A 53,470-nucleotide genomic window follows, 5' to 3' on the forward strand; every position below is an offset into this window, starting at 1 on the left:
TGCGCAATGCCGGCGATGCCGAAGGCGCGCGCCAGTTGGTGCTGACCCAGGTGAAACCGGCCTTCGTCGAGTGGCTGGCGGCCATCAACCACTTCATCGACCTGGAAGAAAGCATGAGCCAGGCCGAATCCGCCAAGGCCCGCAGCACGGCCCACGGCTTCCAGGCCTTCATGCTGGTGCTGCTGGGTGCGGCGCTGGTGGCCGGCGCGGTACTGGCCACCCTGATCACGCGCAGCATCCGCGGCGCACTCGGGGCCGAGCCCGATGAAGTCAAGCAGCTGGCGCTGGCGGTGGATCGCGGCGAGCTCTATCACATCCATGCTGCGGCCAATCCGGCTGGCCTTGGCGGCAAGCGCCAGAGCATCATGGCCGCACTCTCGGAAATGAGCGGCAACCTGCGCAATACCGTCACCGATGTACGCGATGCCGCCACGGGCGTGGCCACCATCAGCGCCCAGATCGCCGCCGGCAACAGCGACCTCTCGGCGCGCACCGAAGACCAGGCCGCCTCGCTGGAAGAAACCGCCTCGGCCATGGAGCAGCTCACCGCCACCGTCAAGCAGAACGACGGCCATGCCCGTGAAGCCAACCAGCTGGCGCGCAATGCTTCCGACATCGCCAAGCAGGGCGGCGCCATCGTGGACGAAGTGGTCGATACCATGGCGGCCATCAACACCTCCTCGCGCAAGATCGTGGACATCATCGGCGTGATCGACGGCATCGCCTTCCAGACCAACATCCTGGCCCTGAACGCGGCGGTGGAAGCGGCCCGTGCCGGCGAACAGGGACGCGGCTTTGCGGTGGTGGCCACCGAAGTGCGCAACCTGGCCCAGCGCAGTGCCGCCGCCGCCAAGGAGGTCAAGCAGTTGATCGATGCCTCGGTCAGCAATGTGGAAACCGGTACCCGCCTGGTGGAGCGCGCCGGCGAGACCATGGAGCAGATCGTGGCCAGCGTGCAGCAGGTCACCGACGTGATGGGCGAAATCTCCGCGGCCAGCCACGAACAGAGCCTGGGCATTGAGGAAGTCAACAAGGCCATCGCGCTGATGGATCAGGTGACCCAGCACAATGCGGCGCTGGTGGAAGAAGCCACCGCCGCCGTGGCCACGCTGCAGGAGCAGGCCGTGAGCCTGACGCGGGCAGTCGGTGTGTTCCAGCTGGAAGCGCCCGATGCCGCAGGCCTGGCAGTGGCCGCTGAACCCGCGCCTGCGCTCAACACCGTGCAGCTCCCGCTGCGCGTGGTGCCCAAGCTGGAAGTGGTGCGCAAGGCGGCGTGATCCAACGCTGCAGCCGGCCTGTTTCGCCTCACGGCGCAAGCAGGCCGGCCGCACCGGGACGAGAGATCAGAGCTCGTCCAGGAACTGCTCCACAAACCCCCGCATCCTCTCCTGGCGCGCCTGCGCCATGGCTGCACCGGCCGCCGTCTGGAACCCGTCCTGCAGGCGGAACAGCTTGGCCGGGAAATGATCCAGCGCATAGCGCGTATCCTGCAGCGGCCGTTGCTGCGCCTGCGGATCGAGTGCTTCGTAGAGGCTCGAGCCCATTCTCCCCGCCACATAGAAACAGCGCGCCACGCCGATGGCGCCGATGGCGTCCAGCCGGTCGGCATCCTGCACGATCTTCGCCTCCAGCGTCAGCGGCGTGACCTGCGCCGAATAGCTGTGGGCCTGCACGGCATGGGCCACGCGCTGCGCGTCCTCCTGCGTCCATCCCCGTGACAGCAGGATCTCCTGTGCGCGTTGGGCAGACAGCGTGGAAGCCTGGCTGCGCAGCGGCGAATTCTTTTCCACCCGGACGCAGTCATGCAGGATGACGGCCGCCAGCAGAATGCGCAGGTCGCCGCCCTCCTCGGCCTGGAGGCGGCGGGCATTGTTCCATACGCGCAAGAGATGCGAGAGGTCATGCGAGCCATCGCCAGCGTCATCCTCGACCTGCGGCAACAATTGCGCAGCCAGCGTGTCGAAGGGGCGGAAGGCGGCGGCAACCTGGGAAAGATTCATGATTCAAACAGATACAAGGGTGACAATTCATCAGTATCGCAGATCAATCGCAGGGGCCGGAAAACGCGGCGTGGTTCACCATTCCGATTTTCCGACAAGTGTTTTCCCAAGGCTCTGCTACACGCAAGCCGTTCGCATGTGAGATGATGCGGCTTCCATCAATTTCGCGGCCTGCCCCGGGATCACGATAGCGGCCCTGCTGCCGCAGCGATCTGCCCGCCGCGCATGAACGGCATACCGCACGCGCAACATTCCCTTCCGGTACGCCACAGTAACAACGCCCGACCGCGCCGCTACGCTGGTGGCTGCCTCGCTGGCAGCCTGCCTGGCGCACCGCCGTCGGCCCTGATCCGATTTTTGGAGTTCCCTGATGTTCAGCTGGTTTGAAAAACTGGTCCACCCCTATCCCGAGTCGCAGCCGCTGCCGCCGCCGCGCGGCTTCATGCGCTTCATCTGGTTCTGTACCAAGGGCGTGCGTCCCTATATCGCCGCCATGACCCTGATGACGGCCATCATCGGTGTCTTCGAGGCGCTGCTCTTTGCTGCGCTCGGTCGCATCGTCGACTGGCTGGCCAAGATCGAGCCGGCGCAGCTATGGACACAGGAAGGCCATACCCTGGTGTGGCTGGTGGTGATCCTGGCGGCCAGTCCGCTACTGATCGCGCTGCAGACCATGTACAAGCACCAGACCCTGGCGGGCAATTTCCCCATGCTGCTGCGCTGGAATTTCCATCGCCTCATGTTGAGCCAGAGCATGAGCTTCTACCAGAACGAGTTCGCCGGACGGGTGGCCACCAAGGTCATGCAAAGTGCGCTGGCGGTACGCGACTTCTGCATGATCGTGGGCGACATCCTGGTCTTCATCGCCATCTACTTCGCCACCTTGATCGGTGTGGTCGGCAGCTTCGACATGTGGATGCTGGCTCCCTTCTTCGTCTGGCTGGCCGCCTTCGCGGTGGCGCTGCGCTACTTCGTGCCGCGCCTGTCGGCCGTGGCGCGCAACCAGGCCGATGCGCGCTCGCTGATGACCGGGCGCATCACCGATGCCTATACCAACATCGCCACCGTGAAGCTGTTCTCGCATGCCGGGCGCGAAGCCGATTACGCCCGCAGCGCCATGCGCGAATTCCTCACCACGGTCAATCGCCAGATGCGCCTGGTGTCGGGCTTCGAGGTGGTCAATCACATCCTGAACATGGTGCTCATCATCGGCGCCACCGGGGTCTCGCTGTATCTGTGGACCCAGGGCAAGGTCGGTGTCGGTGCGGTGGCAGCCAGTACCGCCATGGCATTGCGCCTGAACGGCATCGCGCATTGGGTGATGTGGGAAATGTCATCGCTGTTCGAACACGTGGGCACGGTGCAGGATGGCATCAATACGCTCGCGCGTGCGCACGAGGTCAAGGATGCGCCGGACGCCAAACCGATCAAGGTCAGCCAGGGCGAACTGCGCTTTGAAGGGGTCAGCTTCAGCTATGGCGGCTCGGCCCCGCGCCCGGTGGTGGACAAGCTGGACCTGGTGATCCGCCCCGGTGAGAAGATCGGCCTGGTAGGCCGCTCCGGCGCGGGCAAGTCGACCATCGTCAACCTGCTGCTGCGCTTCTACGATATCGAGGGCGGCCGCATCACCATCGATGGCCAGGACATCGCCCACGTTACCCAGGACAGCCTGCGCGCGCAGATCGGCATGGTCACGCAGGACACCTCGCTGCTGCATCGTTCGGTGCGGGAGAACATCACCTATGGCCGTCCCGATGCCAGCGATGCCGAGATGATCCACGCCGCTGAGCGGGCCGAGGCGCATGACTTCATCGGCACCCTGGCCGATGCCAAGGGCCGTACCGGTTACGATGCGCACGTGGGCGAACGCGGCGTGAAACTTTCCGGTGGCCAGCGCCAGCGCATCGCGATTGCCCGCGTGATGTTGAAGGATGCCCCCATCCTGCTGCTGGACGAAGCCACCAGTGCACTCGATTCGGAAGTGGAAGCGGCCATCCAGACCTCGCTCTACAAGCTCATGGAAGGCAAGACCGTGGTGGCCATTGCGCACCGCCTCTCCACCATTGCGGCGATGGACAGGCTCATCGTGCTGGACCAGGGCCGTATCGTCGAGCAAGGGTCGCACGCTGAACTGCTGGCGGCGGGTGGCTTGTATGCGCGCTTGTGGTCGCATCAGAGTGGCGGCTTCCTCGGTGAAGAGGAAGAGGATGCCGCCGAGATGGCATGACCCCGGATCGTCAAACATCCAATCGTTATAAATGATTTAAATCATTGATGGCCGTTGCAAAAAAAATGGGCGCACTGTCGAGTGCGCCCATTTTTCATTCCTGCCCGGCTTTATTGCAGATTGAACGAAGCCGTCTTCACATCCTTGGAATCCAGTCCGATCTGCACCTGGAATTCACCCGGCTCGGCCACGTAGTCCAGCTTGGCGTTGTAGAAGGACAGCGCCTTGCGGTCAATGCTGAACTGCACCTCTTTTTCTTCACCCGGCTGCAGCATCACCTTGCGGAAATCCTTCAACTCCTTGACCGGGCGCACCACGGATGCGGCCACATCACGGATGTACAACTGCACCACCGTAGCACCTGCGCGGCGGCCCGTGTTCTTCACCGTCACGCTGGCCTGTACCTTGCCATCGGCCGTCATGCTCGGCTGCGACAGACGTACTTCCGAGAGCTTGAATTCGGTGTAGCTCAGACCGTATCCGAACGGATACAGCGGGCCATTGGGCTCATCGAAGTACTGCGAGGTATAGTTGCCCGGCTTGCCCTCGGTAAAGGGACGGCCCACGCGCGGATGGTTGTAGTAGCTCGGGATCTGCCCGACCGAACGCGGGAAGGTGATGGGCAGCTTGCCGGACGGATTGACGTCGCCGAAAAGAAGATCGGCAATCGCATTGCCGCCCTCGGTACCGGTGTACCAGGTTTCCAGGATGGCCGAGGCATTCTCGCGCGCCCAGTTCAGGTCCAGCGGACGGCCATTCATCAGCACCAGCACCAGCGGCTTGCCGGTGGCCTTGAGCGCCTTGAGCAGATCAAGCTGGCTCTGCGGCAGCGACAGCGAGGTGCGGCTGGAGGATTCGTGCGACATGCCGCGCGATTCGCCTACGGCGGCCACGATCACCTCCGCATTGCGCGCCGCCTTCACGGCTTCATCGATCATGGCCTTGGGGCTGCGCTTGTCCTGCACCACTTCCGGATCATCCCAGTTCAGGAAGTTGAGGTAGTCGACGATGTGCTTGTCTTCGGTGATGTTGGCACCGCGTGCGTAGACCAGCTTGCCCTGCCCGCCCATGGCCGCCTGCAAACCCTGGCGCAAGGTGATGGTCTGCTTGTCCTTGCCCGCAGCGGACCAGCTGCCCAGCATGTCGATGTGCGAATCGGCCAGCGGGCCGACCAGTGCAATGCGCGCATTCTTCTTCAGCGGCAGCGCGGCATTGCGGTTCTCCAGCAGCACCATGGACTGCTGCGCCACTTCGCGCGCATCGCGGCGATGCAGGCGGCTGTCGGCATAGACGTCGGCCGGATCATCGGCCGCACGGCCAATGCGCACATACGGATCCTTGAACAGGCCCAGGTCGTACTTGGCCCCGAGGATGTCGCGCACGGCGTTGTCGAGTTCCTGCTGAGAGACCTTGCCCGAGCGCACCAGCTCCGGCAATTGCTTGATGTAGACCTGGTCGGCCATGCTCATGTCGGTACCGGCTTTCATGGACAGGCGCGCGGCTTCGGCATCGTTCTGCGCCACGCCATGATTGACCAGTTCGGTGATGGCACCGTGGTCAGACACGGTCAGGCCCTTGAAGCCCCAATCGCGGCGCAACAGGTCCTGCAGCAGCCAGGTGTTGGAGGTGGCCGGTGCACCGTTGATGGAATTGAGCGCCACCATGACCGCCCCTGCGCCTGCATCGATAGCGGCACGATACGGCGGCAGGTAATCGTTGTACATGCGCTGCGGATCCATGTTGACGACGTTGTAGTCGCGCCCGCCTTCGACCGCACCGTACAGCGCAAAATGCTTCACGCTGGCCATCACGCGGTTGGCGGCAATGGGCTTGGTGTCGCCCTGCAGGGCGCGTACCGAGACCTCGGCAATGCGCGAGACCAGGTAAGGATCTTCACCAAAGCCTTCAGACGTGCGCCCCCAGCGCGGATCGCGGCTGATGTCGACCATCGGCGCGAAGGTCATGTCGATGCTGTCGGCCGCAGCTTCCTCGGCGGAGATGCGCATGGCGCGCGCAACGGTCTCCATGTCCCAGCTGGAGGCCAGCCCCAGGCCGATGGGGAAGGTGGTGCGGTGGCCGTGGATGACGTCATAGGCGAAGAACATCGGGATCTTCAGCCGCGAGCGCATGGCGCCCTCCTGCAGCGGCCGGTTCTCGGGACGGGTGATGGAATTGAAGGTGCCACCGACACGGCCGGCGGCCAGTTCCTCGGCCAGCTTCTTGGCCGGCATCTCGGGACCGATACTGATGAGCCGCAACTGCCCGATCTTTTCTTCCAGCGTCATCTGGCGCAGCAGGTCATCGATGAAGGCAGTCTTGTCGCCGAGCAAGGCGGGATTGGCTTGCGCATGGGCAGCCGGGCCGGTGAGCACGGCGCTGCAGGCCAGCGCGCACAGCGTCATGGCAAGAGCCAGGCGCGGACGGCGCGCGGGCGCGGCTTGCCGCTTGGTAAGCTGGTGGGGCACGGGTTTCCTCTCTCTTTTTTAAACTTTGGCGGCGGTCTGCCCTCTACTCTGTGACCTGCACAAGCGGGACAGCAGCCGGGGCGGCGGGAGCAATTATTGCTTGCATTGTTTGATGCTTAGCCAGCCGGACGGTTCGCTATATTATTCTGTTTTGATGCCTGCGGGACACGCAGGCGCATGGCGGCGTCGAAGGTTCTCCTGCCTGCGCGCCGTTTCTTCGTGGAGAAATGCATTGATCAGACATGGATTGAAATGGCCCCTGCTGCAGGGACTGGTGCTCTCGGCGACCCTGCTGGCGGCTTCCGCACAGGCACAAAGCGCGCAGGGCTTCGACCTCAACCAGGCCGTGGCGCGCGCCAGGGAAATGGCCGCCAAACCCTACCAGAAACCGGTGAGCAATCTCTCGCCGACCTTCGCGGCGATGCAGTTCGCCGATTACATGAAGATCCAGCCCAAGAGCGAGAAGTTCGAATGGCGCGACCAGAAGACGCCCTTCAAGCTGGCCTTCTATCACCAGGGCATGCAATTCAATGCCCCCGTGGCGATCCACGAGATCATCGATGGCCGCGTGCAGGATGTGGGCTACAGCACCGACCGCTTCAACTTCGGTGACCTGGCGCTGGCCAAGGACAGCACGGCGCACCTGGGCTATGCGGGCTTCCGCGTGGTCTATCCGCTCAACCGCGATGACAAGGAAGATGAAGTCATGAGCGTGCTGGGCGCGAGCTACTTCCGCGTGATCGGCAAGGGACAGGTGTACGGACTCTCGGCGCGCGGGCTGGCCATCGATACGGCCATGATGAGCGGCGAGGAATTCCCGAACTTCACCGAGTTCTGGATCCAGCGTCCGGCCCCGGGCGAAAAGCAGCTGACCTTCTACGCGCTGCTGGATTCGCCGCGCGCAACAGGCGCCTACAAGTTCACGCTCACGCCCGGCAAGGATGCCCTGCTCGATGTGCAGGCCCGCGTGTTCCTCCGCGCTGATGTCGGCCGCCTGGGCATTGCGCCGCTGACCAGCATGTTCCTGTTCGGACCGAACCAGCAATCCTCGCGCCGCAACTTCCGTCCGGCCATTCATGATTCCAACGGGCTGGCGATCCATACGGGCAATGGCGAGTGGCTGTGGCGTCCGCTGAACGATCCGCAGAACGTGGAGGTGAGTTCCTTCGAGGTCACCAATCCGCGCGGCTTTGGCCTGTTGCAGCGCGGCCGTGAATTCTCTTCCTATGAAGACCTCAAGGACCGCTACGACCTGCGTCCCTCGGCCTGGATCGAGCCCAAGGGCGACTGGGGCAAGGGAGCCGTGCAGCTGGTCGAAATCCCCACGGCCGATGAGACCAACGACAACATCGTGGCCTACTGGGTGCCTGCGCAACAGCCGGCACGCGGCACGCCGCTGGCCTATGACTACCGCATCCATTGGACCATGGATGAGCCCGCCATCCTCAACAATGAAGTCGGCTGGGTCAAGCAGACCTTCCATACCGATGGTGAGCTCACGCAAGCCAACCTGATCCGCGCCTTCGACGGTACCACCGCCCTGCTGGTGGACTTCACCGGTGGCCCGCTGGGCTCGCTGCCCGCCGGAACGGCGGTACAGCCGCAGGTGAGCGTTTCCAACAATGGCGAACTGATCGATGCCCAGCTGCAGCCCAATCCGGCCATCAACGGTTGGCGCCTGACGCTGCGGGTGAAGATTCGCAACGTGGCCCAGGCGGTGGAATTGCGCGCAGCGCTGACCGCCAATGGCAAGCCGCTGACCGAGACCTGGAGCTATCAGCTGCCGCCGCGTTCGGATGTGCAGCGGACTTTCTGATGTCGCCGTAAATTATTTATATCAATAAAAAGGGGCTGTTCCGAATGGAGCAGCCCCTTTTTCTTTGATGCGTAAAGATGACGCGATCAGCTCTCCACCGACTCCCCGCGCAGGCGCGCGATGACGCCATCGAGCGCATCGAGGTCATTGAAGTTGATGATGAGCTGGCCCTTGTTGCGGGCACCGGTCTTGATGCTGACCTGGGTAGCCAGCAGGTCCGAGAGCTCTTCTTCCAGGCGCGCGATATCGCGCGACTTGTCCTTGGCTTCGCGCGGCTTGGCAGCCTGCTCGGCGCTGGCGCGGGTGACCAGTTTCTCGGCATCGCGCACCGACATGCGCTTGGCCACGATCTGGTTGGCCAGCTGGATCTGGGTCGCCGAATCGACGGCCAGCAGCGCACGGGCATGGCCCATGTCGATGTCGCCAGCCATGAGCATGGTCTGCACCGGCTTGGCCAGGTTCAACAGGCGCAGCAGGTTGGAGACGGCGCTACGCGAACGTCCCACGGCCAGGGCCGCCTGCTCGTGGGTGAAGGCGAAATCGGTGATGAGGCGATGGATGCCCTGGGCTTCTTCCAGGGGATTCAAGTCCTCGCGCTGCATGTTTTCGATCAGGGCCATGGCGGCCGTGGTCTGGTCGTCCACGTTCTTGACCAGCACCGGCACCTCGGTCAGGCCGGCGATCTTGGCGGCGCGGAAGCGGCGTTCGCCGGCGATGATCTCGTAGGTATCTTTCCCGTTCTTCTGGCCGATGGCGCGGATCAGGATGGGCTGCAGCAAACCCTGTTCCTTGATCGAGGCCGCCAGTTCATTGAGCGCCCCTTCATCCATGCGGGTACGCGGCTGGTACTTGCCGGCCTGCAGTTCGGTCACGGCCATTACCGTGGGCAAGCCCTGCGCGGCTTGCGTCTGGGCTTCTTCGGTGATGTCGGAGGAGCCGCCGAGAAGCGCGTCCAGTCCGCGTCCCAGACCCTTGGATTTTTTCGGTAGAGTTGCCATGCGATTGCCTGATGAAAACGATGCGTGATGACGATGCGGGTTACAGCGCGAATGACTGCGCGAATTACAGCGTCTTGATGCGCTCGACCATTTCTGCGCCGAATGCGATGTAAGCCTGTGCGCCCTTGGACGAAGGATCGAAGGTCACACCAGGCAGACCATACGACGGCGCTTCGGCCAGTCGCACATTGCGCGGGATGACGGTCTTGAAGACCTTGTCGCCGAAGTGCTGTTCCAGCTGGTCCGAGACCTGCTGCGAGAGCGTCATGCGCGGATCGAACATCACGCGCAAGAGGCCAATGACCTTCAGCTCCGGGTTCAGCTTGGCATGCACCTTCTTGATGGTGTTGACCAGGTCCGACAGGCCTTCCAATGCGTAGTACTCGCACTGCATCGGGATGATGACGCCATGCGCCGAGCACAGGCCGTTCAAGGTCAGCATGGACAGCGCGGGCGGGCAGTCGATGAGGATGAAGTCATAGTCCTCGGCGACGGCGGCGAAGGCGATTTTGAGGCGCGCTTCACGCTGTTCCAGTTCCACCATTTCCACTTCGGCACCCGCCAGCTCGCGGTTGGCGGGCAGCACGTCGAAGCCGCCGGCCTCCGAACGCTTGCGCACGGCGCGGATGTCGGACATGCCCAGCAGCACTTCATAGATCGAGGCTTCCAGCGTCGCCTTGTTGATCCCGGCCCCCATGGTGGCATTACCCTGCGGGTCGAGGTCGGCCAGCAGCACGCGCTGGTTCAGTTGTGCCAGTCCAGCCGCGAGATTGACTGCGGTAGTGGTCTTGCCTACGCCACCTTTCTGGTTGGCGACACAAAATATTTTTGCCATAGTTCGTTCTTATAAGTGCGTTATTGCGTGGTCAACTTGATGCCGAAACCGATCAGGAATACGCCGGCTGCCCGTGACGCCAGCTTGGCGATGGTGCGATTGCGGGCCATGCGGCGCGCGGCGGCATTGCCGACGATGACCAGGATGCTGCCATACAGGAGGGTGCAGCTGCTGATGACTGCGCCCATCGTGAAGAAGGTCAGCGCGCCTTGCTGCGTGGCCGGATCCAGGAACAGCGGGAAGAAGGCCATGTAGAACACGATGGCTTTCGGGTTGAACAAGGTGACCAAAAAGCCGCGCCGGAAGTCAGCGGCATTGGAAAAGGGTACGACTGTACCACCGCCCTCGCCTCTTGCAAACAGGAGACGTCCGCCCAGGTAGGCCAGATAGGCCGCGCCCAGGTATTGCAGGCCGTGGAACAGCAAGGGATTGGCATGCAGCAAGGCAGCCACGCCGGCCGCGGCCATGAACATCAGTACGATGTCGCCCAGCATGAGACCCGCCTGCGCCATGAAGCCGCCGCGCAAGCCGCCCTTGGCCGCGCAGGTGAGCACACAGAAGGTACCGGGACCAGGCAGGAGCAGGAACACCATGGTGGCCGCAATCAGTTGCCAGATGTCGGTGATGCCGAGGGTGTGAAAGATCGCCTGCATGGTGGGTCTCCTTGAATGTGAGCGGCCCGGGTTGCTGCCCGGGCCGCTGGCCTGATGTGAGCTACCGGCTTACGGCTTGCTCTTGACCACCCGCGCGGTATCGAAACCTTGCTTGGTGGCGTTGTTGAGTGCGTTCTCGTATTGCTCGTCACTGATGGTAGGCGTGCGCGAGAGGATCCACAGGTATTCGCGCGAGGGGCTGCCCACGGTGGCCAGGGTGTATTGATCGTCCAGGTCCATGATCCAGTAGTCGCCCCACACCATCGGTACCCACGACAGCCAGGCCGGCGCAAAGCGCACTTCCAGCTTGCTGTTGTTGCTGCCCGGGACCACCCGCGCCACGCCCTTGGCTTCATCCATGCCGTCGGCCGTCTTGCAGCGGTTGACGACATCGATCATGCCATCATCGCGCGCGGAATATTCAGCGCTGGTGCTGGAAATGCATTTTTTCTGGAAGCTGTTGGGAATCTTGGCGATTTCGTACCACTTGCCGGCGTAACGCTTCAGGTCCACCGAGGGCACCGTCTTGACCTCCTGGGCGCTGGCCGAAGCCATGCCCAGGCCGCCATAGGCTGCCATCGAGACCATGGTGGCCACCAGGGCCAGTTTCAGTTTATTCATCAGGTCGTTCTTTCCATGAAGATGAGATGCCGTTCGGCATCCAGGCCCGGTACCTGCAGGGGCTGCACTTGCTGCACCTTCCACCCCGCCGGCAACCGGTCGATTTCCTCCTGCGGCAGCACGCCCTTGAGGGCGATGTACTTGCCACCTTGTTGCAGGAGGTGGTTCGACCATGTGACGAAGTCCTTCAGTTCCGCAAAAGCACGCGAGGTGATGACATCGTATTGTTGCTCGACAGGCAACTGCTCGACCCGCGCATGCAGCACCGAGACATTGCCCAGGTGCAATTGGGCCTTCACCTGATTGAGGAAGGCGGTTTTCTTGGAGACCGTATCGACCAGGGTAATCTGCATCTGCGGCTGCGCCTCGGCGGCCCAGATGGCCAGCACGATGCCCGGCAGGCCGCCACCGGCACCCACATCCAGCACACGCTGGGCACCCGCGAAGGCCGACACCGCCGAGAGCGAATCGAGCAGGTGGTGCGTCACCATCTGCGCCGGATCGCGCAAGGCCGTCAGGTTGTAGACCTTGTTCCACTTGGCCAGCAGGGCCTGGTAGGCCATCAGCTTGTCGATCTGGGCAGCGGACAGCGCCAGGCCCATGGACTTGGCGCCTTCCTCCAGGGTGCGGGTCAGATTGTTCAGGTCTGCAGTGTTGCTCATCCGTGATGCCTTGGTATTGATCTGGTTCGGGACTGGGGTCCGGTATTTTTCTTCACGCAGCCTGGTTGTCGGTGCCAGCCGCCTGTTTCAGGCCGCCCTTCTTCAGGTGCACCAGCAGCAGCGACAGTGCCGCCGGGGTCACGCCGGAGATGCGGGAAGCCTGGCCCAGGGTTTCCGGGCGATGCTTGTTGAGCTTCTGGCGCACTTCGATGGAGAGGGCCTTGACGTCCATGTAATCGAGGTCGGCCGGCAGCTTCAGGTTTTCATTGTGATCCTGGCGGCTGATCTCATTGGCCTGGCGCGCGATGTAGCCGGCGTACTTGACCTGGATCTCTACCTGTTCACGCACCGGGCCATCTTCGATACCGGGGCCGGCCAGCGCCTGGCCTTCTGTGCCGGTCAGGCCCATGAGGCTGTCATAAGTCACGTTGGGACGACGCAGCAGGTCCAGCAGGTTGTATTCGCGCTCGATGGCCTTGCCCAGCACGCGCTCGGCTTCAGCGGCGGCCAGGATGCGCGGGTTCACCCAGGTCGACTTCAGGCGTTCCATTTCACGTGAAACGGCTTCGCGCTTGCGCTCGAAGGCTTCCCACTGCGCATCGCCGACGCAGCCGAGTTCGCGGCCGATTTCGGTCAGGCGCAGGTCGGCATTGTCTTCGCGCAGCGAAAGGCGGTATTCGGCGCGGCTGGTGAACATGCGGTACGGCTCCTGCACGCCCTGGGTGACCAGGTCGTCGACCAGCACGCCGAGGTAGGCTTCATCGCGGCGCGGGGTCCAGGCTTCACGTCCCTGCGTCTGCAGGGCGGCGTTGATGCCGGCCAGCATGCCCTGGGCGGCCGCTTCTTCATATCCGGTGGTGCCGTTGATCTGGCCGGCGAAGAACAGGCCTTGGACCTGGCGGGTTTCCAGCGAGGACTTCAGGCCGCGCGGATCGTAGTAGTCATATTCGATGGCGTAGCCGGGGCGCAGGATGTGGGCGTTTTCCATGCCCTTCATCGAGCGCACCAGTTCCAGCTGCACGTCGAACGGCAGGCTGGTGGAGATGCCATTGGGATAGAACTCGTGGGTGGTCAGGCCCTCGGGTTCCAGGTAGATCTGGTGCGAATCCTTGCTGGCGAAGCGGTGGATCTTGTCTTCAATGGAGGGGCAGTAACGCGGGCCCACGCCTTCGATGACGCCCGTGTACATGGGGCTGCGATCCAGGCCGCCACGGATGATGTCGTGGGTACGGCTGTTGGTATGGGTGATCCAGCACGGCATCTGGCGCGGGTGCATGGCGGCGTTGCCCATGACGGAGAACACCGGTACCGAGTCCAGGTCGCCGGGCTGCTCTTCCAGGATCGCCAGGTTGATGGTGCGGCCATCGATGCGCGGCGGGGTGCCGGTCTTCAGGCGGCCCTGCGGCAGCTTCAATTCCTTGAGGCGTGCCGACAGCGAGACCGCAGGTGGATCACCGGCACGGCCACCGGAATAATTGTTCAGGCCCACGTGGATCTTCCCGTCCAGGAAGGTCCCGGCAGTCAGCACCACGGCACGGCCGGCAAAGCGGATACCGGCCTGGGTGATGGCGCCCACGACGCGGTCGCCTTCCAGCATCAGGTCGTCCACGGCCTGCTGGAACAGCCACAGGTTCGGCTGGTTCTCCAGGCGCGAGCGGATCGCCGCCTTGTACAGGATGCGGTCAGCCTGGGCGCGGGTGGCGCGCACGGCCGGCCCCTTGGAGGAGTTCAGGATGCGGAACTGGATGCCCGCCTCATCGGTGGCGATCGCCATCGCCCCACCCATGGCATCGACTTCCTTGACCAAGTGGCCCTTGCCGATCCCGCCGATGGAGGGATTGCAGGACATCTGGCCCAGGGTTTCGATGTTGTGCGTCAGGAGCAGGGTTTTCTGGCCCATGCGTGCTGCGGCCAGTGCAGCTTCGGTGCCGGCGTGACCGCCGCCAACGACAATGACGTCAAATTGTGTGGGGAATAGCATGATGCGGGCCTCGCGTAGAGGTGAGAACAGAGGCGAGATTATAAGACCTTTTATCTGGCGGGGTCGGAGGCGGGGTCGGTAGCTGTTGGTTTACCGCACTTACCTGCCCTGCTGGACACTATCGGCGGGCGAATTCGATAGCGTTAGCTGATCAATGAAACATCGGTCGGGATTGTTTCACGTGAAACAGCGGGCTGGCTTTGGAGGTTGAAGTCGGAATATGAATAAAAAAACGGAGCATCGCGCTCCGTCTTTTGTGTCGGGGGCCGGATGTTTCACGTGAAACACCCGGTGAAGTTTTCCGCTATTTGAGGAAGGCGTCGTAACCCGACTTCAAGATCAATGCGCCCACCACGACCAGGAACAACTTGCGCACAAAGACGCTGCCATGTTTCATAGCCAGTCGTGTACCCACCAGGGAGCCCCCGATGTTGAACACCGCCATCAGCAAGCCCAATTGCCAGATGACGTGGCCGCTATACCCGAACCAGCACAAGGCTGCCAGGTTGGTCGCAATGTTGACGAACTTGGAGACCGCCGATGCCGAGAGGAAGTCATAGCTGAATACCCGCACGAACAGGAACACCAGGAAGCTGCCCGTACCCGGACCAAATACACCATCGTAGAAACCCACTGCCCCACCGATCAGCGCGGCGTACACGATTTCCCGGGTGCCGGTCAGCGTGGGCGCATGGGTGGTACCGAAGTCCTTCTTCTTCAAGGTGTAGAGGGCAACTGCGATCAGGACGAAGGGCAACGCCTTGCGAATCAGCTCGGTCGGGATATGGGTGACGACATAGGCCCCGAAGAAGGAAAACGCGAAAGCCGCCATCGCAGCCGGGGTCACGGTACTCCACCTCACGGCAACCTTGCGCGCGAAGTTGATGGCCGCCGCACTCGTCCCCATCACTCCCGCGACCTTGTTCGTCCCCAGCAAGGTCGCCGGGGCAGTATTGGGAAATACTGAGAACAAGGTCGGCACCAGCACCAGTCCACCTCCTCCCACCACCGCATCGATCAAGCCGGCCACGAAGGCGGCGCTGCACAACACCACATAGTCCAGCATCACTTGCCCTCCGCTGACGAAGTGAAGAAACGAGCGGAAGAATCGGCAAGGGATGAAACAGGGATGAACATGGGACGAGGGGAAATGAATGGACGGTGAAATAAACAAGGGAGCAGCCGGGCCACATTCTACCGCCCTGCCCCGCCCGGCATCAGCCACAGAGATGAAGCTTTGGGGACTGTTGCGGAACACATCCCTGCTGTTCTGGCTGGCCCGTCATGAAGACAAAAAATTACCGCCGGGAAATCACCCTGGGGTGACTTGCCGGCGGCAGATGAAGTTTTAAAACTTCAGCGAAACACTAGTGCGATCCCTTGGCCTGCCCCTTCCCGGCCAAGGCCAGGATCTCGCCCACGATGCCTTTCCGGAAAGCCAGCACGCAGACGATGAAGATGAAGCCGGTCACAATCGTCACCGAATCTCCCAAGGTATTGAACCAGTCGATGCTGGTGACGTTGGCCAGCCAGGCACCGATATCACCCAGCTTGTTCTCCAGCATGATGATGATGATGGCGCCGACGATGGGACCAACGATGGTACCCAGGCCACCCACCAGGGTCATCAGGACCACCAGGCCGGACATGCTCCAGTGCACGTCGGTCAGGGTCTCGAAGCCCAGCACCAGGGTCTTGGTGGCACCCGCCAGACCCGACAAGCCCGCCGACAGCACGAAGGCCAGCAGCTTGTAGCGCGCCACGTCATAGCCCAGCGAGATGGCGCGCGGCTCGTTCTCCTTGATGGCCTTGAGCACCTGGCCAAACGGGGAATGGATGGTCCGCACGATCAGCGCAAAGCCCGCTACGGCAATGGCCAGCACGACGTAGTAGAGGGTCATGTCGCTGCTCAGGTCGATCATGCCCAGCAGCTTGCCGCGCGGGACACCTTGCAGGCCGTCCTCGCCACCGGTGAACGGTGCCTGCAAGGCGACGAAGAACAGCATCTGCGCCAGCGCCAGGGTGATCATGGTGAAGTAGATACCCTGGCGACGGATCGCCAGCAGCCCCATCACCAGGCCGATCAAGGCACCCGTCAGGGTACCGATGACCAGGCCCAGCTCGGTCGGCAAACCCCACACCTTCAGCGACTGGCCGCACATATAGCCCGCCCAGCCGAGGAAGGCCGCATGGCCGAAGGACAACAAGCCGGTGTAGCCGATCAGCAGGTTGAAGGCGCAGGCGAACAACGCGAAGCACAGCATCTTCATCAGGAACACCGGGTAGATGCCGAACGGTGCCGCCAACAACAATATTAGTAAAACAGCAATTCCGATTTTCTTGTTCATGCCGGTCTCCGATTATTTCTCTTTGCCGAACAGGCCGGCCGGACGGACCATCAGGACGATGGCCATGATGATGAAGACCACGGTGGCCGACAGTTCCGGGTAGAACACGCGGGTCAGGCCTTCGATCAGGCCCAGCACCAGGCCGGTGATGATCGAACCGAGGATGGAGCCCATGCCGCCGATGACCACCACCGCGAAGACGGTAATGATCAGGTTGGAACCCATCAGCGGCGAGACCTGGATCACCGGGGCGGCCAGCACGCCGGCGAAGGCCGCCAGGGCCACGCCGAAACCGTAGGTCAGGGTCACCATCAGGGGGACGTTGATGCCAAAGGCTTCCACCAGCTTGGGGTTCTCGGTGCCGGCGCGCAGGTAGGCACCCAGGCGCGTCTTCTCGATCACGAACCAGGTGGCGAAGCAGATCACCAGCGAAGCCACCACGACCCAGGCGCGATAGTTGGGCAGCACCATGAAGCCGAGGTTGGTCGCGCCCTGCAGCAGGTCAGGCACCGAATACGGCTGGCCCGAGACGCCATAGATGGAGCGGAAGATGCCCTCGATCATGAGCGTGATGCCGAAGGTCAGCAGCAGCCCGTAGAGGTGGTCCAGCTTGTAGAGCCAGCGCAGCATGGTCTTTTCGATCACGATGCCGAACAGGCCCACCAGGATCGGTGCCACGATGAGCATGACCCAGTAATTGAGTCCCAGATAGGTCAGGCCCATCCAGGCCAGGAAAGCGCCCAGCATGTAGAGCGTGCCGTGCGCGAAGTTGATCACGTTGAGCAAGCCGAAGATCACCGCCAGGCCCAGCGAGAGCATGGCGTAGAAGGAGCCGTTGACCAGGCCCAGCAGCAGCTGGCTCAACAAGGCTTGCAGGGGTATGCCGAATAGTTCCATAAAAACCCGTTCATCCAGATGGGTGAAGAACGCCACCGCTTACAGCAAAAATCTGCCATCCCCGCGTGAACAGAAATGACAGATTTTGCTGGCTGTGCGATGGCCTTACTGCTTGATGCGTGCAGCTCGATGCGAAAGGATTACTTCCAGGCCGCGCACTTGGATTCGGCCTTGGTGGTCCACGCCTGCTCTGCCGGAATGGTCTGCACCAGCTTGTAGTAGTCCCACGGATACTTCGAATCGGCCTGGGCCTTCACCTGGTACAGGTACATGTCGTGCACCACGCGGCCGTCGGCGCGCAGGTAGCCGTTCTTCTGGTACAGGTCGTTGAACTTGGCCTTGCGCAGTGCCGCCATGACCTTGTCGGAATCATCGGTACCGATTTCCTTGACGACCTTCAGGTACTGCAGCGCGGCCGAGTAATCGCCAGCCTGCAGGGAAGACGGCATTTTCTTGCGCACGGCGAAGTAGCGCTTGGCGAAGGCACGGGTTTCCTCGTTGGAGTCCCAGTACCAGCTGTCGGTCAGGTACAGGCCTTCAGTGTTCTTCAGGGTCAGCGAATGCACGTCGTTGATGAACACCAGCAGGCCCGCCAGCTTGGCCGTCTTGGTGATGCCGAACTCGTTGGCCGCCTTCACCGAGTTGATGAAGTCGCCACCGGCGTTGGCCAGGCCGATGATCTGGGCCTTGGAGCTCTGTGCCTGCAGCAGGAAGGAGGAGAAGTCGGAGGCGCCCAGCGGGTGCTTGACCGAGCCCACCACGGTGCCGCCGGAGGCCTTCACGACGTTGGCGGTATCGGATTCCAGCGAGTGGCCGAAGGCGTAGTCAGCGGTCAGGAAGAACCAGCTCTTGCCGCCCTGCTTCACCACCGCCGAACCGGTGCCCTTGGCCAGGGCCACGGTGTCGTAGGCGTAGTGCACGGTATAGGGCGAGCACTCTTCATTGGTCAGGCGGGCGGTGCCAGCACCGACCGAGAAATAGACTTTCTTCTTTTCGGCTGCGACCTTGGCGCTGGCCAGGGCGGTGCCGGAGTTGGTGCCACCGATCAACACATCCACGCCCTGCTGGTCGAACCATTCACGGGCCTTGCTGGCGGCCACGTCGGCCTTGTTCTGGTGGTCGGCCACGACCAGTTCGATCTTCTTGCCGTTGATGGAACCGCCCATGTCGGCGATGGCCATCTTGATGGCTTCGGCGCCACCCTGGCCGTCGATGTCCGAATACACGCCCGAGATATCGGTAATGAAACCGATCTTGATCACATCACCCGAGATCTGTGCCGAAGCCGGCGCGGTCGCGAATGCCGCAGCAGCTGCGGTAACGGCCAGTGCCATTGCCTTGAGTTTCATTTTCATCTCCTCTGTTATGAAGCCCGCTTGATGATTTCGATGCGAGACAACTTGGTGGAACGGGGAGAGGATCGCTCACCCCCGCGGACGTACTTGTTGGCAGTACTTCTTCTAGTCGTGAAGCTGGTGATACCGGAAAAATCTGGAGGCCGGACCCGGCAATGCAGTGCATTGCCGGGGAGCGGTGCTTAAACGCCGAGCAGTTCGTTCAAGGTCTGCATCTTCGCTTCCAGCTGGGAGGAAGCGAAGGATTCGACGATCTGGCCGTGTTCCATCACATAGAAGCGATCAGCCAGCGGCGCGGCGAAGCGGAAGTTCTGCTCGACCATGACGATGGTGTAGCCCTTGGCCTTGAGCGTAGTGATCATGCGGGCCAAGGCCTGCACGATGACCGGGGCCAGGCCTTCGGAGATCTCGTCGAGCAGCAGCAGGCGGGCACCGGTGCGCAGGATGCGGGCCACCGCCAGCATCTGCTGTTCACCACCGGACAGGCGCGTGCCCTGGCTGTTGCGACGTTCCTTCAGGTTGGGGAACATCTCGTAGATCTCGTCGATGGACATGCCCTTGTCAGTCTTGGAGACGAAGGGCGGCAGCATCAGGTTTTCTTCGGCCGAGAGCGAGGAGAAGATGCCCCGCTCTTCCGGGCAGTAACCCACGCCGTAGTGGGCGATCTTGTGGGTGGCCAGGTTGATGGTTTCCTGGCCGTTGATCTTGATGCTGCCCTTGCGGGTACCGACCAGGCCCATGATGGAACGCAGCGTGGTGGTGCGGCCGGCGCCATTGCGGCCCAGCAGCGTGACCACCTCGCCCTGGTGGACGTTGAGGTTGACGTTGTGCAGGATGTGCGATTCGCCGTACCAGGATTGCAGATCGCTGATCTGCAGCACCAGCGGCGCGGAAGAAGAAGACGTCGTCATGGCATCAGCATTCATGGTGGCGGTACTCATCAGTGAGCCCCTTGCAGTTCGGCCGATGTGCTGCCCATGTAGGCTTCCATCACCTGCGGATTGCGCGAGACTTCTTCATAGCTGCCTTCAGCCAGCAGCGCACCACGTTGCAGCACGCTGATGCGGTCGCAGATACCGGAGATCACGCTCATGTTGTGCTCCACCATGAGGATGGTACGGCCGGCCGAGACCTTCTTGATCAGTGCGGTGACGCGGTCCACGTCTTCGTGGCCCATGCCCTGGGTCGGTTCGTCCAGCAGCATCAGTTCCGGCTCCATGGCCAGGGTGGTGGCGATCTCCAGGGCGCGCTTGCGGCCGTAGGGAAGGTCCACCGTGGTGGTGCGGGCAAAACTGGTCAGGTCCACCTCTTCCAGCAGCTGCATGGCGCGCTCGTCGAGCTGCTTCAGGCTCTCGCCGTTCTTCCAGAAATGGAAGGAGGTACCGAGCTTGCGCTGCAGGCCGATGCGCACGTTTTCCAGCACGCTCATGTGCGGGAAGACGGCGGAAATCTGGAAGGAGCGAATGATGCCCTGGCGCGCGATCTGCGCCGGCGCATCCATGGTGATGTCTCTGCCGTTGAACAGGATCTGGCCCGAGGTCGGTACCAGGAACTTGGTCAGGAGGTTGAAGCAAGTGGTCTTGCCGGCGCCATTGGGGCCGATCAAGGCATGAATGTGACCGCGCTCAATTTGCAGGTTGACCGCGCTTACTGCCGTGAAACCCTTGAATTCCTTCGTCAGGTTTCGTGTCTCCAGAATGACGTCTGTCATGGTCTCTTCTTTCCCTTTGATGCCCGCGCCGGTGGATCCGGTCGTCAAGGCCTGCCTGCTGCGGACAAACTGAATCTTTTGGATTCAGGAACCGCGTTGTTTACCTGGCGAATCGAGAAGCTAGTTTTAATATTTGGCGCATAGTAGCCGGTTCGTACCATTCATACAATACGTATAAGTACCGTATGGTCCAGCGGCTGGGAATTGCCGTCTCAAGCCCGGGAAAGCAGGCTGGACGCGACTTTCTCGGCGATCATGACAGTCGGGGAATTGGTGTTGCCGGAGGTGATGGAGGGCATCACGGAGGCATCGGCCACGCTCAATCCTGACACGCCGCGCACCCGGCATTGGGCGTCGACCACGGCCATCGCATCATCGCTGCGGCCCATGCGGCAGGTACCGACCGGATGGAAGATGGTGGTGCCCACATCACCGGCAGCGCGATACAAATCGGCTTCACTTTCATACTGCGTGCCGGGCTTGTATTCCTCGGGGCGATAACGCGACAGCGCCGGCGAGGCCGCGATGCGGCGGGTCAGGCGCAGCGCGTTGGCGGCAACCTTGAGGTCTTCTTCGGTGGAGAGATAGTTGGTGGTGATCCTGGGTGCCAGGGCGTGATCGGTCGAGCCCAGGCGCACGTGGCCGCGCGAGGTCGGACGCAGGTTGCACACGCTGGCCGTGAAGGCCGGGAAGGCATGCAGCGGGTCGCCGAATTTTTCCAGCGACAGCGGCTGAACGTGATACTGCAGGTTGGCGCTGGCCTGCTGCGCATCGGATTTGGCGAAGGCGCCCAGCTGCGAGGGCGCCATCGACATCGGCCCGCTTTGCATGAGCAGGTATTCCAGCCCGATCTTCATCTTGCCGACCAGGGTCGAGGCCATGGCGTTGAGAGTCCTGGCACCATCGACCTTGAAGACCATGCGCATCTGCAGGTGATCCTGCAGGTTCTCGCCCACGCCCGGCAGCGCCTGCACCACCGGGATCTGGTGCTGTTGCAGCAGCGCAGGATCGGCGATGCCCGACATCTGCAGGATATGCGGCGAACCGATGGCCCCCGCGCACAGGATGGTTTCCCGGGCTTCGGCAAACCAGGCGCTGCCACCGCCGGTGAATTCGACGCCGGTGCAGACCGGCCCCTGTTCGCCCTGCTCCATGCGCAGGCGGCTCACGTGCGAGCCGGTCATGATGGTGAGGTTGCCATCCTTCATGGCAGGCCGCAGGAAGGCCTTGGAAGCGTTCCAGCGCACGCCGCGCTTCTGGTTGACGTCGAAGTAGCCACAACCCTCGTTGTCGCCACAGTTGAAGTCCTCGACCTTGGGGATGCCATTCTCGGCGGCCGCATCACGGAAGGCATCGAGGATGTCCCAGCGCAGGCGCTGCTTCTCCACGCGCCATTCACCGCCGGCACCGTGGAACTGGCTGGCGCCGAGGTGGTAATCCTCGCTCTTCTTGAACAAGGGAAGCACGTTCTGCCAGCGCCAGCTGTCGTCGCCCGTGACCTCGGCCCAGTGATCGTAATCACGTGCCTGGCCACGCATGTAGATCATGCCGTTGATGGAAGAGCAGCCGCCCAGCACCTTGCCGCGCGGGTAGATCAGGCTGCGGCCGTTGAGGCCCGGATCGGCCTCGGTGCGGAACATCCAGTCGGTACGCGGATTGTTGATGCAGTAGAGATAGCCGACCGGAATATGGATCCAGATGTAGTCGTCCTTGGCACCCGCTTCCAGCAGCAGGACCTTCTTGCCGGTCTGGCGCGAGAGCCGGTTGGCCATGACGCAGCCGGCAGTGCCGGCGCCAATGATGATGTAGTCGTATTGCCCTGCCGATTGCATGGTGTCTCCGCTGGCTTGTTCTTGTGATCTTGTGATCTTGTGATCTTGTCGTCTGCCGCCGCCCCCTGCCCTGGCAAGAGGCGGCCGCCACCCTGCTTACTTCGCCACCGGCATGGTGAACTCGGCCCCCTTGCCGATGGTGGCCGACCAGCGCTGCATGATGGACTTGTAGCGCGTGTAGAAGCGGATGCCCTCTTCGCCATAGGCATGGGTATCGCCAAAGAGCGAACGCTTCCAGCCGCCGAAGGAATGCCAGGCCATCGGTACCGGGATGGGCACGTTGATGCCGACCATGCCGACCTGGATGCGGCGCGAGAATTCATGCGCCGTATTGCCGTCGGCCGTAAAGAGCGAGACGCCATTGCCGTACTCGTGCGCATTGATCAGCTGCACGGCCGACGCGAAGTCCGGCACGCGCACCACGCACAGCACCGGGCCGAAGATTTCTTCCTGGTAGATCTTCATCTCGGTGGTGACATGGTCGAAGAGCGTGCCGCCGATGAAGAATCCTTCCTCATGGCCCGGCACCTTCAGGCCGCGGCCATCGACCAGCAGCTTGGCACCGGCATCCACGCCGCTCTGGATATAACCCTCCACCTTGGCCTTGTGGGCGGCGGTGACCAGCGGGCCCATCTCGGCATCGTCTTCCATGCCGTTCTTGACCTTGAGCGCCTTCACGCGCGGGATCAAGGCTTCCACCAGCTTGTCGGCCACGCTGCCCACGGCCACCGCCACCGAGATCGCCATGCAGCGTTCGCCGGCCGAACCATAGGCCGCACCGATCAGGGCATCCACGGCTTGTTCCAGGTTGGCATCGGGCATGACCACCAGGTGGTTCTTGGCGCCGCCCAATGCCTGGGCGCGCAGCGGGAAGGTGCCGGCGCGCTCGGTGGCCTTGCGGTAGATGTATTCGGCAATCGGGGTGGAACCGACGAAGGACACCGCCTGTACCTCCGGATGCTCCAGCAGCGCATCCACGGCCACCTTGTCGCCCTGCACCACGTTGAAGACGCCATCGGGCAGGCCGGCGCGCTTGAACAGTTCAGCCAGCATCAGCGAAGGTGAAGGATCGCGCTCGGAGGGCTTGAGCACGAAGCTGTTGCCGGTGGCAATGGCAATCGGCGCCATCCACAGCGGCACCATCACCGGGAAGTTGAACGGCGTGATGCCGGCCGTCACGCCCAGCGGCTGGCGCAGGTTCCAGTTGTCGATGCCGCCGCCGATGTTGTCGGTGAACTGGGTCTTGAGCAGTTGCGGGATGCCGGTGGCGAATTCGACGATCTCCAGGCCGCGCGTGACCTCCCCTTTCGCATCCGAGAACACCTTGCCATGTTCCAGCGTGATCGCCTTGGCCAGGGCATCGTGGTTCTGCTCGATCAGCTCCTTGAACTTGAACAGCACCCGCGCCCGCTTCAACGGTGCCGTCTCGGCCCAGGCCGGTGCCGCAGCACTGGCAGCGGCCACGGCCGCATTGACCTCCTGCACCGAGGCCAGGGACACCTTGGCCGTGGCCCCACCGGTGGCCGGGTTGAAGACATCCTGGCTGCGGCCGCTCTCGGAGCGGGAAATCTGGCCATTGATGAAGTGATCGATCTGCGGGAGGCTCATAAGGTTTCCTTTGGTGTTTTCAATGAAGGTGGAAGGTGCTGTCTCCTGCTCCCTCCTGCAAGCGGGCCAGTCCGTCACCCCGACGGACGATTGGCATGGAAGAGCAAGAATAGTCGCCTGCCGGCTTCGCATCCAATGAGGAATTATCAAGAGCAATATAAAGAATGCTTATAATCATCTCCTGATTGTTCACACGCTACCCACAAGATCCTCACAAGCTATACACCGGGATATCCACGGGCTTATCCACATCCCGGCCTGCTTGAAATGCTGAGCGATCACGGAAGAAGACCATCGATCTGACGCAATTACGTGCTTTTATCGCAGTGGCCCACGAAGGCAACCTGACCCGGGCCGCGGAAAAGCTGCATCTGACCCAGCCCGCGGTGAGTCTGCAGATCAAGGCGCTGCAGGAAAGCCTGGGCCTGGCCTTGTTCAATCGGAGTGCATCCGGCATGGTCCTCACCGCCGAGGGCAATACCTTGCTCCCTTTCGCCGAACGGGTGCTGGGCGATGTCCAGGAATTGCGGCGTCATGCGACCGGATTGCGTTCCAGCGACAACCTTCTTTCCGGCAGCCTGGCCATCGGCACCATCCTCGATCCGGAATTCATCCGGCTCGGTGCTTTCCTGAAGTTGCTGGTCGAGCGGCATCCGCAGTTGTCGACCCAGTTGTCGCATCACATGTCGGGTTCGGTTCTCAACGAAGTGCGCGCGGGCAAGCTGGACGTCGGATTTTTCCTGGGCGACCCCGGCAAGGGCTTTCATGCCATGACGCTGACTTCATTCAGCTACAACGTCATCGCCCCGGCTGGCTGGAAAAATCGCGTGTCGGGGAAAGGCTGGAAAGAACTGGCGCGCTTGCCGTGGATCTGGACCCCGCCAGAATCCGCACATCATCGCCTATTAAGCAAGATCTTCGCTCAAAATCAGACAAAACCTCAGACCGTTGCCCTGGTGGACCAGGAATCCTCCATGCTCGACCTGGTGAAATCCGGGGTCGGGCTTTCGCTGGCGCGGGAGTCCATCGCCTTGAGCCAAGCGCACGCCCATGGCTTGGTGATTGCGGATGCGGTCGAACTGTCGACCGAACTGAGCTTCATTACATTAGAAAAAAGACAACATGAAGCGGCTATCAAGGCTGTTTTCCAATTGCTGCAACAAGTCTGGCAGAGCTGAAACTGTAAAGAAACTTGCTTTGAAGACATCTCCGGTGGTTGCTCCATGGAAATCATGCTCTGAAATCACCGTCTTCCTGCCGAACCTGAAGGACTTTTCTAGCTGATCAGCGGCTTGCCAAGGGCTTTTCAGCGGGTTTTGGTGTTTGAAAGCCAATTTTTTGGAAAGATGTCCACTGCGCACGCGCTTTCGGTTCTTTAATTTAGATGTGGATATATATAAGTAGTAGTAGTTGTTAACGTCGCCGAAAACTGTGGATAACTCAGTTTACACGAAAAAAATCAAGACTTTAGCTTTCTGATAAACGCTTGGTAAGCTTCTGCATTGCCGAGGCACAGATTCTGGACAATTTTTCGGCCGTGGATAAATCAGCGAGATATACCCAAAACGCCCAGCGGATATGCAGAGACTTATCCACAGGCGGCCTTCAAACCCCGGAAAATCACGGCATGGACCCCAAAAAAGCATTCTTGATAGAAATCCAGCCCGTGGGTTTGCAATTTGAACAAGTTGCTGGAATGTCCTTGTTGCAATCTGGCTTGCGAGCCGGCGTCCGGCTTCCCAACTCTTGCCGCAATGGCACTTGCCGGACCTGCATGTGCAAATTGTCCACAGGCGAGATTGAATACCAGATCGAATGGCCCGGTCTTGCACGCGAAGAAAAGGCCGAAGGCTGGATCCTGCCGTGCGTGGCCGAGGCCCGCAGCGACCTGGTGCTCGATGTCCGGGGCGCGGTCGACCTGAAGGCCGGCTGATTTATCCACTGCGGTCATCAGCACCGGCCGTTATTGAGCTCACACCCCCATCCCGCCCTCTCCTGTGGATAAAAAAAGCTGGCGAAGCCACCGTACAGGGCCTTGGCTGGCTTTCTTTTCCACAGCGCTCTGCACCCTGCGTTCTTTTTGCTGGCGTTGCGCACGGCCTCATCCAGGGCAGCTGCGGGCAATCCCCCCTGAAAACCTGTGTGCAGCCGCTTTTTTCTTCCGGTTCCAGCGCCTGGATCCCCGAATGACGGCGTTTTGGCCAAGTCAGTCGTGCCTCCGATGTCCTGGTGACCAAGCCGCGTCGCGTGCGAAAGCGCGCGCGCTTAGGCTTTAAATCTAAGCTGTTTATAAAATTAGTAGTGATGGTTAACGTCCCCGGGGTACTGTGGATAACTTGGTTTACACAAGAAAAATCAGCCGTTTACGCAAAGGACAAAGCCTTGGGCAAGCTCTGTATGAGCCCATAACCGATCTTGGATAAAAATCCGCCTTTGGATAACTTTTTGACTTTTCCCCAAACGATGAAAAAGTTATTCAGAACTTTATCCACAGGCAGTTCCGAATTTGATGGATTCGATGCTGGCGGATAAAGATTTTCGAGAAGTCACCGATTTCGGACATTTGGTCACCGATTTACCCCCGTCGGACCGCCCAAAAGGGTAGCTAGGCCCGGGTTTGAGGGGATTTTCTCCACAGGCATCAAAAGCGTACGTACTGCAAGCGACAAGATGCAGCCCTGAAATGACACCGGGCCAGGAAAGTTATCCCCTGGCCCGGCGGCAAGAATCTTCACGTTTTGCAGCTGCCTAATTTTTAGGCGCGCGCTTTTGCACAGTGCTTTTGCCCGGTGGAGGCGCCTGCGGTGCTTTCTTCACTTCTTCCAGTAATTGGCCACACTCGGCCTTCTGGTCACCGTCGATATTGATGAGGGGCAGGATGGCCGTCACCGGTGCCAGCAGGCCCAGTGCCACGGCACCACCGGCACGCAGGGCCAGTACCCCCTTGTCCACGCCCACATCCGGATTCTTGAAGCTGCCCTTCACGTACAGCGGGGAGCGCAGCGAGATGATGCGCAAGCCCTTGCTGCGCGGATGAACGTTCAGGTCCAGCAGTTCGCGCTTCATGTCGATGCTGCCATCGACCACGATCAGGGCATCTTCGGTGTCCAGCAGCAGGGTCTTCACGGTCATAACGCCGTCATGCACTGGCAGGTCGCCGGCCAGGCAATTGAGCTTGACCTCCTTGTCGCCGAACAGCTTGCTGATGACCACGTTGCCCACATTGAGCCCGGCCGCCTCCAGCAGGAATTTGCTGATGGCGCCCTGGTTGACCAGGGTCTTCACTTCGCCATTGGCCGAACCCAGCATGGCGGCCACCGAGTTGCCGGTGGCGCTCAGCTTCGCATCGCCGTTGATCTCGCCGAAGCTGGTGCGCGAGGCATCGAGCTGGGGATAGAGTTTCTGGATCTTCAGCTTGCGTGCAGAGAGCTTCATCTCGGACTTCATCCGCGCCCCCTGGCCGTCCAGCCGGATGGTGGAGGTGAGATGGCCGCCGGCCACGCCGAAGTTCAGGGGATCAAGCGTGAGCACCTTGTCCTTTAGGATCAGGTGCGCCTGCAGGTCGCTGATGGGCAGTCCTTTCTGGCGCGTGATGCTTTTTCCCGTGAAGCGCACATCGGCATCCAGCGCGCCCCAGGCATCGGTACTGAAGGTCTTGACGGGCAGTACCTTGTCACCGGGCTGGCGCTCCTCCGCGCCGCGCTGGGCTTTCTCGGCGTTGGAGTCGGCGCCGATCAACGGGGCCAGGTCGTCAAAGCGCAGCACATTGGACGTCAGCGCGCCAGTCAGTTGGGGACGTGCGCCACCGGTCAGGTAGTCCAGGCTGCCGTTGAGATCGCTGTCGCCGACCTTGCCGCTGAAGTCCTGGTAATGCCATTCGCTGCGTTCCGGCGAGATCTTGCCGATCAGGCGACCCTCGGTGGCAAAGGGCGGCGTTTCCGGCAGCAGCACGCCGGTCAGCGGATAGAGATTGCCCATGCTGGCACCCGCAATCGAGAGCCGCAAGTCCAGCGCGGCCAGTTCAGCCGGCTTGGTCAGGGTGCCGCGCACGCCGATGGCGGTCTTGCCGACCTTCACCTGTGCCTGCAGCGGATACGGTTGCTGCTGGTCCTGCAGCGAAAGTACCCCGCCGGCCTTGCCCTCTCCCGACACCGGCGCGCCGTTGAAACTGCCGGCCAGCTTCCAGCCCAGTCCGTAGACTTTTTCCTTGCCGTGATCGAGGGTGTCGATGTCGGCCTTGATATTGATCTTTTGCACAGCGTCGTCGAGCGCAAGCTTGCCCTGGCGCAGGCTGATGCGGCCCAGTTGCAGCTGCCAGGAAGACGGCGTGCCGCTGTCGGTCTTGAAGGTCCAGTTGTTCACAGCCTCGCGGTTGCGCAGCAGCGATACGGAAGGATCCTGCACCTCCAGCGACGGCAGGGAAATCTTGTGCACAAGCAGCGGCAAGGGATTGAGCGTGAAAGTGACCTGCCGCACCGTCGCCATCTGCCCCGAGCTGGCGAAGGCTGCCGGATTGCCCAGGCGCAGGTTCTCCGCCTGCAAGCGCGGCCACGGTACCCAGCGCGCCCAGAATCCCGCCGGCGGGGTGGTCGGCTCCGGCCGCTGCCAATGCAGGGAGAGATTGCCGTCGATGGCGAACTCGCGCCCAGTGGCCTCGGAGACGCGGGTATTGATCCAGGGCTTGGCCCGGTTCCAGTCGAAGGTGAGGATGAAAATGACCGCGGCGGCGATCACGAGGAGGAGGCTGGCAAGCAGCCAAAGGAGGATTCTGGTCAGGCGCGGCATCGGGTCGGCTTCCCTGGTTGGGGTTATCAACAGGCGCCGATGCGCGCGGGGGACGGTTTTCCAGGCGCCTGTCTCCGGGACGCCTGTGGATGAATCAGTTCGGGAAAGCCGTTGTCCGCACGCGCTGCATCAGCGCTTCATGTTGATACGACCGAATTCGTCATGGGTTGTTGCAGACAAGTGCGCACGCAGCCACTTGTGGGCCGGATTGCGGGCGTCGCGTTCATGCCAGAGCATGTCCACGTGTTCTTCCGGGGTCTGGAAGGGCAATTCCTTCACCACCAGCGCCTCGGCCATGCCGGTGGCGGCCACCAGGTGGCGCGGCAGCACGGTGATGAGCTCGGAGCTGGCCACGATGCGCCCGGCCGTGAAGAACTGGTTCACCGTCAGCAGGATCTTGCGCTCGCGGTTCATGCCCGCCAGCACGTCATCGATGACCGCATGGGGTTTGCCGGACAGGCTCACCAGCAGGTGGTCGGCGCTGCAATAACTGTCCAGCGTCAGCGGCTGGCCGGCCAGCGGATGGTTCTTGTGCATCACGCAGACATATTGCCCGGTATAGAGCCGCGCATGACTGATCTGGCTCTTGGCCATGCCCTGGCCATCGGCCAGCTGGGCGGTCACGCCGGGGAAGAAACCTACGGCCAGGTCAATGTCGCCGCGCAGCAGCATGGCGCGCGGGTCGCGGGTCGTCAACGGCATCATGCGGATCTTGATGCGCGGGGCGTCGCGCATGATGGTGCGCACCAGCGAGGGCAGCCACAGCGCGGCCGTGGCATCGACCATCGCCATCCGGAAGGTGTTCTGGGCGCGCGAAATGTCGAAGCTTTCCGGCGCGATCACCGCTTCCAGCTCCGATAGCGCCCGGCGCACCGTCGGCCACAGCTCTTCGGCGCGCGGCGTGGGCTTCACACCGTGGGCGGTGCGAATGACCAGGTCATCGTTGAGGGTGTCGCGCAGGCGGCGTAGCGCATTGGAGACAGCCGGCTGCGTCATGGCCAGCAAATTGGCGGCGCGCGTGAGGTTCTGCTCGGTCATGACGGCGTCGAATACGCGCAACAGGTTCAGGTCCAGGGTGAGAAAGCTCATAGGGCGGGCCTTTGCGGCGGTAAGGAGAGGCAGTATGGACGCCGGTGATCGCCGGCAGAAAGATTATTCACAAATTATATAACTGATATCCGAAACGGAAAGTGGGCAAACAAATGTGAGTTCACTACACTGCAATGCAACATAACACACAACGTCAAGGATCGAATCATGGCAACCATCGCACAAAGCACCAACAGCACCTTCAAGAGCAAGTTCGCCGCCGTCATGCGCAACATCTTCATCCACTTCGTCAAGGCCCACGAGCTGCAAGCCGTTGCTCTGGTCGCCGCCGAACAGGATCGCGCTACCGGCGCCCGCCAGCTGAACCGCATGGCCGACAAGTTCGAAGCCACCCAGCCGAACCTGGCTGCTGAACTGCGCTTCATCGCTTCGCGCGGTTAATTGAAGGTTTCTGCTTCACCAGATTCAAGTTTTACCGGTCGCGCATGACTTCTGCGTGACCTTGGCATCAGCCCCGAGCGGCCGATGCCGGTAGTGAAGGATTTCGGTAGTTCCCGGCGCGTACGGCGCTTATGTTGACGCTGATTCGATCAACGCGTCAGGACACCGATCCGTTGTCTCCTCCTCCCTCTTTAGGAAGGATTAACCCCGCAGGCCCAGCCTGTGGGGTTTTTTTTCGTGGGTCCGCGACAAGCCGCAACCGGCGGGCTTCCTGTCCTTGGAGGCTTCATCTCCGCATCGCCGGATATGAGCGTTTCGCCCGATTCCCCATGCCAGATATTCAGCGCGCCCGGCCTTGGCGTCAAACCCCGTTGTAAATCTGCATCAGTGCCGTCAAGAAAGGGCCGCCCGGACGACTTCATCGGCACACCCTGGTGATCTTGTCTCCCGCTTGAAGCGGGTTCCGGGGCGATATGAAGAATTTTGTGGCCAGAAACCGCTTTATTCACAAACGCTATAACTGATATGAGAACTCTAAAGTAGTCATACAGGAGGCGAACCATCATACTGCGACGCAACAACAGTGAACTTGAACGCCGCGCAATCGTGCCGCGGCCTGATTATCAGAGGTAGAAATATCATGTCCTTCCTGAACCTGGCCTTTCCCGCAGAAGCAGCCCTGCCCTTCGCGCAGTCCTTCCTCGGTTTGATGGCGGCTTATGTCCGTCCGGCGCTGGGTCTGGGTGCACTGGTGACCCTGGTGATGGTGTTCAAGCCGCTGATCCTGGGACTGGCGCAAGCCGCCGTGCTGCTGGTCAAGCCGCGCAAGTCGCTGGAGCAACGCATCCTGGCGCACAAGTTCAGCGGCAAGATGATGTTGAACCGCATGGCCAACGAATACAGCCTGTCCCAACCAAGTTTTGCCGCCGAACTGCGCAACATGGCCGCGCGTGACTGATCCAGTCCCCGCCTGACCGTAGTTCGAGGCCCACCGGCTTCTGGTCGTGTAGTTGAAGTTTTGTAGGTCGTACTGTGTCTCCTCCTCCCTCTTTAGGAAGGATTAGCCCCGCCAGCGCAAGCTCGCGGGGCTTTTTTTGTCCACAGCCCGCGTCATGGGCGGCGGCAATCGTGATAACTTGTCCATCTGACTATCCTTACAGCCTTACCGCAAGACATCATGTGCCAGCTTCTCGGGATGAACTGCAACACCCCCACCGACATCGTCTTCAGCTTCACCGGCTTTGCCACCCGTGGCGGGCTGACCGACCATCACCGCGATGGCTGGGGGATCGCCTTCTTCGAGGGCTCCGGGGTACGCACCTTCGTCGATCACCAGGCCGCCGTGGATTCGCCGGTGGCCGAGCTGATCAAGCGCTATCCGATCAAGTCGCAGCATGTCATCGCCCATATCCGCAAGGCCACCCAAGGCCGCGTCACGCTGGCCAACTGCCATCCCTTCGTGCGCGAACTCTGGGGCCGCTATTGGGTGTTTGCCCACAATGGTGACCTGAAAAACTTCACCCCCACGCTGGACGGGCCTTTCCGGCCGGTCGGCACCACCGATAGTGAACTGGCCTTCTGCTTCATCCTGCAGGAGATGCGCAAGCGCTTTGGCGATACCCTGCCCTTGCTGGCCGACCTGCGCGTGGCGTTGCGCGAGATCGTCGACGGCATCGCCAGCCATGGCACCTTCAACATGCTGCTCTCGGATGGCTCGGCGCTGTACACCCACTGCTCCACCAATCTCTATTACATCGTCCGCCAGCATCCCTTTGCCAAGGCCAAGCTCTCGGATGAGGATCTGTCGGTCGATTTTTCGGAAGTCACCACCACCCATGACCGGGTGGCCGTGATCGTCACCCAGCCGCTGACCAATAATGAAGTCTGGACGCAATACCAGGCCGGTGAAATGAAGGTCTTTGTCGACGGGGCCGTGGTCGATTGAGGCCGGCCAGTTATCTTGTCCACAGCCTGAATTTCACGGCATTTCATTTGTCCACAGGGAAAATCGGGGACAGGATCCTGCCTGCTCCCGTGTTTTGCACAGGCTGTTACAAAAAACCTCGTCCCCAAGGATGAGCTTGTGTTTTCCACAAGCGCACCACTCTGTCCCCCTATCACCCGCCCCTCAAGCGCCTTTGCGTGAACGCGACGCAGATGGCTGCTGCGCAGCCTGTGGATAGATCAAGTTTTTCAGGGTTTTTTGCCGGTTCGCCTGTGGATAACTTCAGTTTACCGGAGTAAAATGCGTCCCTCGTTTCGCGCCCGGACGACTTCGTCCACAGGCCCGTCCCCAGGACGCGGCAGTCGGGCGCCGCAATCATCCGACAAGAAAGCTTCATGGAAAACTTCTGGCAGGCCTGCTCCCACAAACTTGAGCAGGAGCTGACGCCTCAGCAATACAGCGCCTGGATCAAGCCGCTGGTCCCGCTCGACTTCGAGGACGGGCTGCTGCGCATTGCCGCGCCCAATCGTTTCAAGCTGGACTGGGTCAAGACGCAGTTCGCCAACCGCATCACCGCGCTGGCCTGCGAATACTGGGACGCGCCCACCGAAGTGCAGTTCGTGCTGGACCCGCGCGGCAACCAGGGCCGTCGCCCGGCCGCCAACGCGCAAGCCAATGGCGGTGGCGCCAGCGGCCTGGGCCTGCCCAACCACGAGCAGCTGCACCTGGATCCGGAACCGGCCCAGCCGGTACGCGCGGTGGCCCCGCGCCAGGAACAGTCGCGCATCAACCCGGTGCTGACCTTCGACAACCTGGTCACCGGTAAAGCCAACCAGCTCGCGCGCGCAGCGGCTACCCAGGTGGCCAACAACCCCGGCACGTCCTACAACCCGCTGTTCCTGTACGGCGGTGTGGGCCTGGGTAAAACCCACATCATCCACGCCATCGGCAACCAGGTGCTTGTGGATAACCCGGGCGCCAAGATCCGCTACATCCACGCCGAGCAATACGTGCGCGACGTGGTGACGGCCTACCAGCGCAAGGGCTTTGACGATTTCAAGCGCTATTACCACTCGCTGGACCTGCTGCTGATCGACGATATCCAGTTCTTCGGCGGCAAGAGCCGCACCCAGGAAGAATTCTTCTACGCCTTCGAAGCGCTGATCGCGGCCAAGAAGCAGATCATCATCACCAGTGATACCTATCCCAAGGAAATCAGCGGCATGGATGACCGCCTGATCTCCCGCTTCGACTCCGGCCTGACGGTGGCCATCGAGCCGCCCGAGCTGGAGATGCGGGTGGCGATCCTGATGAAGAAAGCCTCCGCCGAAGACGTGGTGCTGTCCGACGACGTCGCCTTCTTCGTGGCCAAGCACCTGCGTTCGAACGTGCGCGAGCTGGAAGGTGCGCTGCGCAAGATCCTGGCCTACTCCCGTTTCCACGGCAAGGACATCACCATCGACGTGGTCAAGGAAGCCCTGAAGGACTTGCTCTCGGTGCAGAACCGCCAGATCTCGGTGGAAAACATCCAGAAGACCGTGGCCGACTTCTTCAACATCAAGGTCGCGGACATGTATTCCAAGAAGCGCCCGGCCAACATTGCCCGCCCGCGCCAGATCGCCATGTACCTGGCCAAGGAGCTGACCCAGAAGAGCCTGCCGGAAATCGGCGACCTCTTCGGCGGGCGCGACCACACCACCGTGCTGCACGCGGTGCGCAAGATCGCCGCCGACCGTGCCAAGAGCCCGGAATGCAACCACGAACTGCACGTGCTGGAGCAAACCCTGAAGGGTTGATCCGGCCGGCAAGGGCGCGAAAACGCCTGTGGATAAATTGACATGCCGCCCGCTTCCAGCGTGAACCGGGCGGCATTTCTTTTCCACAGGCAATGCAGCAAAACGACGGTGAATTTGGTCAAAATCGCCTGTGGATAATTGAAAAATGCCGCCTTCGGCGGCATATGAAAGAAAAGACAACACGCCCGTCCACCCCTCCTTTTTTGCCTTCGGCCGGCCCTCCCTGCCCCCTGCCGCACTACTCCGAAGAGGGGATGATTGGTACAATGGAAGGCGTTATTTCGCAGGCGGACGCAAGGGCCGGCCATGGAGCAGGAAATCCGCGAAGTAGCACGGAAACTTCGAATAAATACCCGGCAAGATCCGGCAAAAGTATTCAAATGTTCCAAACGTATAGCCAAGTGGTTCTGGCTGCCCGGGTTTGTCAGGCGCAGATGGACAATGCCGGGTCGCTGTATCACCAGCTCTTCGGGAACGGGTATCGGACCGGCAGCGGCCGGTCATGCACTAGCAGGAGCGTTGCGTATTTCAGGAAGTGAGTTCTGCAGTGCGCCGGGCAGGTTGCACTGCAGGCAGCAGCTGTTTTTCACCAGAGGAGGAACACGCGCGACATGGGCATGACTGAACGCCGGCCAACGGCGCCCTTTAAACCACTATTAGCAAGGACAAACTGACTATGCAATTGGTTAAAACCCAACGAGACACGCTCCTGCGTCCTCTGCAGATCGTGAGTGGTATTGTCGAGCGTCGGCACACTTTGCCGATTCTGGCCAATATTCTCATTCGCAAGGACGGCGAGAAGGTGTCTTTCCTGTCCACCGACATCGAAGTGCAGATCACCACGCACGCCGACGTCGGTTCGGGTAGCGAGTCCACGGCCACCACGGTCGCGGCCCGCAAGCTGCTCGACATCCTGCGTGCCCTGCCGGATTCCGGCGAAGTGTCGGTCTCCCTCTCCAACAAGCGTCTGACCGTGCAATCGGGCAAGTCCCGCTTCGCCCTGCAGACCCTGGCCGCCGAAGAATTCCCGACGGTGGCCCAGGCCGAGCACTACAACGCCCAGGTCAACCTGCCGCAGAAGACCCTGAAGCACCTGTTCAACATGGTTCACTTCGCCATGGCCCAGCAGGACATCCGTTACTACCTCAACGGCCTGCTGCTGGTGGTGGAAGGCAAGAACGTCATCGCGGTCGCCACCGACGGCCACCGCCTGGCCTTCTGCCAGGTCGAGACCGAGCAGGATTTCCCGCGCCAGGAAGTCATCATCCCGCGCAAGACCATCATCGAGCTGCAACGCCTGCTCGACGACAGCGATGATGAAGTCCAGCTGCAGATCGCCAACAACCAGGTCAAGCTGACCTTCGCCGACATCGAGCTGATCTCCAAGCTGGTGGAAGGCAAGTTCCCCGACTACACCCGCGTGGTGCCCAAGGGCTACAAGAACAGCTTCACCATCAGCCGTGACCAGCTGCTGCGCTCGCTGCAACGCGCGGCCATCATGACCAGCGACAAGTTCAAGGGCGTACGCTGGGTGATCGCACCGGGCAGCCTGAAGATCAGCTCCACCAATGCCGACCAGGAAGAAGCGGTCGAAGAACTGGAAATCGACTACGGCGGCGACACCGTCGACATCGGTTTCAACGTCAGCTACCTGCTCGACGTGCTCAACAACCTCAAGAACGACTACGTCAACATCGCCCTGGGCGATGCCAACTCGTCGGCCCTGATCACCATCCCTGACAACGCCGACTTCAAGTACGTCGTCATGCCGATGCGGATCTGAGCAAGCCCGCTCCACGCGCCCGAGGGGCCGTCCCAGACGGCCCCTCGGTTGCTTTTAAGAATTCCAAAGATTCGTCCCCAGAATTCCGTTTTTTGCAGCTCCCTAGTCGTTTGGCTAGCATTTTCAGAAGGTAACCATGTCCTCCAGCCCCGCAGACAACACCAATTCCGTGCAACAAAGCTATGGCGCTTCTTCCATCCAGATCCTGGAAGGCCTGGAGGCGGTGCGCAAGCGTCCCGGCATGTACATTGGCGACACCTCTGACGGCACCGGCCTGCACCACCTGGTGTTCGAAGTGCTGGACAACTCGATCGACGAAGCCCTGGCCGGCTACTGCAGCGAGATCCACGTCACCATCCACGCCGACAATTCCATCTCGATCACCGACAACGGCCGCGGCATTCCCACGGGCCTGAAGATGGACGACAAGCACGAACCCAAGCGTTCGGCGGCCGAAATCGTGATGACCGAACTGCACGCCGGCGGCAAGTTCGACCAGAACTCCTACAAGGTCTCCGGCGGCCTGCACGGCGTGGGCGTGTCCTGCGTGAATGCACTGTCGAAGAAGCTGAAGCTCACCATCCGCCGCGACGGCCGTGTCCACGCGATGGAATTCGCCAAGGGCATCGTGCAGAACCGCGAGCTGGAGATGATCGATGGCGTGCAGGTCTCCCCGATCAAGGTCGTGGGCGAATCCGACAAGCGCGGCACCGAAGTCCACTTCTGGGCCGACGAAGAAATCTTCACCCACGTTGAATTCCACTACGAGATCCTGGCCAAGCGTATCCGTGAATTGTCCTTCCTGAACAATGGCGTTCATATCAAGCTGACCGACCAGCGTACCGGCAAGGAAGAGGACTTCGCCTTCGAAGGCGGCACGCGCGGCTTCGTGGAATACATCAACAAGAACAAGAGCATCCTCAACCCGACCATTTTCCAGGCCACCGGCGAGAAGCAATCCGACCAGGGCACGCTGGTGTCGGTGGACGTGTCGATGCAATGGAACGACGCCTTCAACGAGCAGGTGCTGTGCTTCACCAACAACATCCCGCAGCGTGACGGCGGCACCCACCTGACCGGCCTGCGCGCCGCGATGACCCGCGTCATCAACAAGTACATCGAAGAAAACGATCTCGCCAAGAAGGCCAAGGTCGAGATCTCCGGCGACGACATGCGCGAAGGCCTGACCTGCGTGCTGTCGGTGAAGGTGCCGGAACCGAAGTTCAGCTCGCAGACCAAGGACAAGCTGGTCTCCAGCGAAGTGCGCGGCCCCGTGGAAGAAATCGTCGCCAAGACCCTGACCGACTTCCTCGCCGAGAAGCCGAACGATGCCAAGATCATCTGCGGCAAGATCGTCGAAGCCGCACGTGCCCGTGAGGCCGCCCGCAAGGCACGCGAACTGACGCGCCGCAAGGGCGTGATGGATGGTTTGGGTTTGTCTTCCAAGCTGGCCGATTGCCAGGAACGCGACCCGGCCCTGTGCGAGCTGTACATCGTCGAGGGTGACTCCGCAGGTGGCTCGGCCAAGCAAGGCCGCGACCGCAAGTTCCAGGCCATCCTGCCGCTGCGCGGCAAGGTCTTGAACGTGGAGAAGGCGCGCTTCGAGAAGATGCTCTCTTCCGAGCAGATCACGACGCTCATCGCGACCCTGGGCACGAGCATCGGTGCTGACGAATTCAATCCGGACAAGCTGCGTTACCACCGCATCATCATCATGACCGATGCGGACGTTGACGGCGCTCACATCCGCACGCTGCTGCTGACGCTCTTCTATCGCCAGATGCCGGCGCTGGTCGAACGCGGCCACATCTACATCGCTCAGCCGCCGCTGTACAAGGTCAAGGCAGGCAAGGACGAGCGCTACCTGAAGGACGACTTCGAGGAAGCGCAGTACATGATGCAAATCGCCCTGAACGACGCCGAGATCAAGCCTTCCGAAGGTGCTGCGCCGATCAGTGGCGAAGCGCTGGTGGAACTGGCACGCCAGTACAACACGGCCAACGCGATCATCATGCGCCTGTCGCGCGCCATCGATGAATCGGCCCTGAACGCCATCATGACCGGCGGCGTGGCGCTGAAGATGGACAACATCGAGCAGGCCACCGCCACCGCGGAAGAACTGAAGAAGGCCATCAACGACATCAACATCGACGTGCAGGCGCGCGTGGATGAGCATAGCGAGAAGGTGGCGCTGCATATTCATCGTCGCCAGCATGGCAACATCAAGGCGACCGTGATCGATGCGGACTTCGTGAGCGGCCCGGATTACCAGCAGCTGTCGACGGCGGCCGAGACCTTCAAGGGTCTCATCGGCAAGGGTGCCATCGTGGCGCGCGGCCAGGGCGAGAAGCGCAAGGAATCGGTCATCACCGAATTCCGCCAGGCCATGGCCTGGTTGCGTGATGAGGCTGAGCGTGGCGTCAACAAGCAGCGTTACAAAGGTCTGGGTGAGATGAATCCCGAGCAGCTGTGGGAAACCACCATGGATCCGACCGTGCGCCGTTTGCTGAAGGTGCAGATCGAGGACGCGATTGCTGCGGATCAGATCTTCATGACCTTGATGGGCGATGATGTGGAGCCGCGTCGGGCGTTTATTGAATCTAATGCGTTGCAGGCGGGGAATATTGACGTTTGATTCGCTTGTAGCAGGAGTTATAACCTGAGATTTTGAGAAGCATAAGTTGAGATATTTATTGATGGGCTTCTCTCTATAGCTTCGACAAAACGTACTTGGCCACCCACCCTGGCGGAAGGAACAGCGGCCACCTCATTGAGGTGGCCGCTGTTTTTGTACATGCTTTGCGCGCTAACTAAGATACGGAAAACATTGCTTATATATTTGACGCCGTATCTCGAAAGTTAGTTGTTCATAAAGCCCAAAATTGATGGTTGCGTAATCCAATACTCCGGAAGTAAGGCCGCCATCAAAAATGTGACGATTGGTCCGTGGCCAAATAGTCTACATGGATGGTTAATTAACGGGTGAATACAATATCAAAACGTTTTGGCGACAAAGTCCGTGCACTGCGGAAGCGGCGTGGATTATCGCAAGAAGAATTTGCAGATCTATCCGGTTTTGATAGGACTTACGTTAGCGGTATAGAACGGGGCATTCGCAATCCGTCCCTTATTGCTATAGAAAAAATAGCAATAGCTCTAGAAGTATCTCTTTCTGAATTGTTCGAGAGTTTGGACGAAATCAAATGAGCAGTGGGACTTAATAAAGCACTGGCATTATCTATTTTGACTGGCCACGATTTTCTTAGGCTAGCTTTTTATACGGGGAAAAAATGTCGCTCACTGCGCTGGATGAGTTAGCCCTTACAAAAGTATTAGATTATTCGGTCTCGCTTACAAGAAAAAATACGCCCAAGTTGTTACCTCTGTCCCTCTATATATCGGAGTTAAAAGGACGCGAACAAATTGCCGGGTGCCTAAAAACGATTCGTGACGGAAAGCCTTTGTCCGACGTGACTCGGAGTCGCGATCGCTATTTCAATTCTCTATTCAATCAAGGTTTAGTCGATGGTAATGCGTCAAGTCCGGTATTGACGGCGCTGGCGAACTTCTATCTTGAGCCATTAGATCAAGGGGCCGACAGTGGATTTTGGCAGGAAGATGGCGGAGACCAAGTCGAAGCTCAAGTGATTCGTGCCCTGGTACGCGAGTTATCGCTCGGCCGGCGATCTAGTGAGTTTTTCAAGAACGCATGGTACGGTGCTCAAACATTTTTTGACTATGTTCCTGATGAAGAAATTGCGTCCATCCTAAATGATAGAGAGCGTATGTTGTTTTTGTTCCATATCAATTCTAATGGGTGGGAGATTGGGCGTTACTTCAGCTTGTCGAGCGCAGATCGCATGGCTTTTGAGCAGGCTTTTAAAAAAATCAAGCCCTCAAAGGAATGGACTCCGCAATCGCCAATAGAGATCGCCGCAACACAATATAAGGACGCTGCACAGACTACCCAGAACGACGTTCGCTTTCGAATTAGCGGCTTTCTTAAAGCGTTTAAGCTGCTTAAAGATGAGCTCGGAGAGAAGCTACCGCGGCTGGATAGAAAACTTGTATTGCGGAGTAGTGTTTACGACGGAGCAGAGGCTCACTATCCGGAGGAAATTCGTGCTCCGAGAAAAATTCATCCTGATTTACCTCGTCAACTCATCATTACTGGATGTCCAGGTTCCGGTAAAAGCTATTACGTCAACGAGCTAGTTAAAACAGCTGACTACGTAGTGAGAACGCAATTCCATCCAGAATCCTCTTTTTTTGATTTTGTTGGAGCATATAAGCCGCACCCGGTGTATGAAGCAATTGACTCGAGCCATCCGCTTGTCGAAGGCGATGGAACGCTTGGTTTGAGGGGGAGACCTCTTATTGACTATCGATTTGTGCCTGGGCCATTTATGCGAGCTTTGGCTTATGCCCTTTTAAATCCGTCAGAGACCGTTGCGGTTGTAATCGAGGAACTTAATCGGGGAAATGCTGCATCAATTTTGGGTGATGTTCTGCAGTTGTTGGACCGAGACCAGGTTACCGGAGCAAGCCAGTATGAAATCGACATAACGCCCGAACAGAAAAGCTATTTCTCATCTCTGGGAGTGTCGGTAAATTCTCTGCGGTTACCGTCAAATCTCTTCATCTGGGCGACAATGAATAATGCGGATCAGGGCGTGTTTCCTCTGGATACAGCCTTCCGGCGGCGGTGGAACTACGTCTATAAGGGATACACTGAAGTATGTGGATATCCCGCTGAAAACTGCAGAATCGAATATGGAGGCCTCTATTACAATTGGGATCAGTTTAGAGGCGTGCTCAATAATCATCTGGTAGAACAGGGGATTCACGAAGATAAATTAATTGGGCCGTATTTCCTTACTGAGCAGCAGTTGGCAAATTCTGAAGCAGTGCTTCAAAAGCTGTTTCTATACCTGTGGGACGATGTTCTACGCTTTCGACAGGAGACACTCTTTTTAGCCAAGAGTTTTTCTGGCGTAAGTAGAGATTGGAAAGATGGGAAAGGAAGTCCCCTAACTGGGCTGTTTAACAGCGCTTTAAGTAAGGCTATTCAGGAGCAGAGTGATGCTGAAGATCCGATATTAGCTCCGGAGGAGACTTGAGCAAAATTACCGTCCTCGAAGGGCAGTTATATAGGGATAAGGAGTGGCTACAACGCTTGGGTATTAATTCCGAAGAATTCAAGTTTCTTGTTAATTCGAAAATTTTTCGGGCCGAAGAAAGTGCTTCCTATCAGCTTTCTTTTGTGGGGATCGTAATTTTCTCCAATTCGCTGCTTTTAGCGTTGCCGAAATTCTGCGACGTTCAGAATATTAGTATGCAGCGTATCCTGGAAATCCTCAAAGTTTACTTTCGTCGCAGTCAAAAAAGGCGTCCAATCACCGATCAGCGTCGTGATCCGGAATTTGGTAACGAACAGATTCTTCGAGAATATGACGCAATGTATGCTTTGAGAGATTGGTTTTTCCATCATGGGATATATCGACGTGATGAAGCAGAAACCGGTAAATCTGGAAAAGTACATTGGGCTAAAACTATCTCAAAAAGAATCCCGTTATTGTCTAGATCGGGAGTTGTCTACCCTGAAGTTATCGGGGAACGCAAGGTATCAACTTTTAACGAAATAAGTTCACTCCAAATTGAAATCCTTCAATATTTGCTCAAGCGCTATGACGAAGACCTGCCGTTGCAAGTGTCCCAAGCGCAACAGTCCCAGGAGAATTACCTCCTGAGAGACATTCTCCATCCTAATAAACGCCCTTTCTTGTTGCGTCGACTGGCGTTAGAGAAGCGTGAAGTATATCAATCCGAGAAGGTTCGGCTGCTGGATTTGCTTACTCAAATAGTCGATTCTCGGCTCGCTGAGTCTGCGTCTCAGCCACAGATCTACGGCACCACAGCATTCTATTCAGTTTGGGAAGACGTCTGCCGGAGCGTTCTCTGTGGCACAGCTCCTCTTGATCCTGAGTCCCTTCTCGGAGAACCTGTCTGGAAAATTCCGTTGGAAAGAGGCGAGGTTAAAACCTACCGGATGCGGCAAATACCGGACATGGTTTTGATAAGAAATTCGTGGCGGTTCATCATAGATGCCAAGTATTACTATCGTTTTCCATTTTCTCATCCGGGCGCCCAGGATATTGTGAAGCAGTTTTATTACCTCGATTCGATGCAGCCTACATCAGATCAAATAGCCTCTATATTTTTACTCCCCTTGCCAGGTGCTCATAAGGCACAGTTTCTAGGCATCGCGACTATTGAAAACGGTCAGCGGAATTTTGGAAGTATCGAAGCATGGGGGCTTGATCCTGTGATGTTACTCAACCACTACGTGGCGCAATCCCCCGCTGGTCACAACTCCTTGATTGACCCCATTCTGCTTGCTCGGGCGAATATGTCCGAAATGCGGAGCCAAGCCCCAGCGTTCGTTAGCAGCCAGTGAGGGTAAAGATGGAGCCGTCTTGCGCAGAATCTTCTGTCTGATGCCGTGGAATAGATACTCATTGACTAAACTCTTTTGTTCACCAACTCTGCTTTGGTAATTTTTCCGAATTTCGAGCGCTGGAATTATTTCGCAGCCTTTGAACAGCGATCTATCTTCAAAAAGCTCCTTCAGTTGGTGAAGTCCTTCATCAGTAGGGTTTTCTACGTTTGCCCAATGATTCCAATGGTTACGCCCGCCGTAATAACTAACCACGACATGATCGGCATCTACTGAACTCATTAGCTTGTGAAGGCTAGAAATAAATCGGTCTCGGAAACAAAAGTCGCTAGTAAAATCATCTTCGGGGTGTTGACCACGCACGTGAGCTAGACCCGTTACATAGGTCTCTATTTCGGAGAAAAAAGGGTAAGCCGCAATAAAATTAAGTAAATGATAATACGCGCTGTATTGACGGAAATTATACGGCGGGTCTAAGTAGCAAATATCGTGATGAGCAAAACTGGCGGCAGCTGCTATCGCATCTGCGTTAGCGGTCTCAGCAATCGGGCCATTGAATGAGATAAGAGGAAGCCGCAGTTGGAAGTTCTGCTCTGCGTTCGGCCAGAGGCGGTCTCTGTTAAAGTCATGGAAGGTACCATTAACATTTGCTGTAATGACCGTTTCTTCCAATACGGACGCGAGCAACAAAAATACTTCATTTCTTTCTAGCCTGCCCTCACACCACCATTCGCGAATGCAATTTAAAACGCCATCAAGAAATAAGGCATTCTTCAACGAAAAGTAGTTTCTCTTACCTGAAGTTCCTCGTTTACTTATAAACGACGAGTGAGCTCCCCATTGGCTGAAGTGCTCATAAATTATTCCTGGCTTCGTGTTGTTCTCGCCAAGGTCTTGAAGTGCGGACAGAACAAATGGGAGATTTCCCATCGACCGGTAAAGCATCTTAATGTCTGTTTCCGCCGCATATAATGCGCCATATCTGGCTACATTTCGCTCGAGCTCAGTTTGCAATTGACGGGAGCGCAATGATTCCATCTTTGGCAGGCGTACTCCGAAAAAATGCGGAGAACTACTAGTACAAAGATAAGCCTGTGCCAATACATAGCTGAATCTATTGACATCACACGTCGCTGTCTGCCATCCCCGAGCACGAAAATAACGAGAAACATTGTTGGTACCAGCAAAAACATCCGATATGCTTTTTGCTTCTGGTATTTGCTCAACAAAGAACCTCTCCAGCAAAGGAAGAAGGGTCGCTTTATTGCCTAGGTACTTTTCCATTAGCGAGCCGCTTCGCAAATGATTAGACATTCCGCGTTAGAGCGGATACCTGAATTCAAGCTCTTGGAATTGAGCTTACGGTGACTGTGCTCGTCGATTTCTTCCAACGATACATTGCGATAGTATTTAGACGCGATGTCCATCATTTCTTTCAAGGTCAACAAACGAGGTCTGTTTCCCTGAGCTTCGTCATAAGGGGAATAAGATAGGACTAGAGGAGCCCCATTTTTTGCCGTTGCAGAAAATAGTCCATCAAAAGCTGAATGGGCTTTTGATGGAATGCAAAATGGGGACTGATACCTGCCGCCTCTATAGACGCCGCGCATTACAGTGATTTCGCCACGTTTAGCCATCTCGTCTAATTTCGGTGAGTCTCGAAGCGAAATTGTTTCAAGCACATGATAGAAACGAGAATAGTGATCGATTGTATATGGTGGGTCGGCATACCAAGCACGACAGCTTTCATCCTGAGAGACAAAATCTAATACATCACCGCAAACTACCTTGTGCTCTTTTGACGGCTTCAAAGTATGAGCATACCAACGAGATGCCCAAGAAGAGAAAACATGAAAGGTGTCTAACGAGCGGTCGCGAATCGCCCGCTGCAGAAGTATCTCGGGCGTCGTCCCATCTGCTTTGCGTAATTTCATTGGTTGTGCAAACTGCTTTCCAACTGTATTCACCATTTCACTGGCGGCACTGAGTATTACCGCGAGCGCAGTTGAGTGATTCTTAAAGTCCGTGCTAGCGATCAGTATTGAATCCAGCGCGATAGCTTGGGGATAGGAAAAGTAAGGCCCACCAAAATACCTAAGAGCGGTCGTGTCAGCTGTTGATAATCCCAGTCTTTTCAGATTTCGGCTGCTCGACTTCAATGCGGATTCTAAGTAAGAAGAAATCGTCGCGGCAGGACGTTGTTCAAATACTGCGAGAGAGCCATGTTCGATGAGTTCGGCAAGAAGTGTGGTTCTTCCTTCCTTCGCTTCGGCTATCGCGTCCTGTTCTACTGAAATAAGAGGTGCTAAAGCGCGTCCAAGCTGGCTTTCGACTTCTCTAGCTCTGTGTTCAAACTCAGGCTTTAGAAGTTCGGAGAAGTGCCTCGCACTACTGCGTAAGCGTGCAGCAGATAACACTGCCGAATACGATTGAATATCCACGGCAGTTACCGGATGCGAAACCGCTATAGCAGAGCTCACTACCCCCGTCCCCGAAAACAAATCTCCAACACGACACGATCGCGGCGCAACTTGCTCAATGATTGTTGCAATAGTTTCCGCCAGACGTAATTTACTTCCCAGGTACTGAATTGGACGAAAGGGGCGCGGCGCAGTAGCTGAAGCAGTTGGCATTCGGGAGAGATCTTGAATTTCTAACAATCTTTTTGACATTGGCTTGGAGCGTCCGCTTTCCCAGTGTGCGACAGTAATCTGGCTTACAGAGAATCTCGCACCGAATTGAGTTTGAGACTCTTGTAGTCGTTGGCGAAGTTCTTTAATTGCATTAGCATCCATAGATGTATTATATAACACATCTATCATTCTGGAGCGCCCCACTCACAGCTCTAGATGAATTCTGTTTCCATGTCTCAGGCGGGGTACTACGCTTTCACTCACCAGGCAACATGCTGCTCACTGATTGCCTATGAATGCAGAGGGCGCGCTCAAAAGCGTCAATAACTTTCTTTCTAGGCGGGCCGATATCAAGATCCGGCCCGATCAATGGATCAATTGCAATCGCTATATCCAAGCCGCGCGTTCCTCGAAGCACCCCGCACATAACGCGAATTTCCTCAGCTGAAGGCATCAAGTGTGTCTCTGCTTCGGTTGTATCCTGTGCAACCAGATGCAGAACACTTGCCCATTGGGAAAATGCATAATCATCTAAATAAAACCTCTGTTCGTTCCACTGGACTTTATTAAATACTTCCTCAACGTACAGTTTAAATAGGTCGCTTCCAATCCGTCGGCATTCGAAATGATGGCCGAGCATAAGGAGCACGCGAAGAGTGCTTCGTGCAAACTCTGATGCTTGTTCGAAGTGGCCATTTTCTAGACTCAAAAATACTAATATCGTCAGGCAAGCAAGGACATCTATGCTGGCTCTATGCTCAATTTTCTCCAGCACTTGGGGCCAGTCATGATTGCGAATCTTATCTCGGCCATCGAACACCAATATTTGCAGTTCTGGTTCAAGTTGCCGCAGCCACTTTATTGAATTTATTGAGCGTTGGCTGCTTGGGCGCAGAACTTCCCACCATATATGGTGTATCTCCCAACTTGAGCCGGGAACCAACAAATCCACTCGAGCTACGAGTGCCGGCTTCGGTGTGTGGTCACCCTTCTTATAGGTTACCCAGGTGGACCGATTAAATAGGATCCCGTCTTTATTCCTTCCGAAACCGTCCGTGACGAACAGTCGCTCAAGCGCATAGGCACTAGTTAGGCCGGTCGCTTGGCGAACACCTTCGTACCAATAAATCCGCCTTATCCTCTCAACAGGGTCGGCTTTGGACGCAGAATTTTTGGTCATGCTGACTTTTGTGACGGATTACTAAAGGTCGCGTTCATTGTGCAAAGCTTAATATTTTCAAAGAGTTAGATTCATAAGTTATCAAAAAATAGAGTGACATACTACCCTCGGCGTCTATCTAGGCCTTCACCAGCGGAGTTGCTAGTATTTGATGTGACTAATCGTGACAGAGCGAATGACATGAATCCAACGCATATCAATGAGCCGCTGGCGGTCCTTTTGGATAGAGAATTAACAAGTCGGTACGGCCCCATTGTGTCAAACGACAACCTACGGCTGGTGCTTGGATACTCGTCGATGGAGGCCTTCCGTCAGGCCGTTTCACGCAAGACAATTCCTATCCCGGTTTTCGAGATCGAAAATAGGCGTGGCAAGTTTGCGCTTGTTAAGGATGTTGCCGCATGGCTTGCGGCTCAACGGGAGCGCGCTTTGAGCGACGATATAGCAATCATGAATGCCGCAGAGACGCCGGCGGCCGGTTCCACAATTAAATCTGGAGGCGACTGATGACATAACCTCAATTCAATCGCGGGTAAAGTTGGGGTGCTAGAACGACCAAAGCCCAAGAGTTGGAGCTCTTGGGCCTTGTATTTACTGCTTGGATATTGACTGATCCGGCACTGAGTATGGTCCTTCCCGAATCCACTGTCAACGCCTTGAACTCCTAATGGGCCGTTCAAGTGGGTTCGTACGTCCCCTGATATTTCATTTTCTTGCTGGCTCCTTAAATTTGGACGCTTGGCACGATACGCCTATTGCCCCGATGCGTCAGGGCGATACGTATGTGGAATCTATCTGGCTGGAGGTCACATGACAAAGCGCAAGTTCATCCATCGGTGGGCGCCAAGAAATAAATGGCAACCTACAAGCCTGTCATGGAGTACTGCTATTGCGGCAAAAGCTATAGTGAAGCAAGCAAGAGCTGCCTGGAGGCTGGTATGAAAAGCGTACCATCCTATGGCACTCGTAGTCGTCGAAATGCGGCGAATGTTGGAGTCCGGTTCACCGCTCGGACATACGGTAAAGCTCGCATCGGCACCTATGCAGAAAAAGCCGATGGCCACATTACCGTCGAATCCGACGCAGAACGACTGGTTGCACACATACTCAGCATCGACCCGCGTGTGCGCGCATTTAAGCAACAACCGTTCACCGTTGACCTGGTCAGCGAACGGCTGCTGTTCACGCGCGAAGAAGTATATGAGGCACGTAGAATGCGTGGATGCCGCACCGGAGAGATGGAGTACACACCAGATTTTTCTGTGGTTCAGACCGATGGTCTGCTTTGTGCGTACGAAGTCAAAATTCAGGGCTACGAGGGTGACGACCAGTACTGGATGAAACTCGAGCGTGCTCGGAAAATCATGGAGGCGTACTGCTATCCGCTATCTACGGTGATTGTACCTGCGGACGAACGGCATCCAGTCATCGTCAACGCTCAACTGCTAAAACCAGCGTTAGCGCGAGCCCATACATATCTGACGCCGGACATCATCGAGCGAGTCGAGCGCTATTGCGAATCCGGCCCGGTGCTTCAACACGCACTGTGCACCAGCCTCCAGATTCCGACGGCGCTGATCCCGCCACTGCTTGTTACTGGGGTGCTGCAGGCAGACTTGGCACGCCACCATATTTTTGCAGCACTGGAGCTGTCGGCCGGATATGGCGATCTGAGTCACCTTTGCTTGATAGAGGAGCTGCGGCCATGATGTCCGACCTGCGCATTGGTGACAGACTGACGTTGCCTGGCAATCCGGATAGCTACTTGGAGGTACTGGACGCTCGTATCCATGCCGGCACCATTCATATTTTCGATGCAAATAAACGTGAGGCCCGCTATGTCGACGAATCCGGCATTCGGGACCGAATCGCAACTGGATGCCTAATACTGCGTCGAAAGGGGCTACCTCGCGTTGGGATCGCCGCCCAGTACGATAATCCGAAACTTCATGCCCAGGTTAGATTGCTCCAGGATGCACTTCGGCGTATCGATGCTATCTGCTCGAAATGGAAACTATCGTTTAATGCAGCGATTTCCCATGCTCGTGAAGCCTACGAGAAAGAAAACGCAGACAAACTAATTTCCTGCAGATTTCCATCCCGTCCGACCCTGTTCCGAGCGCATAAGAACCAACTACTCGGCCTGCCGGTTCTTAAAGGAGACAAAAATAAGGGCAATCGAACGGCTAGGTACTCGATTGAGCTTATCGAATTTGTCCAAGGTGTAATTCAGAATGAGTTTCTTGTCACGGAGTCCAAGTGGACAGTTCTGGATCTGACCAACTACGTCAACCGTGAAGCTCGGCGTCGCGGACTACATGTTGCCCAATGCTCTATAAGCCGAAAATTCATAGCTACCGCTATAGAAGAGCTGACCGCAGATGCTGAATATGATCGGATGGATCCACTGAACCGGGTCGCTGGAAAGTCTTTCGCTAAAAGGCGCATTCGGGCGGCGTTTCCTTTCGCTCGAATTGAACAGGATGCATTGCATCTACCATTCGTAGTACGCACTCCCCATGGCGTCGCTCGAACAATCTATTTGATATTGGCAATAGATGTCTGCACTGGGTATCCAGTGGGATGGCGTCTTGTGATTGGCGCCCCTCGGGAAATAGACTCGCTGTTATGCATTGAGATGTATTTGACCCCGGCCAAGGTGGCCCGCTTCAAGGAGCTGGGTATCGCACATGCACTGAATATATATGGTACGCCTAGCCAAGTCATTTTTGATAATGGTCCGGAGACTAAGGGCGGCCGAATCGTTCGCTTGGAATTGTTGGAGATAGACGTCAAGCATTGCAAGGCGAAGGAAGCGCAAGGTAAGCCATTCATTGAGCGTCTGAACAGGTCGCTTAAGGACGCGTTACAGCTTCTACCTGGGTGTACACGTTTCGAAGGAAAGGACGGTAGGCGTGATCCGGAGGCCTTAGGCGATGACTTGATGACTATGGACGAGCTTGAGAAGTGGATTGTCCGATGGCTTTACGAGAGTTGGATCAATTCTCCGCTCGACCGTCTGCGCTGGGATGAACTTCTTGTCGAATCAGTCAAAGGAAAAACGCCGCTTGAGCGGTTGAATTACCTGACGGAAGACAGGGGAATTCCTATCACCATGCCGCCGTCTCGGCAGCAATGGCTTACAGCGCTCTTCGAGCATAAAAATTGCACGCTGAGTGCCAAGACTGGCATCACGATTGCACATGGGTTTCGTTACAAGGGGGACCCAATCTCATATCTGTTGGCCAAATACGGTGACCGCGCGTCGCTCCACGTGGTTTATAACCCCGACGATTTTCGCCAGGTATATGTGTATGAGGACGATGACCTGCCGCTTATCACGCTAACGCACGAACATGTCCGGCCAGAAACACCTGCATGGACGTTTGCGGAAGCTAAGGAACGATTTGATTCGGGCTTGGATGACTGGGATGTTCCAGATGCGAAGGGGAAATTCCAGCGAGAACTTGACGAAGCAGTTACCGGAAATAGAAAAGAACGGAAAGCCAAATCGCGCGGCAAACGTGAAGAAAATAAGGAAACGGTCCGCCGAGCCAAAGAATGCTCGGCCATCCAGCGAACGATGGATCGGCCGCTTTCACCGACTGCCCCGTTTGGCCCTTTACCTTCGGCTAAACAATCATTACCCGCTGAAGAAATTCAGGAGCCCGTCTCGTACGACGATGCACCGCTGATGACCATTGTGAACAGAACGACAGGAGAAAAACTACTGTGACGCCAGCTCAAAAATTGCGTCGGGATATCGAGACTTGTGAGCTTCCTCACCCGTTTTTTATGGAGCATTTACGTGTACTTAAACAACGCATCGATGACGCTCTCGCTGATTTAGCTCCAAAAATTATGCGGGTACCCGGACCTAGTGGAGTGGGTAAATCTTCCCTCATTGCCACACTCGCGCGCGACTACCGTGAAACCCGCAACGACGGTCGCCGCCGCGTGCCCGTATTGGTGGTGGAAGTGCCTCAATCGGCAACAGCAAAATTGCTCCCGAAAAGCGTACTGCGTGCATTGGGAATTGAAGTTTCTGGCCGGATGACAGCCGGAGCCATGTTCGATTTGATGGTGACGCAGCTGCGCCTAGCCGGCACACGAGTAGTAGTTTTTGATGAAATATCTCACCTCGTTGATGAAGGGTCGCGGGTGCCACCGCGTGCCTCCAGTGACTGGCTTAAGACTCTGACTGATAAACTCAACATGACATTGATTCTGTTTGGAATTCCTAGACTAGAGAGATTATTTTCCGCCAATGAACAGTTGCGCCGTCGCGCTTGTCCTGCGCGTAGCTTCCTGCCATACGATGCTAGCGACAGTCAGCAGATGACGGCGTACTTTTCATGCGTGGTGAATTATGCGCGCTTGTTTGCTGCGGCTGGCTACCCCATTGACGTACTTCCACGAGTGTTGACGCAGCAAACCTATCTCCTTACCGGTGGCCTGATCGGGGTGCTTGCTGACTTCATGCGTGAATTGGCAAGCTCATTGGCGGCTGAAGCGCCGCGCGCCATCACATATGCAGACTGTCAAAAAGCAGTTGAGTACGTTAGCCATGCAGGATCACCGCACAAGTTAGCTTTCGAAGATGCGGATAGCGAAGAAGTGGATGTGGCACCGATCATATTGAGGCAGGCTTACGTCCATGTTCTGACCAGTAATACTGCATCGGTGCCGATTCGTAAAAAGACAAGAGAAAAATCATGAGCCTTATCGTCACTTATGCATCTCGAGATGATGAATCTGGAATGGGGTACTATCGCCGGCTTTCAGATGATAATGAGCTGTCCGGCTGGCGTAATCTCGCCGACACAGCCTGCGTCGAGCGTAGTCGTGAGGCATTGCTCACGCGGACGAAGGATGTTGCCCTAAATCTTGGTCTGGAGCCTGATTGGGCAGAATCCGCTAGACAAAAAGAAGAGTGCTGCCGCAATTGGGGCCATCTACACCGTACAAGATATGATGCAGTGTGTCCGGTTTGCTTAGCTGAATCGCCTTACCTTCGACATCAGTGGGAACATACATATGTCACGGCCTGTCCGCAACACCACGTGCAATTGGTCGATCAATGCGACGCCTGTGGACATTACCTTTCTCCAGAGCGGCTCCACATCGGATTCTGCGCGTGTGGACACGATCTTAAAAATTTACCGCGGTTGCTGGCGACCCAGGCACAACATTGGCTGTCGCTGCTAATCTCGAGTAACGGCCGACAACAGCCGGGCAGTACTAAGCTATTTGTGAACGACCTGGATGTTAATGTTCTGGTGAAGGTGATTCGAACGCTTTGCATACATATAGATCCCAACCGACCCAAATTGCCGCGTCGTGCCGCCTTGCCAAAATCCATCGCCGAAGCGGTCGAATTTCTTGCACCACTTGAAGCGCTATGTGCTGACTGGCCAACGGGCTTTCGGATGCATGTTGAGCAGCGGATAGTCGCTGGACGGAAGGATGCGCGCACGCTGAACACGTTACTGGGAGATTGGTATATCAGCCTACGAAAGTTATGCCAGAGCTCAGCATTCGAACCGCTCTTACAGGTCATCATTGATGTGGCGTCCGAAAAATCCGATTGCCTACTTGGTTTGGACTCCGCCAAGGCCATCGCCAAAGATACGACCGGATACATGCGGGCACCAGATGCAGCAAAGGCCATGGGTATCAGCGTTTCACGTCTCCATGAGTCGATTCAGCTTGGTGAATGCGAGCACCGGACGCGTCGTACAGGTACCCGCGGCCAGGTGTATGAGATTCCATGTGCTGAGGTGGAGCGGATCCTTCTGCGACGTGCCGGATGGATTTCCGACAACGTGGCCTGCGAATTGGCAGGTGTTATGCCTGCGGTGCTTGACCGAATGAAAGCTGCTGGAGTTATCCGCTCAGACGTTCGTTGGCGCGAAAATCTCATGAAAGCTGGTCCGGTCGAGCGCCAGTCTATAGATGACTTGTTCTTGCGGATAAGCCGGCAAGCAGAGCTTACCGGCATGACCGACGACACTAAGATTTCATGGGCGCAACTCACCTCTCGTCATATGGGTGACAAAAGAGCGATCGAGTCTCTGATGACAGCAATTGCAAATGGTGACGTGAAAGCCATCGCGCATGCTCGTATACTCGGTAATATGGCTTTTAGGCGTACCGACGTGTTGGAATATTTTGGTACGCCATTACTCGAAGCCGGCATGTCTATTCAGCAGCTTGCAAGGACAACCGGCTGGAAATGGGAGTCTATTGATCACCGGGTGAATGAAGGTCTGCTGGCATCCGAAACTATTGAACGCCGTGGCCAATCGTGCCGAGTTATATTGCCACATCAGTTGCTAGCGTTTCGCCAGTTGTATGTGCCATTGGCTGATCTGGCCCATTCTATGGGTACGAAAGCGTCTGCACTCTCGCGCTTGTTGCCCAATATCGAGCTGGTCGGAGCGAAGCGGCTTCCTGATGGTGCCATGCGGGGCGGGCTAATTCGACTTGCTGATCTCGGCCGGCTGGCTGTCATCGGGGCTCGGGCGGGGCACGACTTTTTTGTGTCGGCGGCGTAACTCCCTGGCAGGTCTGGTAACACTAAGGGGATAAAGTGAGCAGTCAAAACGACGATCAGAGCCGCACGGGAGAAGACGATCTATGGATTGAGCTGGAAAGGCTGATTGAGCATGATGATGGGGCAGCAGCGCGATCACATCTAGAGGCTGGCCGCTGGATTACATATCGGGATAGAAATTATCCTGGCTTCATAGTGCGCGAATGGCCCAACGGCAAGCGCGAATTGATACAGGGAGACCGGCACGGGAATATCATTGTGCTTCGTACTCTTTGAGAGCGGACTTTGTTATAACGCCTTCCAATGCGTGATAAACTGAAAAAAACAGGCTGCAAATTCCGGCAAGCATCCATTAAAGATAATGCATTGTTGCAGGTCCGTATGTATCGATTGCACTAACGTGATTTTTAAAAAGCAAGAATTTCTGGTACATTGATGAGATTGCCCTTGAGGCCTTAGTTTTACCTATGCCATGTTTGGCATAGAAAAAGCCCAGCTTCTGTTGGGCTTTTTTGCGTCCGATCTAATCTGAACACAGACCTTTACGTCACTGATCTGATTGACCACGTTCAATGAAATACATAAATTGAAATTAAGTATTTTATTTATTGATCAATCGAAACGGTGTTCACAATGATTTCGAATTCGGCAAATATCTCTGGCTGCCGCTGCTGAAGGTAGAGCGACACCGCCTTGTTCTCAAGTAGTTTTGCCAGGTATCCCTTTGCTAGTACCAGATGTATAAAGTGGACCCATCCGTCAAGACAGCGTTTGCCAGAATTTAAGCTGCATCCATGACTTCACTTGCAGCAGAACAGCGCTGCCCTGATCCTGC

General features: G+C 57.9%; 39 protein-coding genes and 1 pseudogene (1 of these 40 only partly in view). 19 read left to right on the plus strand and 21 right to left on the minus strand.

Going from position 1 to position 53,470, the window contains the following annotated elements:
• Positions 1-1,277: the 3' portion of a methyl-accepting chemotaxis protein gene (locus tag CEJ45_RS20600; protein WP_088756944.1), read on the plus strand. 427 nt of this gene lie to the left of the window's left edge; only the last 1,277 of its 1,704 coding nucleotides appear in the window; its start codon lies off the left edge, out of view; it ends in the stop codon at positions 1,275-1,277.
• Positions 1,278-1,343: 66 nt separating this feature from the next.
• Here CEJ45_RS20600 and CEJ45_RS20605 read toward each other — a convergent pair whose 3' ends face one another.
• A complete protein-coding gene (locus CEJ45_RS20605) occupies positions 1,344-2,000 on the minus strand; it encodes an HD domain-containing protein (protein WP_088756945.1) in 657 nt (218 codons plus the stop codon).
• A 370-nt stretch (positions 2,001-2,370) separates the two neighbouring features.
• On the opposite strand from CEJ45_RS20605, the gene CEJ45_RS20610 reads away from it, so the two are divergent.
• Entirely contained in the window at positions 2,371-4,227 is a 1,857-nt protein-coding gene (locus tag CEJ45_RS20610; RefSeq protein WP_088756946.1) for an ABC transporter ATP-binding protein, read from the plus strand.
• A gap of 110 nt (positions 4,228-4,337) precedes the next feature.
• Here the strand turns inward: CEJ45_RS20610 and bglX are convergent, their stop codons facing one another.
• On the minus strand, positions 4,338-6,692 hold the full coding sequence (bglX, locus tag CEJ45_RS20615; protein WP_088756947.1) for a beta-glucosidase BglX: 2,355 nt from the start codon (positions 6,690-6,692) through the stop codon (positions 4,338-4,340).
• A gap of 259 nt (positions 6,693-6,951) precedes the next feature.
• Here bglX and CEJ45_RS20620 point away from each other — a divergent pair, with 259 nt between their 5' ends.
• On the plus strand, positions 6,952-8,508 hold the full coding sequence (locus CEJ45_RS20620; RefSeq protein WP_088756975.1) for a glucan biosynthesis protein G: 1,557 nt from the start codon (positions 6,952-6,954) through the stop codon (positions 8,506-8,508).
• 86 nt (positions 8,509-8,594) lie between these two features.
• On the opposite strand, the gene CEJ45_RS20625 is transcribed toward CEJ45_RS20620, so the two are convergent.
• The 14 genes from CEJ45_RS20625 to CEJ45_RS20690 form a co-directional block, all read right to left on the minus strand.
• On the minus strand, positions 8,595-9,506 hold the full coding sequence (locus tag CEJ45_RS20625) for a ParB/RepB/Spo0J family partition protein (RefSeq protein WP_088756948.1): 912 nt from the start codon (positions 9,504-9,506) through the stop codon (positions 8,595-8,597).
• Between the two features lie 64 nt (positions 9,507-9,570).
• Positions 9,571-10,341: a ParA family protein gene (locus CEJ45_RS20630; RefSeq protein WP_088756949.1), complete on the minus strand. Its 771-nt coding sequence runs from the start codon at positions 10,339-10,341 to the stop codon at positions 9,571-9,573.
• A 20-nt stretch (positions 10,342-10,361) separates the two neighbouring features.
• On the minus strand, positions 10,362-10,994 hold the full coding sequence (leuE, locus tag CEJ45_RS20635) for a leucine efflux protein LeuE (protein ID WP_088756950.1): 633 nt from the start codon (positions 10,992-10,994) through the stop codon (positions 10,362-10,364).
• A 69-nt stretch (positions 10,995-11,063) separates the two neighbouring features.
• Positions 11,064-11,615 (minus strand): lipocalin family protein, encoded by a 552-nt coding sequence (locus tag CEJ45_RS20640; protein ID WP_088756951.1) that lies wholly within the window; start codon positions 11,613-11,615, stop codon positions 11,064-11,066.
• Positions 11,615-12,277 carry a 16S rRNA (guanine(527)-N(7))-methyltransferase RsmG gene (gene rsmG, locus CEJ45_RS20645; protein ID WP_088756952.1) on the minus strand — a complete coding sequence of 221 codons (663 nt, stop codon included), beginning with the start codon at positions 12,275-12,277 and terminating at the stop codon, positions 11,615-11,617. Before rsmG ends, CEJ45_RS20640 begins: the two co-directional genes overlap by 1 nt.
• A 52-nt stretch (positions 12,278-12,329) precedes the next feature.
• Positions 12,330-14,258 (minus strand): tRNA uridine-5-carboxymethylaminomethyl(34) synthesis enzyme MnmG, encoded by a 1,929-nt coding sequence (mnmG, locus tag CEJ45_RS20650; protein ID WP_088756953.1) that lies wholly within the window; start codon positions 14,256-14,258, stop codon positions 12,330-12,332.
• Positions 14,259-14,562: 304 nt separating this feature from the next.
• On the minus strand, positions 14,563-15,324 hold the full coding sequence (locus CEJ45_RS20655) for a sulfite exporter TauE/SafE family protein (protein ID WP_088756954.1): 762 nt from the start codon (positions 15,322-15,324) through the stop codon (positions 14,563-14,565).
• Positions 15,325-15,625: 301 nt separating this feature from the next.
• Positions 15,626-16,606, minus strand: coding sequence for a branched-chain amino acid ABC transporter permease (locus CEJ45_RS20660; protein ID WP_088756955.1), 981 nt, complete (start codon positions 16,604-16,606; stop codon positions 15,626-15,628).
• Between the two features lie 12 nt (positions 16,607-16,618).
• Positions 16,619-17,503 (minus strand): branched-chain amino acid ABC transporter permease, encoded by an 885-nt coding sequence (locus tag CEJ45_RS20665; RefSeq protein WP_034335261.1) that lies wholly within the window; start codon positions 17,501-17,503, stop codon positions 16,619-16,621.
• A 140-nt stretch (positions 17,504-17,643) separates the two neighbouring features.
• Positions 17,644-18,852 carry an ABC transporter substrate-binding protein gene (locus tag CEJ45_RS20670; protein WP_088756956.1) on the minus strand — a complete coding sequence of 403 codons (1,209 nt, stop codon included), beginning with the start codon at positions 18,850-18,852 and terminating at the stop codon, positions 17,644-17,646.
• Between the two features lie 188 nt (positions 18,853-19,040).
• Complete coding sequence (locus CEJ45_RS20675) at positions 19,041-19,769, minus strand: ABC transporter ATP-binding protein (RefSeq protein ID WP_034335281.1); 729 nt, start codon at positions 19,767-19,769, stop codon at positions 19,041-19,043.
• A gap of 29 nt (positions 19,770-19,798) precedes the next feature.
• On the minus strand, positions 19,799-20,569 hold the full coding sequence (locus tag CEJ45_RS20680; protein WP_088756957.1) for an ABC transporter ATP-binding protein: 771 nt from the start codon (positions 20,567-20,569) through the stop codon (positions 19,799-19,801).
• Between the two features lie 212 nt (positions 20,570-20,781).
• Complete coding sequence (locus CEJ45_RS20685; protein WP_088756958.1) at positions 20,782-22,401, minus strand: GMC family oxidoreductase; 1,620 nt, start codon at positions 22,399-22,401, stop codon at positions 20,782-20,784.
• A gap of 96 nt (positions 22,402-22,497) precedes the next feature.
• The gene (locus CEJ45_RS20690) at positions 22,498-24,009 is read right to left on the minus strand and encodes a CoA-acylating methylmalonate-semialdehyde dehydrogenase (protein ID WP_088756959.1); all 1,512 of its coding nucleotides are present in this window, start codon (positions 24,007-24,009) and stop codon (positions 22,498-22,500) included.
• A 293-nt stretch (positions 24,010-24,302) separates the two neighbouring features.
• Between CEJ45_RS20690 and CEJ45_RS20695 the strand changes: the two genes are divergently transcribed.
• Both CEJ45_RS20695 and CEJ45_RS20700 read left to right on the plus strand, forming a co-directional pair.
• A complete protein-coding gene (locus tag CEJ45_RS20695) occupies positions 24,303-25,187 on the plus strand; it encodes a LysR family transcriptional regulator (protein ID WP_088756960.1) in 885 nt (294 codons plus the stop codon).
• A 449-nt stretch (positions 25,188-25,636) separates the two neighbouring features.
• Positions 25,637-25,942 carry a 2Fe-2S iron-sulfur cluster-binding protein gene (locus CEJ45_RS20700; protein ID WP_088756961.1) on the plus strand — a complete coding sequence of 102 codons (306 nt, stop codon included), beginning with the start codon at positions 25,637-25,639 and terminating at the stop codon, positions 25,940-25,942.
• A gap of 815 nt (positions 25,943-26,757) precedes the next feature.
• On the opposite strand, the gene CEJ45_RS20705 is transcribed toward CEJ45_RS20700, so the two are convergent.
• Together CEJ45_RS20705 and CEJ45_RS20710 are read right to left on the minus strand one after the other, a co-directional pair.
• The gene (locus CEJ45_RS20705; protein ID WP_187697724.1) at positions 26,758-28,794 is read right to left on the minus strand and encodes an AsmA family protein; all 2,037 of its coding nucleotides are present in this window, start codon (positions 28,792-28,794) and stop codon (positions 26,758-26,760) included.
• 129 nt (positions 28,795-28,923) lie between these two features.
• Complete coding sequence (locus CEJ45_RS20710) at positions 28,924-29,883, minus strand: LysR family transcriptional regulator (RefSeq protein ID WP_034330421.1); 960 nt, start codon at positions 29,881-29,883, stop codon at positions 28,924-28,926.
• A 168-nt stretch (positions 29,884-30,051) separates the two neighbouring features.
• Here CEJ45_RS20710 and CEJ45_RS20715 point away from each other — a divergent pair, with 168 nt between their 5' ends.
• The 9 genes and pseudogenes from CEJ45_RS20715 to CEJ45_RS25195 all read left to right on the plus strand — a co-directional run.
• On the plus strand, positions 30,052-30,285 hold the full coding sequence (locus tag CEJ45_RS20715) for a hypothetical protein (RefSeq protein ID WP_034330420.1): 234 nt from the start codon (positions 30,052-30,054) through the stop codon (positions 30,283-30,285).
• 640 nt (positions 30,286-30,925) lie between these two features.
• Positions 30,926-31,243 (plus strand): hypothetical protein, encoded by a 318-nt coding sequence (locus CEJ45_RS20720; protein ID WP_088756963.1) that lies wholly within the window; start codon positions 30,926-30,928, stop codon positions 31,241-31,243.
• Between the two features lie 219 nt (positions 31,244-31,462).
• Positions 31,463-32,230 (plus strand): class II glutamine amidotransferase, encoded by a 768-nt coding sequence (locus CEJ45_RS20725; protein WP_088756964.1) that lies wholly within the window; start codon positions 31,463-31,465, stop codon positions 32,228-32,230.
• Positions 32,231-32,625: 395 nt separating this feature from the next.
• The gene (gene dnaA, locus CEJ45_RS20730; protein WP_008333930.1) at positions 32,626-34,026 is read left to right on the plus strand and encodes a chromosomal replication initiator protein DnaA; all 1,401 of its coding nucleotides are present in this window, start codon (positions 32,626-32,628) and stop codon (positions 34,024-34,026) included.
• Between the two features lie 676 nt (positions 34,027-34,702).
• On the plus strand, positions 34,703-35,809 hold the full coding sequence (gene dnaN / locus CEJ45_RS20735) for a DNA polymerase III subunit beta (RefSeq protein WP_039782907.1): 1,107 nt from the start codon (positions 34,703-34,705) through the stop codon (positions 35,807-35,809).
• 136 nt (positions 35,810-35,945) lie between these two features.
• Positions 35,946-38,444 carry a DNA topoisomerase (ATP-hydrolyzing) subunit B gene (gyrB, locus tag CEJ45_RS20740; protein ID WP_088756965.1) on the plus strand — a complete coding sequence of 833 codons (2,499 nt, stop codon included), beginning with the start codon at positions 35,946-35,948 and terminating at the stop codon, positions 38,442-38,444.
• A 347-nt stretch (positions 38,445-38,791) separates the two neighbouring features.
• Positions 38,792-39,016 (plus strand): helix-turn-helix domain-containing protein, encoded by a 225-nt coding sequence (locus tag CEJ45_RS20745; protein WP_088756966.1) that lies wholly within the window; start codon positions 38,792-38,794, stop codon positions 39,014-39,016.
• Between the two features lie 83 nt (positions 39,017-39,099).
• Positions 39,100-40,929 carry an AAA family ATPase gene (locus tag CEJ45_RS24650; protein WP_141107032.1) on the plus strand — a complete coding sequence of 610 codons (1,830 nt, stop codon included), beginning with the start codon at positions 39,100-39,102 and terminating at the stop codon, positions 40,927-40,929.
• Positions 40,930-41,072: 143 nt separating this feature from the next.
• Positions 41,073-42,026, plus strand: a pseudogene (locus CEJ45_RS25195) (LlaJI family restriction endonuclease); the annotation flags it as partial.
• A 114-nt stretch (positions 42,027-42,140) separates the two neighbouring features.
• On the opposite strand, the gene CEJ45_RS20760 reads toward CEJ45_RS25195, so the two are convergent.
• The 3 genes from CEJ45_RS20760 to CEJ45_RS24655 form a co-directional block, all read right to left on the minus strand.
• Complete coding sequence (locus CEJ45_RS20760) at positions 42,141-43,550, minus strand: DNA adenine methylase (RefSeq protein WP_158214936.1); 1,410 nt, start codon at positions 43,548-43,550, stop codon at positions 42,141-42,143.
• The gene (locus CEJ45_RS20765) at positions 43,550-45,061 is read right to left on the minus strand and encodes a DNA adenine methylase (RefSeq protein ID WP_158214937.1); all 1,512 of its coding nucleotides are present in this window, start codon (positions 45,059-45,061) and stop codon (positions 43,550-43,552) included. Before CEJ45_RS20765 ends, CEJ45_RS20760 begins: the two co-directional genes overlap by 1 nt.
• A 94-nt stretch (positions 45,062-45,155) precedes the next feature.
• A complete protein-coding gene (locus CEJ45_RS24655; protein ID WP_141107033.1) occupies positions 45,156-46,079 on the minus strand; it encodes a hypothetical protein in 924 nt (307 codons plus the stop codon).
• Between the two features lie 180 nt (positions 46,080-46,259).
• On the opposite strand from CEJ45_RS24655, the gene CEJ45_RS20770 reads away from it, so the two are divergent.
• The 5 genes from CEJ45_RS20770 (at position 46,260) to CEJ45_RS20790 (ending at position 52,636) form a co-directional block, all read left to right on the plus strand.
• Positions 46,260-46,586, plus strand: coding sequence for a pyocin activator PrtN family protein (locus CEJ45_RS20770; RefSeq protein ID WP_206601759.1), 327 nt, complete (start codon positions 46,260-46,262; stop codon positions 46,584-46,586).
• Positions 46,587-46,933: 347 nt separating this feature from the next.
• Entirely contained in the window at positions 46,934-47,788 is an 855-nt protein-coding gene (locus tag CEJ45_RS20775) for a hypothetical protein (protein WP_241517390.1), read from the plus strand.
• Entirely contained in the window at positions 47,785-49,815 is a 2,031-nt protein-coding gene (locus CEJ45_RS20780; RefSeq protein WP_088756971.1) for a transposase, read from the plus strand. The genes CEJ45_RS20775 and CEJ45_RS20780 overlap by 4 nt, the downstream gene beginning before the upstream one ends.
• Positions 49,812-50,798, plus strand: a complete 987-nt coding sequence (locus CEJ45_RS20785) for a TniB family NTP-binding protein (RefSeq protein WP_167386319.1) — start codon at positions 49,812-49,814, stop codon at positions 50,796-50,798. The genes CEJ45_RS20780 and CEJ45_RS20785 overlap by 4 nt, the downstream gene beginning before the upstream one ends.
• Complete coding sequence (locus tag CEJ45_RS20790) at positions 50,795-52,636, plus strand: TniQ family protein (protein ID WP_088756972.1); 1,842 nt, start codon at positions 50,795-50,797, stop codon at positions 52,634-52,636. The genes CEJ45_RS20785 and CEJ45_RS20790 overlap by 4 nt, the downstream gene beginning before the upstream one ends.
• Positions 52,637-53,470 lie beyond the last annotated feature (834 nt).

Origin of the sequence: Herbaspirillum aquaticum (assembly GCF_002213425.1) — a bacterium.
Classification (GTDB): Bacteria; Pseudomonadota; Gammaproteobacteria; order Burkholderiales; family Burkholderiaceae_D; genus Herbaspirillum; species Herbaspirillum aquaticum.

Coding starts and splice junctions, on each gene's coding strand:
- CEJ45_RS20605 (WP_088756945.1), bottom strand. CDS start 2,000: ATGAATCTTTCCCAGGTTGCCGCCGCCTTCCGCCCCTTCGACACGCTG.
- CEJ45_RS20610 (WP_088756946.1), top strand. CDS start 2,371: ATGTTCAGCTGGTTTGAAAAACTGGTCCACCCCTATCCCGAGTCGCAG.
- CEJ45_RS20625 (WP_088756948.1), bottom strand. CDS start 9,506: ATGGCAACTCTACCGAAAAAATCCAAGGGTCTGGGACGCGGACTGGAC.
- CEJ45_RS20630 (WP_088756949.1), bottom strand. CDS start 10,341: ATGGCAAAAATATTTTGTGTCGCCAACCAGAAAGGTGGCGTAGGCAAG.
- leuE (WP_088756950.1), bottom strand. CDS start 10,994: ATGCAGGCGATCTTTCACACCCTCGGCATCACCGACATCTGGCAACTG.
- CEJ45_RS20640 (WP_088756951.1), bottom strand. CDS start 11,615: ATGAATAAACTGAAACTGGCCCTGGTGGCCACCATGGTCTCGATGGCA.
- rsmG (WP_088756952.1), bottom strand. CDS start 12,277: ATGAGCAACACTGCAGACCTGAACAATCTGACCCGCACCCTGGAGGAA.
- mnmG (WP_088756953.1), bottom strand. CDS start 14,258: ATGCTATTCCCCACACAATTTGACGTCATTGTCGTTGGCGGCGGTCAC.
- CEJ45_RS20655 (WP_088756954.1), bottom strand. CDS start 15,324: ATGCTGGACTATGTGGTGTTGTGCAGCGCCGCCTTCGTGGCCGGCTTG.
- CEJ45_RS20660 (WP_088756955.1), bottom strand. CDS start 16,606: ATGAACAAGAAAATCGGAATTGCTGTTTTACTAATATTGTTGTTGGCG.
- CEJ45_RS20665 (WP_034335261.1), bottom strand. CDS start 17,503: ATGGAACTATTCGGCATACCCCTGCAAGCCTTGTTGAGCCAGCTGCTG.
- CEJ45_RS20670 (WP_088756956.1), bottom strand. CDS start 18,852: ATGAAACTCAAGGCAATGGCACTGGCCGTTACCGCAGCTGCTGCGGCA.
- CEJ45_RS20675 (WP_034335281.1), bottom strand. CDS start 19,769: ATGACGACGTCTTCTTCTTCCGCGCCGCTGGTGCTGCAGATCAGCGAT.
- CEJ45_RS20680 (WP_088756957.1), bottom strand. CDS start 20,569: ATGACAGACGTCATTCTGGAGACACGAAACCTGACGAAGGAATTCAAG.
- CEJ45_RS20685 (WP_088756958.1), bottom strand. CDS start 22,401: ATGCAATCGGCAGGGCAATACGACTACATCATCATTGGCGCCGGCACT.
- CEJ45_RS20690 (WP_088756959.1), bottom strand. CDS start 24,009: ATGAGCCTCCCGCAGATCGATCACTTCATCAATGGCCAGATTTCCCGC.
- CEJ45_RS20700 (WP_088756961.1), top strand. CDS start 25,637: ATGGACCCCAAAAAAGCATTCTTGATAGAAATCCAGCCCGTGGGTTTG.
- CEJ45_RS20705 (WP_187697724.1), bottom strand. CDS start 28,794: ATGCCGCGCCTGACCAGAATCCTCCTTTGGCTGCTTGCCAGCCTCCTC.
- CEJ45_RS20710 (WP_034330421.1), bottom strand. CDS start 29,883: ATGAGCTTTCTCACCCTGGACCTGAACCTGTTGCGCGTATTCGACGCC.
- CEJ45_RS20715 (WP_034330420.1), top strand. CDS start 30,052: ATGGCAACCATCGCACAAAGCACCAACAGCACCTTCAAGAGCAAGTTC.
- CEJ45_RS20720 (WP_088756963.1), top strand. CDS start 30,926: ATGTCCTTCCTGAACCTGGCCTTTCCCGCAGAAGCAGCCCTGCCCTTC.
- CEJ45_RS20725 (WP_088756964.1), top strand. CDS start 31,463: ATGTGCCAGCTTCTCGGGATGAACTGCAACACCCCCACCGACATCGTC.
- dnaA (WP_008333930.1), top strand. CDS start 32,626: ATGGAAAACTTCTGGCAGGCCTGCTCCCACAAACTTGAGCAGGAGCTG.
- dnaN (WP_039782907.1), top strand. CDS start 34,703: ATGCAATTGGTTAAAACCCAACGAGACACGCTCCTGCGTCCTCTGCAG.
- gyrB (WP_088756965.1), top strand. CDS start 35,946: ATGTCCTCCAGCCCCGCAGACAACACCAATTCCGTGCAACAAAGCTAT.
- CEJ45_RS24650 (WP_141107032.1), top strand. CDS start 39,100: ATGTCGCTCACTGCGCTGGATGAGTTAGCCCTTACAAAAGTATTAGAT.
- CEJ45_RS20760 (WP_158214936.1), bottom strand. CDS start 43,550: ATGGAAAAGTACCTAGGCAATAAAGCGACCCTTCTTCCTTTGCTGGAG.
- CEJ45_RS20765 (WP_158214937.1), bottom strand. CDS start 45,061: ATGGATGCTAATGCAATTAAAGAACTTCGCCAACGACTACAAGAGTCT.
- CEJ45_RS24655 (WP_141107033.1), bottom strand. CDS start 46,079: ATGACCAAAAATTCTGCGTCCAAAGCCGACCCTGTTGAGAGGATAAGG.
- CEJ45_RS20770 (WP_206601759.1), top strand. CDS start 46,260: ATGAATCCAACGCATATCAATGAGCCGCTGGCGGTCCTTTTGGATAGA.
- CEJ45_RS20775 (WP_241517390.1), top strand. CDS start 46,934: ATGGCAACCTACAAGCCTGTCATGGAGTACTGCTATTGCGGCAAAAGC.
- CEJ45_RS20780 (WP_088756971.1), top strand. CDS start 47,785: ATGATGTCCGACCTGCGCATTGGTGACAGACTGACGTTGCCTGGCAAT.
- CEJ45_RS20790 (WP_088756972.1), top strand. CDS start 50,795: ATGAGCCTTATCGTCACTTATGCATCTCGAGATGATGAATCTGGAATG.